This is a genomic window from Laspinema olomoucense D3b, assembly GCF_025370785.1.
Classification (GTDB): domain Bacteria; phylum Cyanobacteriota; class Cyanobacteriia; order Cyanobacteriales; family Laspinemataceae; genus Laspinema; species Laspinema olomoucense.
Map to the genome: position 1 here is coordinate 115343 of NZ_JAMXFA010000009.1, position 57671 is coordinate 173013.

Annotated in this window: 40 protein-coding genes (1 of these 40 cut by a window edge); 13 read left to right on the forward strand and 27 right to left on the reverse strand. The window is 47.3% G+C overall.

The annotated features are described in order from the left end of the window. Window positions 1-1116, reverse strand: partial view of a tetratricopeptide repeat protein gene (locus NG792_RS09035; protein WP_261235239.1) — the 5' portion only. The gene continues 774 nt to the left of window position 1, outside the view; only the first 1116 of its 1890 coding nucleotides appear in the window; its start codon is at window positions 1114-1116; the stop codon falls past the left edge of the window. Window positions 1117-1355: 239 nt separating this feature from the next. Further along, window positions 1356-1907: a hypothetical protein gene (locus NG792_RS09040; RefSeq protein ID WP_261235240.1), complete on the reverse strand. Its 552-nt coding sequence runs from the start codon at window positions 1905-1907 to the stop codon at window positions 1356-1358. Between the two features lie 843 nt (window positions 1908-2750). Here NG792_RS09040 and NG792_RS09045 point away from each other — a divergent pair. Next, window positions 2751-3011: a GlsB/YeaQ/YmgE family stress response membrane protein gene (locus NG792_RS09045; protein WP_261200497.1), complete on the forward strand. Its 261-nt coding sequence runs from the start codon at window positions 2751-2753 to the stop codon at window positions 3009-3011. Window positions 3012-3389: 378 nt separating this feature from the next. Here the strand turns inward: NG792_RS09045 and NG792_RS09050 are convergent, their stop codons facing one another. From NG792_RS09050 to NG792_RS09065, 4 genes are all read right to left on the reverse strand, one after another. Beyond that, window positions 3390-3632, reverse strand: coding sequence for a hypothetical protein (locus NG792_RS09050; protein WP_261200496.1), 243 nt, complete (start codon window positions 3630-3632; stop codon window positions 3390-3392). A gap of 275 nt (window positions 3633-3907) precedes the next feature. Further along, window positions 3908-5236 carry a hypothetical protein gene (locus NG792_RS09055; RefSeq protein WP_261235241.1) on the reverse strand — a complete coding sequence of 443 codons (1329 nt, stop codon included), beginning with the start codon at window positions 5234-5236 and terminating at the stop codon, window positions 3908-3910. A gap of 338 nt (window positions 5237-5574) precedes the next feature. Then, the gene (locus tag NG792_RS09060; RefSeq protein ID WP_261235242.1) at window positions 5575-6435 is read right to left on the reverse strand and encodes a DUF4351 domain-containing protein; all 861 of its coding nucleotides are present in this window, start codon (window positions 6433-6435) and stop codon (window positions 5575-5577) included. A gap of 373 nt (window positions 6436-6808) precedes the next feature. Continuing rightward, entirely contained in the window at window positions 6809-7771 is a 963-nt protein-coding gene (locus tag NG792_RS09065; protein WP_261200494.1) for an aldo/keto reductase, read from the reverse strand. Between the two features lie 38 nt (window positions 7772-7809). Here NG792_RS09065 and NG792_RS09070 point away from each other — a divergent pair, with 38 nt between their 5' ends. Then, window positions 7810-8466 (forward strand): DUF1802 family protein, encoded by a 657-nt coding sequence (locus NG792_RS09070; RefSeq protein ID WP_435387570.1) that lies wholly within the window; start codon window positions 7810-7812, stop codon window positions 8464-8466. A gap of 331 nt (window positions 8467-8797) precedes the next feature. Beyond that, window positions 8798-10438 carry a DUF1565 domain-containing protein gene (locus NG792_RS09075; protein WP_261235243.1) on the forward strand — a complete coding sequence of 547 codons (1641 nt, stop codon included), beginning with the start codon at window positions 8798-8800 and terminating at the stop codon, window positions 10436-10438. 80 nt (window positions 10439-10518) lie between these two features. Here the strand turns inward: NG792_RS09075 and NG792_RS09080 are convergent, their stop codons facing one another. Then, on the reverse strand, window positions 10519-11502 hold the full coding sequence (locus tag NG792_RS09080) for an aromatic ring-hydroxylating dioxygenase subunit alpha (protein ID WP_261235244.1): 984 nt from the start codon (window positions 11500-11502) through the stop codon (window positions 10519-10521). Between the two features lie 406 nt (window positions 11503-11908). Next, entirely contained in the window at window positions 11909-13234 is a 1326-nt protein-coding gene (locus NG792_RS09085) for an MFS transporter (protein WP_261200490.1), read from the reverse strand. 503 nt (window positions 13235-13737) lie between these two features. On the opposite strand from NG792_RS09085, the gene NG792_RS09090 reads away from it, so the two are divergent. Then, window positions 13738-15678: a CocE/NonD family hydrolase gene (locus NG792_RS09090; RefSeq protein ID WP_261235245.1), complete on the forward strand. Its 1941-nt coding sequence runs from the start codon at window positions 13738-13740 to the stop codon at window positions 15676-15678. A 266-nt stretch (window positions 15679-15944) separates the two neighbouring features. On the opposite strand, the gene NG792_RS09095 is transcribed toward NG792_RS09090, so the two are convergent. The 3 genes from NG792_RS09095 to pyk form a co-directional block, all read right to left on the reverse strand. Next, window positions 15945-16172: a hypothetical protein gene (locus NG792_RS09095; protein WP_261200488.1), complete on the reverse strand. Its 228-nt coding sequence runs from the start codon at window positions 16170-16172 to the stop codon at window positions 15945-15947. 230 nt (window positions 16173-16402) lie between these two features. Beyond that, window positions 16403-16558, reverse strand: coding sequence for a hypothetical protein (locus tag NG792_RS09100; protein WP_261235246.1), 156 nt, complete (start codon window positions 16556-16558; stop codon window positions 16403-16405). Between the two features lie 48 nt (window positions 16559-16606). After that, on the reverse strand, window positions 16607-18388 hold the full coding sequence (pyk, locus tag NG792_RS09105) for a pyruvate kinase (protein WP_261235247.1): 1782 nt from the start codon (window positions 18386-18388) through the stop codon (window positions 16607-16609). Between the two features lie 307 nt (window positions 18389-18695). On the opposite strand from pyk, the gene crtR reads away from it, so the two are divergent. Further along, window positions 18696-19601 carry a beta-carotene hydroxylase gene (gene crtR / locus NG792_RS09110; protein ID WP_261235269.1) on the forward strand — a complete coding sequence of 302 codons (906 nt, stop codon included), beginning with the start codon at window positions 18696-18698 and terminating at the stop codon, window positions 19599-19601. A gap of 132 nt (window positions 19602-19733) precedes the next feature. Here crtR and aroH read toward each other — a convergent pair whose 3' ends face one another. Together aroH and sppA are read right to left on the reverse strand one after the other, a co-directional pair. Then, complete coding sequence (gene aroH / locus NG792_RS09115; protein WP_261200485.1) at window positions 19734-20123, reverse strand: chorismate mutase; 390 nt, start codon at window positions 20121-20123, stop codon at window positions 19734-19736. A 143-nt stretch (window positions 20124-20266) separates the two neighbouring features. Continuing rightward, complete coding sequence (gene sppA / locus NG792_RS09120; protein ID WP_261200484.1) at window positions 20267-21082, reverse strand: signal peptide peptidase SppA; 816 nt, start codon at window positions 21080-21082, stop codon at window positions 20267-20269. A gap of 349 nt (window positions 21083-21431) precedes the next feature. Here sppA and NG792_RS09125 point away from each other — a divergent pair, with 349 nt between their 5' ends. The 4 genes from NG792_RS09125 to NG792_RS09140 all read left to right on the forward strand — a co-directional run bounded on the left by NG792_RS09125 (window position 21432) and on the right by NG792_RS09140 (window position 29775). Next, window positions 21432-22541 (forward strand): DMT family transporter, encoded by a 1110-nt coding sequence (locus NG792_RS09125; RefSeq protein WP_261200483.1) that lies wholly within the window; start codon window positions 21432-21434, stop codon window positions 22539-22541. A 170-nt stretch (window positions 22542-22711) separates the two neighbouring features. Beyond that, window positions 22712-23905 carry a HEAT repeat domain-containing protein gene (locus NG792_RS09130; RefSeq protein WP_261235248.1) on the forward strand — a complete coding sequence of 398 codons (1194 nt, stop codon included), beginning with the start codon at window positions 22712-22714 and terminating at the stop codon, window positions 23903-23905. A 236-nt stretch (window positions 23906-24141) separates the two neighbouring features. Further along, on the forward strand, window positions 24142-25068 hold the full coding sequence (locus NG792_RS09135; RefSeq protein ID WP_261235250.1) for a S66 peptidase family protein: 927 nt from the start codon (window positions 24142-24144) through the stop codon (window positions 25066-25068). A 258-nt stretch (window positions 25069-25326) separates the two neighbouring features. Next, window positions 25327-29775 carry a DUF4347 domain-containing protein gene (locus NG792_RS09140; protein WP_261235251.1) on the forward strand — a complete coding sequence of 1483 codons (4449 nt, stop codon included), beginning with the start codon at window positions 25327-25329 and terminating at the stop codon, window positions 29773-29775. Window positions 29776-29825: 50 nt separating this feature from the next. Here the strand turns inward: NG792_RS09140 and NG792_RS09145 are convergent, their stop codons facing one another. From NG792_RS09145 to NG792_RS09155, 3 genes are all read right to left on the reverse strand, one after another. Then, window positions 29826-30116: a HigA family addiction module antitoxin gene (locus NG792_RS09145; protein ID WP_261235252.1), complete on the reverse strand. Its 291-nt coding sequence runs from the start codon at window positions 30114-30116 to the stop codon at window positions 29826-29828. Between the two features lie 127 nt (window positions 30117-30243). Then, a complete protein-coding gene (locus tag NG792_RS09150) occupies window positions 30244-30984 on the reverse strand; it encodes a PaeR7I family type II restriction endonuclease (RefSeq protein ID WP_261235253.1) in 741 nt (246 codons plus the stop codon). Further along, window positions 30981-32297 (reverse strand): class I SAM-dependent methyltransferase, encoded by a 1317-nt coding sequence (locus NG792_RS09155; RefSeq protein WP_261235254.1) that lies wholly within the window; start codon window positions 32295-32297, stop codon window positions 30981-30983. The genes NG792_RS09150 and NG792_RS09155 overlap by 4 nt, the downstream gene beginning before the upstream one ends. 366 nt (window positions 32298-32663) lie before the next feature. Between NG792_RS09155 and hemE the strand changes: the two genes are divergently transcribed. Both hemE and NG792_RS09165 read left to right on the forward strand, forming a co-directional pair. After that, window positions 32664-33728 (forward strand): uroporphyrinogen decarboxylase, encoded by a 1065-nt coding sequence (gene hemE / locus NG792_RS09160; RefSeq protein ID WP_261235255.1) that lies wholly within the window; start codon window positions 32664-32666, stop codon window positions 33726-33728. Window positions 33729-34055: 327 nt separating this feature from the next. After that, window positions 34056-35105 carry an NAD-dependent epimerase/dehydratase family protein gene (locus tag NG792_RS09165; RefSeq protein ID WP_261235256.1) on the forward strand — a complete coding sequence of 350 codons (1050 nt, stop codon included), beginning with the start codon at window positions 34056-34058 and terminating at the stop codon, window positions 35103-35105. 82 nt (window positions 35106-35187) lie between these two features. Here the strand turns inward: NG792_RS09165 and NG792_RS09170 are convergent, their stop codons facing one another. From NG792_RS09170 to NG792_RS09180, 3 genes are all read right to left on the reverse strand, one after another. After that, window positions 35188-40719, reverse strand: a complete 5532-nt coding sequence (locus NG792_RS09170) for a trifunctional serine/threonine-protein kinase/ATP-binding protein/sensor histidine kinase (protein ID WP_261235257.1) — start codon at window positions 40717-40719, stop codon at window positions 35188-35190. Between the two features lie 219 nt (window positions 40720-40938). Then, window positions 40939-41733, reverse strand: coding sequence for a radical SAM protein (locus NG792_RS09175; RefSeq protein WP_261200473.1), 795 nt, complete (start codon window positions 41731-41733; stop codon window positions 40939-40941). Window positions 41734-41833: 100 nt separating this feature from the next. Continuing rightward, complete coding sequence (locus NG792_RS09180; protein ID WP_261200472.1) at window positions 41834-42364, reverse strand: DUF3122 domain-containing protein; 531 nt, start codon at window positions 42362-42364, stop codon at window positions 41834-41836. A gap of 775 nt (window positions 42365-43139) precedes the next feature. Between NG792_RS09180 and NG792_RS09185 the strand changes: the two genes are divergently transcribed. Further along, window positions 43140-43508, forward strand: a complete 369-nt coding sequence (locus tag NG792_RS09185) for a DUF760 domain-containing protein (protein ID WP_261200471.1) — start codon at window positions 43140-43142, stop codon at window positions 43506-43508. A 40-nt stretch (window positions 43509-43548) separates the two neighbouring features. On the opposite strand, the gene NG792_RS09190 is transcribed toward NG792_RS09185, so the two are convergent. The 6 genes from NG792_RS09190 to smc all read right to left on the reverse strand — a co-directional run bounded on the left by NG792_RS09190 (window position 43549) and on the right by smc (window position 52200). Then, window positions 43549-44781 (reverse strand): HhoA/HhoB/HtrA family serine endopeptidase, encoded by a 1233-nt coding sequence (locus NG792_RS09190; protein WP_261200470.1) that lies wholly within the window; start codon window positions 44779-44781, stop codon window positions 43549-43551. 714 nt (window positions 44782-45495) lie between these two features. Then, a complete protein-coding gene (gene trpA / locus NG792_RS09195) occupies window positions 45496-46290 on the reverse strand; it encodes a tryptophan synthase subunit alpha (protein ID WP_261200469.1) in 795 nt (264 codons plus the stop codon). 161 nt (window positions 46291-46451) lie between these two features. Further along, a complete protein-coding gene (locus NG792_RS09200; protein ID WP_261235258.1) occupies window positions 46452-46781 on the reverse strand; it encodes a DUF3007 family protein in 330 nt (109 codons plus the stop codon). Between the two features lie 113 nt (window positions 46782-46894). After that, window positions 46895-47128, reverse strand: a complete 234-nt coding sequence (ndhL, locus tag NG792_RS09205) for an NAD(P)H-quinone oxidoreductase subunit L (RefSeq protein ID WP_261200467.1) — start codon at window positions 47126-47128, stop codon at window positions 46895-46897. A gap of 266 nt (window positions 47129-47394) precedes the next feature. After that, complete coding sequence (locus NG792_RS09210) at window positions 47395-48414, reverse strand: PRC-barrel domain-containing protein (RefSeq protein WP_261200466.1); 1020 nt, start codon at window positions 48412-48414, stop codon at window positions 47395-47397. Window positions 48415-48465: 51 nt separating this feature from the next. Beyond that, complete coding sequence (gene smc, locus NG792_RS09215; protein ID WP_261200465.1) at window positions 48466-52200, reverse strand: chromosome segregation protein SMC; 3735 nt, start codon at window positions 52198-52200, stop codon at window positions 48466-48468. 705 nt (window positions 52201-52905) lie between these two features. Here smc and NG792_RS09220 point away from each other — a divergent pair. Continuing rightward, window positions 52906-54420: a pyruvate kinase gene (locus tag NG792_RS09220; protein ID WP_261235259.1), complete on the forward strand. Its 1515-nt coding sequence runs from the start codon at window positions 52906-52908 to the stop codon at window positions 54418-54420. A 790-nt stretch (window positions 54421-55210) separates the two neighbouring features. Here the strand turns inward: NG792_RS09220 and NG792_RS09225 are convergent. Together NG792_RS09225 and lpdA are read right to left on the reverse strand one after the other, a co-directional pair. After that, window positions 55211-55801, reverse strand: a complete 591-nt coding sequence (locus NG792_RS09225; RefSeq protein WP_261200463.1) for a hypothetical protein — start codon at window positions 55799-55801, stop codon at window positions 55211-55213. Between the two features lie 410 nt (window positions 55802-56211). After that, window positions 56212-57642, reverse strand: a complete 1431-nt coding sequence (gene lpdA / locus NG792_RS09230; RefSeq protein WP_261235260.1) for a dihydrolipoyl dehydrogenase — start codon at window positions 57640-57642, stop codon at window positions 56212-56214. Between the last annotated feature and the right edge of the window lie 29 nt (window positions 57643-57671).

The following is a 57671-nucleotide window of genomic DNA, read 5'->3' on the forward strand; positions in this document are numbered from 1 at the left end:
GGTCAAAATCCGCGCCTTTTCCTGAGTCCCCTCTACCCGTCGCAAGGGTTCATCCAAATATTGCAATGCACCGCGCAGATACTCCCCAGTAAAGGCTGCAAATATCCCGCCATACAGGGGAAAATAATCCCGCTGAGAAAAAGCTCGTAAAATCTGTAAGGTCACCTGAAAACAAGCATTAGTCAAGTGTTCCCGGGTATTGGAATTCAAGCGGGTGCTTCCCTGGACCGCATTGGCGAGTTGAGACCAAATCAGGGCAAAGGTTAGATAAGTTGAAATCGAGAGCTTTGCTCCTACTTTGGAGTCATAGACCATTTTATCGAACCAAACGACTAAACCCCGTTGCAACCCCTGCAAAATGACAGTCAGTTCAACCCACTCGCTCACATCGGCATGGGGTTGGCGATCGAGAAAGTCCAGGAAAGAGTGATTGAATGACAGGGTGGTAAACAGTCCTTGGGGAAAGGGCCGATTCACTTGTTTAGCCCATAATGCCCAGGGTCCGTTCTGTCCCGGAATTCCCCCAAATCCCAGTTGTCCTCTGCCTTGTTCATAGATCCAGCTAACCAGGTGAGGTTCAACCTGTTGCCAGGATTGTAAGCCTTGTTGCAGTCCGTTAGCTAGGGGCGAAACTTCCAGATGCAGTTCGGGATTGGCAATGCCATCGAGTTTATCTGTGAGAGTTTTGGCGAGTTGACGCTGTTGTTCGAGGGTGAGAACTTCCGCTTGGTTGGGGTCAATCTCGCGCAGGAGTGCAAAGAGGCGAGTATGGGGTTCGGCTTGGATAATGCGATCGGCTGCGGAGGCGATCGCATCTTTGACGCGATTTTCCTTTTGCCAAAGTTCCCATTGTTTGTCGATGGTTTGTAATGCGCGGTGAATACGACTGGCTTTGGCGGTTTTCAACTCATCGGTTTCATGAGCGAGTTGATATTGAGTGGTACTGAGGCGATCGGCGAGGCATCGCTCAAAGATTTCTCCAGTACCACTGTCAATCTGTTGTACCAGCATTTGATAGACTTGCTCAACGGAGCGGATTTTGCCTTTGAGGGTCGTGTCTACGATGGTATCGATAAATTCAAAGTAGCGATCGGGCAAGGAAGTAGAATCTGACATTGTAAATTAAGCTCTATCAAGGATTCGGCTGTTTCCCTTGTTTATTCTACTTCTGCGGCTTTCCCTTCTTCTAAATCCGGATACTGTAAGCCCCTCTACATCATTAGGTCCCTAGAATTTGAGGAGTGGTAGCATCTTGCTCCCTTCAAGTAGTAGGGAGCAAGATACTCCCACTCCTTTAAACAAGGGTCCAGTTCCTCCAAGAGTCGCACTCTGGGGGATTTAATTCATCAAACCCTTTACCACAGTGCTCGAACAGGTTGCTGGGGGGCCGTTTGCACCCGGACCGGCTGAGGGGTGGATTGCATCGGTTGTGGTGTAGCTGTCGGCATCGGGGTTACAGGTTCGCGAGGTTCCGGTGTGATGCTCGTGGTACTTTCCTGGCGGCTATTAATTGATTCAAAGACGCTGCGAATTTCATCGAGGGTATCGGAGGAGGCGGTTTCCTCGGACTCCATCGCGGTGGTGTAAGCCGTTACTGTCCCATCAGGGTACAGCAGGACCTCGACTCCTGGACGCATCCCTAATTTTTCTTGTTGAAGTACCGGAAGCTCAACTTGGGTGGTCTCTCCATTCTCCATTTCCAAGGTGACTATATTGTTCCGAATCATCGTTACGCGACCCATCGTCGGCTCACCCATCGGTTCTTCTTCATCCATTGTTTGGGCGATCGCCTCTGGAATAATCCCGGATTCGGAGGTCGTTTGGGCGATCGCCGAGGACACTGTTCCAAAACCGAGCGTTATGGATAAAATTGTACCTGTCAAAAGGCTGATATTTTTAAGGTTCATTTAAGGTTCTCCTCATTCACATTTTAGTTCAAGGACTTACCTGAAATGATAACAGGATTAAGTGGATTTGTAAAAGATGGAGGAGATCTCAGCTCCCTGACCCTTCTGTCTTCCCAATCCCCTAGCGGTTGAGAGATTTACCCCGCCCCCAAGCTGTAGAGTAGCCTGCATTGCAGGGGATGCAGCAATGCGTCGGTGTTAAGAGTTCAACATCCTTAAGAGGGAGATGTTAGCCCATTTAAGGCAGAATTCGGTCGGTTGGATTATTCTTTTAAGGTCAAAGAACCCCTAAGCTCTATAGAGGTGTAAGACTGGGAAATAGTATAGAGATTCCTTGCCCAATGACATTTACAAAAAGAAACTGTTGCCGCCCCGATTGTCCGGTTTAACTTGTTTTCCCTAAATTATTGAGAAAATTGCTCCGGCAGCTCACCCCATGCTAGGGCAGTTTTCAGAAAATCTCGCTTTTTTATAGGGGGTTCACCTTATTTTCGGCGATCGCAGATTTTGTCGGCTCAAAATACAGGGACTCAAGGGATTAGCGGATGATGTGCGATCTCGATTCCTGGGTAGAGCATGAAAAATTTCTCGACAATCTAAATTTCGCTTCCCTCAATGTCAACCCTTGCAGTAAAAACAATCTAGGCGATCGGTTAATTCAAAAAAGCCGGACGGATCTAAGCAGATCTACCCGAAATGGGGCTTTTAACCATTATCTCTATCTATAGATAGCAACAGCACTCGGATCAACTTATTCCCTGCGATAGATGAGAAATCCAGGAGGCAATTGCTAATCTATTTACATAAGACAAAAAGCAACAAATCAAAAAAGGAGATTATCTCATGGTTAGTATTTTAACTTGGATTGTTTTAGGACTGATTGCTGGTGCTTTAGCAAAATTAATTTATCCCGGAAGACAAGGCGGCGGCATTTTTGCCACCATTGGACTAGGGATTCTGGGTGCAATTGTGGGGGGATGGTTAGCCCAAGCCGTCTTTGGAATAACAGCAGCCAGTTTAAGTTGGCAAGGTATTCTGTTTGCGGTGATCGGTGCCATGATCCTGATCTTCATCTGGGGTCTATTGACTCAGCGTGCAGCCTAAATTTCTCCAGTTTTCTCTCTCGAATGATCTAACTTTTTTTTAAGAAGCCGGTATTAGGGGTAGGGTAGCAAGCCTTTACCCCTTGCTTCATGGGGCCAGACTGAAAAATTACTGGGATTAACTCTCCAAGGGGCAGTTTATTGCAGTTTATTAAAGAAGGTTCATCACAATCATCAATCGGGGGCTAGAGAATGGTCCCTACTAAAACGCCGTCTTCAGGGATATCGCGATCATCCCTGAAGACGGCTTGATTTTATCAGTGCGTTTGAGCGAGTTTCCCCCTCGGTTGCCAAACTCCAAAGGGCCAACTCTCTTGAATCCAGAATCTACTTTGTTAGCAAAAGGGCAGAACTCTATTTCCTGAAACGGATCCAAATCCTATTTACTTTTCTGCCAAATTTGCCAAGTGGCTCCTAATGCAGCGCCCGCCCCAGCAATTAATCCAAAAGTCATCCCTTCAAGGGTTCTAAGAACGGGGTCTTGGGTAAGACATTGATTCGTCGGTACAGCAGCATCTAAACAGCGATTGAGGTCTGCGCTATAGGCAGCGCCTCCAACTAGAACACCAATAGTGCTACAAGCGACAATATAAATAAGAAAGCGACTATTTTTTCTAACCATAGATAGATGGCAAGGGAATATGGAAGACTCTTCTTTATTGTGCCGCTTATTACCCAATCTGGCAAGGGTTTTATTATTAATTTTAATGTTTAAAGTTTACATTGCACCCTTATTCTCTAAGCAATAGGGATGGAATCCTTTAAGGGCAACCTAGGGAGAAACAAAATTAATGCAAATTTAATGTAAATTAAAAGTAATTTTTTAATTCACAAACGGCTATATCCTGGAGGATATAGCCGTTTAGGGTCATGGGAGGGGGCAAAATTCACCCCAGTTCAGGAGGCGAGAAAGCCTTTGGATGCTTTCTTTTTCCCCTTAGATTTGGATTTGGATTTGTTAACTTCCACGAGGGCCTCTTCAAAGAGTTGGTTTAAGTGCAGGGGAATCGAGGCAGTTTCCGGCAGATGGGGCTCTAAAGGTTTATTAAATTCCTGTAAAAGTGGCCCTAAATCACGGTCCAGTTGAAAATTGGGGCGTTCTAACACCAGTTGCAGTAGACTTTGCAGTTGGGTGGGATACTCCGCAGCGAGTTGCTGCCACACATAAAAATTAATAATGGGGTCTTCCAGATAATGGCGGACCAGGGGTTCGGCTTCGATTAAACTGGGGTCTTCCCGGTTGAGGAGTGCTACAAATTTAGTGTAAGTGGGAATTAACATTTGACCCCACCGGGGATGAGAAAAACAGGTAACCTCTTCGGCTTTTTTAAGGTCATCAGTCAAATGGACTTTCGGCATGACCATTTTATTGTTTTTATTGCGATCAAAGAATTGGGCGGCTTCTTTGGGGTCTACACCGGCTTCTTCCGCTGCCACCATCAGTTCCTCCATATCAACGCCAGCTTCGGCAGCGACTTCTTCAAGAGACTTGTTTTCATCAATCCCTGCCTCGGCCAGAAGTTTTTTAGTCATGCTTTCTTGCAGTTCGCCAATTTTTTTGTTGAGTTGATATCCGGGAAGACTAAAGCGATCGCCTCCAAAAAAGTCGGTAAATTCTTCATGATATTTCACCACGGATTCCCAAGCTTCTTCTAATAATTCAGGGGCATCCCCATAAAGGTGATTGTTGTAATTATCTTTAAAATTACCGATCGCCACGGCGAGTTTGGGTTTACCCAGATTCCCCAGGGCCATATAACTGCCAAAGAACATATAGTGAGAATTGTCCACTGGGGCGATGCGAGTCAGTAAAATATCTCCCGGTTTAATCCGTTCGAGTTGTGCCTGTTGTGAGGCAGAATTGGCCTTAACCTGATAATGTTTAGCAGTGAGCCAGTTCATCAACTCTAAGCCATCGGGTAAACTTTGGATGGCTTCAAAAACACCCATAAAGCTACGTTGCCAACTTTGAATTAAGGCGCGATCGCCTGCTGATAAGTCCGGTTGGGTTTCTAAAAATAAATCAATGGGGGTTTTATCCCCCACCTTACCCTCTACCGCAAACGAATCAATCCGCATATTGCGTTGACTAATATCGGACCGATCGCGAGAAGAGTGTTCAGCGGCGTAGGTTTCCAAGGCGATCGCCAACTCTCCCTCGGCATCCATGACAAAATCAATTAATTCCTGCTTGAGTTCCCAAGCGCGATCCACAGTTGCGTCCACAGTTTCTCCCTCCAAGTTACACTGTTCTAAGGTATCGGGACATCAAAGGCGATCGCATCTGTCCTCAGACTGGCTTTTTCCGCAAATCTGGCCCCATTCACCCCAATCCTTCAAAAAAAGCATAAAACCACCCGTTCGTAGTAACGACTTCAGTCGTTATCCCTAATTGGGGGGATGCGATCCAAGTTATTGTACTAACCCGGTTTCTGGTTTCTGAGGTTGAGAAACCGGGGTTCTGTCCACAATTTGGGTGAGGTGGCAAAAGTTATGGTAGAAACCCAGTTTCTGATTCTTTTGCAGTAGAACACCGGAGATTTAACGCTCTACTGCTATATTATCTACTCCTCGGTTAGTGGAGGCAAAGCTGCTATAAATTCATCTAAGGAAGTCACTTCAATCAGGCGATCGCTTAACTCCTCTAATTGCTCCACATTCAACCGTTGCAGAGTTGTTTCTACCAACTCCGGTACTTCTCCAAACCGACGCCGCAGTTGGCGCTGGAGGATCCGCCGTTCTCCTTTTTCTTGTCCTCGTTCTTCTCCTTGCTCTAAAATAGCTTGGCCCCAGGGAGATTCCAGTAATGCTTGTCTTTCTAAGTCCATAACTTGCTCCACCAGATTGGTTCCTAATACAAATGTAGCAAAAATTCCCAACAATCGTTGTAAATCTTCGGCGCGTTCTTCATCTTGGAGACGGAGGGAGGCACGGCGTAATATGGTTTCGCTTGCGCCGCCTTTCATGACGGGTGCTAAGGGCAATAATCCTCGGAGATTGGGTTCAAAGGCGATTTCCACATCGGTTTCCCAGAGGTTAATCACCCGATAATCTTGTCTTGCTTTCAGTCCTAAAACTTCGGATTCATAGTGATCCAGAATGGGGGTGTCTCCTTCGGGGGGAAAAATATTGATGAGGACTGGATAGACGCGGATGTTATATTTTTCTTCCGCGAGTCCGGCATAGGCGCGAATCCTTCGCGGCATTCGCGGATCGGGACGAAATTGGAATTCGTTGAGGGCGAGTATTTCTCCGGTTGTCGGGCTATAGGCTTTGATTAGGGTGTCGGTGTCTCGACTAATCCATTGGAATTCGGAATCGAGGAGGTTTTGGGCTACCATATCGGGTGTTTGGGTGACCCATTTGACCCATCCATCCGGGGCGAGGGCGATTAGTCTTTTGCTACTAATGTCTGCTTTTCCCATATTTTATTGTGGAAATGTTTCTGTCTATATTAAATCATGTTTAAGCAAAATATTTTTTTAACTTATGTAAATTTGTAGAATTAGAAATATAGTATTTTGAACCACATTTATTAATTTTGTAAAACCCTAAATTTATAAAAATAATATAGTATTTTACTCGTGAGGGGGCTTCAGCCGCGTCACGCTCTTAAGGAGGCTCTGCCTCCAGTGCCGAAGCAAGGGCTTAATTTGCCTATTATACCTGTCACGGCTCCAACTTTTCACCAGAGGAGGTACAGGCGGCAGAGCCGCCAAGAATGCGTGACGCGGCTGAAGCCCCCTCACGAGGATAACTTCACGAGGATAACTTCAGGAGTGGTATATCAGCGGGGTTTTAGAAGTTCCACATCACTTGATTTTCATCGAGTTTGTCGGTAACAATTCGCCCGATCGCATCTATTTCTTTGACCTCTTCTGCGGATAATTTTACCTCGGCTGCTTTGGCATTATCCGTGGCTTGTTCCTCGTTTCTTGCTCCAACAATGGCACAGGTTTGGGGTTGGGCAATTAACCAGGCTAAGGAGAGTTGGGCTAGGGTACAATGATGGCGATCGGCAATGGGACGAAGTTTCTCTAAGGCTTCTTGAACTCGCGCATAATTTTCTTTGTCCGCAAAGAGTTTATTTTTAGAGCGATGGTCACCTTCGGCAAATTTATGATCCGGTCCAAATTTGCCGGTTAAAAGTCCTTGGGCGAGGGAAGAATAAGCGATAATTGAAATGTGGTTTTCGAGGCAGTAAGGCATCTGGTCGGTTTCGATTTTTCGCCAGAATAAAGAATAGGGAGGTTGCAAACTATCAATCTGTCCATATTGCGCTGCTTCTTCCAGTTGGGTGCGGTTAAAGTTGGAGACACCGATGGCGCGAATTTTGCCTTGCTCTTTCAGTTTTACCATTGCTCCCATCGTTTCGGCAATGGGGACGGTTTCGCCTCCCCAGGTTCCCGAGGGCCAGTGAATTTGATAGAGGTCGATATAGTCGGTTTTGAGATTTTTTAAGGAGCGATCGCAAGCTTCAATTACTTGGTCATGTTTCAGATGATTTGCAAAAACTTTGGTCGCATAAATGACATTTCCTCGCACATCGGACAGGGCGGAAGCGACGATTTGTTCGGAATATCCATCTCCATACACTTCCGCTGTATCAAAGGTGGTAATTCCGGCGTTATAGGCAGCGCGCAGGGCTTGGATGATATCATTATCTTCGATGCCTACCCACATTTTTTTCCCCGCTTGCCAGGTTCCCATAATGATGGGGGTAATTTTTAACTCGGATTTGCCTAATGTTCTCGTTTCCATGTTGATCTCTTAAACTAGAATGAAGACGACTTTTTACGGTGGTCTTTCTTATTTTAACGATTCGTCTCAACCGGGGTGTTTGCATGGAATTAACGGCTGCTTTGAAGGAATGGGCGATCGCCATTGATGCCTTAGAACAAGGGGAGACTATCCTGTTACTCCGCAAAGGCGGGATTCGGGAAGTGGGGGGTCGCTTCCAGGTTCCCGAGTCGGAGGTGTTGCTATATCCGACGTTTGAACATCAAAAACCCGAGTTGCTGAAGTCGGACTATGCTGAGAATGTCACCCCAGTGGCGTCGGGATGGCATCCAGAACGGGTGCAGATTGGCAGTTGGGCTAGGATTACGGATTTGTGGCCGATCGCTGTGGAAACGGAGGAAATTGCCGCGTCTGTGCAGTCGGCGTTGCAACCGTATCACATTTGGAACGATCGCTTTGTGGGCGATCGCCTCCAGTGGAAACCCCGCCAACCCCTGTATCTGTTGCTGTTGCGGACCTATCGTCTCGCGGAACCCCGAGAAATTGCTTACTGTGAGGCGTATGGCGGATGTAAGTCATGGATACAGCTAACGGAGGCAGTCGCTACCGTAGACTCATTCCCAGCGGTGGATGAGGTGGCATACAGCAATTTGCGCGATCGCCTCCGGGAAATTGTGGCAACTCTGACTTATACTGACTCGGGTGATCGCTCCTGATTTCTCCCGGTGCATTTGGTATTAAAATGTCATAGTTCGGGAATTTTGTCCCAGGATGCTGTGGGTAATATCCTGAAACCCTCAAGGCATGATTACAGGCGATCGCTATACCACTTGCTGGACTGTCCTACAGTTTTCCTTTATTCTCTGTTTAAATATAAATTCTCCCTAGGATGCTTCCCTAGACTGTCTGCACTTTTGAGGAAAATTGGCGCAATTGTTAGTATAGGAGTCAGTTAAAAGAGTGACCCAATCGGTTTCCCGTACTGGGGAGAGGGTGAGTAGATTGAGAGTGTCAAAAATAAATCGACGTTGGTAGTAACACCCCATTATGAAACGTCAATATTCTACCTCTCAATCTTCCACCGTTATGAACACTAAATCTAAGTCTCGTCGCGCTATCGCCTCTCTTCCCGCCAGTTTAGCTGCCTTATTACTCTGTACAGGTGCTGCAACGGTACTCCCGATCCTGGCACAAGTGAGAAGTGGCCAGATTCCTATCGCTGCTGCCACCAGTAATGTCCTCTATGTCAATCCCCAACTGGGACGGGATACCAATGCCGGAAGCAGTGAAGCAGCAGCGTATCGCACTATCACTTATGCGATGCAAAAAGCTCAAGCAGGTACGGTGATTCAGTTAGCTGCCGGAACTTATAGCAAAGATACCGGCGAATCGTTTCCTCTTCCGGTGAAATCTGGAGTGACCCTGCGCGGAAATAGCAGCAACAAAGGACAAGGGGTGCTGATTATTGGCGGGGGTACTTATCTAAGTCGCACCTTTGCTAGTCAAAATGTCACGGTGAATGCTGCTAATACTAGCACCATTGAAGGGGTAACGATTACGAACCCGAATGCGAGTGGAACTGGGTTATGGATTGAATCGACTAATGCCGTGGTTCGGAATAGCACGTTCAAAAATAGCCGTCGGGATGGGATTTTCGTCACCGGCAATGCTTCACCGAAAATTGAAAATAACGTGTTTATTGAGAATGAAGCAAACGGGATTTCCATCGCCCGGGAAGCAGGCGGTGAAGTTCGCGGGAACCTTTTCCAGGATACAGGATTTGGTCTAGCAGTCGGGGGAACTTCCTCGGTTCTGGTGATTGGGAATACGATTTCCCAGAACGTTGATGGGATAGTGATTTCCAATTCTGCAACTCCTGTCATACGGGAGAATGCGATCGAGGGCAATGAACGGGATGGAATTGTGGTCATCTCTTCGGCACGTCCGGACCTGGGAACGGCATCCAGTGAGGGACAGAACCGCATCCGCAATAACGGACGCCATGCGTTATATAGTGTGTCTTCAGAACTGATTCAGGCGGTGGGGAATGATATCGATCGCGATCGCATTATCGGTTCGATTAACTTTGTTCCCGCCAATGTTCAAATCGCCTTTCAAGATGTAGAAGGACATTGGGCGCAAGCGTATATCACTGCTTTGACGAAACAAGGGATTATTGCCGGATTCCCCGACGGCACATTTAAACCGAACGAACCTGTCACTCGCGCCCAATTTGCGGCGATCGTTACCAAAGCATTTGCACCGGCAGCACAACGGCAGGGAATGGCGTTCCGGGATGTAACCAGCAGTTTCTGGGGTGCCGATGCGATTTCCGTGGCGTACCGAGGCGGATTCCTGGCAGGGTATCCCGAAGGCGTATTCCGTCCTAACCAAGAAATTCCTAAAGTCCAGGCGATCGTTGCCTTAGTCAGTGGATTGGGATTACGCACCAATGATACTGCCTCCCTCTCACGCTACAATGATGCCGCACAAATTCCAGACTATGCCTTGACAGCAGTAGCAGGGGCGACGGAAAATCAACTCGTGGTTAACTATCCCCAAATTGGTCAGTTCAATCCCAATCGGGAAGCAACCCGCGCCGAAGTCGCCGCCTTTGTCTATCAAGCGTTGGTGAATGCTGGCAAAGCAGAAGCGATTCCCTCTCCTTACTTAGTTGCGACTCCATAGGTGGCCCTGGGGTCCTCACCTCACTTTGATTATAATTTCCCCAGAGTTGGGATGCGGCAATGCTGCATCCCGATTCTGATTTATAGGGTACCATAAGTAACGCCTAAGCGTTTGAGCCATTTGCGGTAGGCGATCGCCGATTGATCGCACGCTAAATGCACCTCTGCTGTTAAATCCAGAGGCAACCGTTTGGGACGTTGGGATTCTACAATGGGTATATCCTGCTGAACAACGGTTTCTTGAAACTGCCGCAACTCTTCCTCGGGAATATCCTGTCCGTAATTCATGGCAATCCACATCCACCCTAAACACATCTCTTCCTCTAAGGGAGTAATGGTAAAAAATAATCCTAATTTTCCCCCTTGTGCTGCTTTAGCAAAGGATGCGGTTAAAGGACGCCAGATGTGATAATTGTAAGTAACTTCACCCCCAACGCCAGTTCCATCCGGGTCCGGTTGCCAAACTTTGAGGTTGTTTAAACTGATACCTTCGGCATCGGTTTTCACTTCATAGTCAGAGACTTCCGTATGATTGACATCCCCTAAAAATCCATCATGGACAAAGGGAAAATGTGATACATCAATAAAATTTTCCATTGCCCGCAAGGCACTGGATTCATACCGGAAGGGACCGCATAAAAATTTCCGAAAGTTGGCATCTTCCCACTCTAAAAAAGGCGGTATTTTATCCGAAGATGGCGTTGCTTCGGATTCCCCTAAATTCACCCAAACTAATCCATAGCGTTCCACACAGGAATAGGCTTTAACCCGCATATTTGGAGGGGGTTTGGGGGTAGAATAGGCGGGAATTAAAACACATTGACCCTCGGGATTATAGGCGAGCCCGTGATAGGGACAAACCAGGGTATCCCCGCAAACTTTGCCCGCAGAGAGTCTTGCACCCCGGTGTGGACAAATATCTTGCCATGCCATAATGCGATCGCCCGACTGCCACAGCAGCAGTTCTTCTCCCAATAAGCGCACCGGAGTTATGGTTTCCTCCGGTAAATCACGTACTGCCGCTACGGGATGCCAATCATTCTTTAAAATCGGATCAATGTTCATACTGAGGAAATTACTAACGGTTAAACCAGGGATAAAATTTGAAAGTTTGATGCTTTGAGTATAGCATTTTTAGGCAAAATTTACACATTTTTAGACGGCAACCCACCCATATAAATGCAAGTCTCGAATCGCCTTTATATTGGTGGCCTATGTTAAATATTGCATAACTCCTGTTGAGACCCAATTCGGTTTTTACAATAAAAAACCACACCCTGAAGGGTGGGGCTACACGAACGAAGCCTGCCTACGCAGGCTGAAGAGTAAAGTAGATCTCTAACAACCGAATTTGGTATCAAAATCCGGTCTACATTTGTGTTTTATGTTAAATATTGCCTAAGTCCTCTTGATACCCAATTCGGCTTTTACAATAAAAAACCACACCCTTTAGGGTGCGGGGCCAAGCCATCTAATGCTGACTAAATTCCACCGAATTTCTAGCATCTTTTGCCCGATCCACATCCACACAAGCTAACAAAATAAGTCCAGAAATGAAAAATATAATTACCCCTAAAATAGCGAGACGGTTGCTGCCGGTAATTAAGCCGATCGCCGCAAAAGTTAACGGTCCTAAAATCGCCGAACCTTTGTTAAAAACTGAGTAAAATCCATAGAACTCTGCTGAAGCGTGAATGGGAATCATTCCCCCATAAAACGAGCGGCTGAGGGCTTGAGACCCTCCCTGCACAATGCCGACAATTCCTCCTAGAATAAAATATTCTGTGGCATTGGTCAAAAAATATGCATAAACAATCACAAAACACCAGCCGACTAAACTCAGCATTAAGGCTTTTTTCGCTGTTACTCGTTCTGCCAATTTACTAAAGCTTAATGCCCCAAAAACGCTGACAAATTGAATGAATAATAAAGTGACCATCAAAGTTGTGGTTCCCAGCCCGATTTCTTGTTGTCCATAAATGGTTGCCATCGTCATGACGGTTTGAATACCATTATTGTAGAGCAAGTAGGCAATCAGAAATAATAACAGGTGTTTAAATTGTTTGACCTTGCGGAGGGTAACCACAATTCTGATGAGACCGACTTCGGTATAAGCCCTCCATTTAGGCAAATGTTGATAAGCGGCAGGTAAGGATTCCCCTGGGGGTTCTTCTTTCACATTTAAAAAGGTAATAATGGCAAATCCCCCCCACCATAACCCTGCCATTGCGATCGCCAGTCTGACGGCGAGTTCCTGGGAAATGCCAAGGGCATTATGTCCCGTGACTAATCCCAAAGACAGGGCCAATTGCAGTCCCCCGCCCACATACCCAAAAGCAAACCCTTTCCCTGAGACCCAATCTATCTGTTCATCGGAAGCAATTTGGGGCAGAAAGGCATCATAAAAGATATTAGAACCCACAAAACAAATTTGAGCAATTACAAACAATATCATGGTCTGCAAAATATCCCCAGAACTCGAAAAAACCAGGGCGATCGTCGCTAAACTTCCTCCATAGCAAAATAGCATTAAAAAGCGCTTTTTTGCAGCAGAAAAATCAGAAATTGCTCCTAAAATGGGGGCAAAAATAAACATAACAAAAGCGGAAAAACTAATCATCACTGCCCAAATTGACTCAGCGGTGAAATAGGCCCCGCCTACATTGACTCCCCCTTCAGGAACGACGACGGCGGCAAAGTAAGGCGGCAAGAGGGCAACCAATACCGTGGTAACATAGGCAGAATTCGCCCAGTCATACATCACCCAACCGAATATTTGCTTTTTATTGTTTAACATTTGAACTTCCAGGTAATTTCAGCATCGATTTGGGTATTCCGAGGAAAGCACTTCCTAGGACTTCGGTCCTGTAGAGGGAAGACAACCGGGAGTTTTCACAAACTTTTTACGGTTTAGTAACTAATCTGGGCAAACACTCGGTTTCCTGTCTCCCTAATCTCCTCCTGTACCGCTGCCGTCGGGAGTGAATTTATTTAGTTTATAGCTGACTTGGGACAAGGTGAACAAATTTTCTAGGGACTGACGCGCGGTGGATTCTACCGGAGAGAGAAAAATCTACAGGGTGTGTTGTCGGTGGGATACCTTGTCCATCCCCCAAATTTACTGCATCATTCTAACCCTGCATCCGCTGCGATCGCCTCGAAAGGACATCATTCTCCGGCATTCCATTCCTACCCCTTCCTGCATCAATTTCCCCCTTGAATCCCCCCAAACTTCAGCATCACCAGAATAAAAACTCCAGTTTAAAATAGAAACAGTGCAGTCTATAATAATATTTCTCTATGAACGATCAACGGAGACGGCGTAAACCCCAATGGTATCGCCCCCTCCTTTTGACTCTCTCCCTTATTTTCACCCTACTTTGGGGACTGGAACCTACCGGAGAAACTTGGGCAAAAGTTTCCCCTTTATCTGAGGTAATTGGCGTAGAAAATCTCAATTCATCCCCTTACCCCATCAACCAAGCATTGTATGTAACTATGCGTGATGGCGTCAAAGTTGCCATTGATATTTGGTTGCCACAACAATTAAACCCCGGTGAAAAAATCCCCACCTTGATGCGAATGGACCGCTACTGGCGATCGCTGGGAATTATGGGCTATTTTCCCGAATTTGACCTCAACTATCCCGAGGCAAAACTGGCGAATAATGCCGGTTATGCCTTAGTTTTAGTTGATGCTAGGGGGACGGGTTCCTCCTTCGGAACCCAAATCTATCCTTGGTCCCCAGATGAAATTCAAGACTATGGACAAATCGTCGATTGGATTATTGCCCAACCGTGGTCCAATGGCAAAGTGGGCAGTTATGGAACCTCTTATGCTGGGAATGCCACGGAATTTTTAGGACGATTAAATCATCCAGCAGTCCAAGCGATCGCCCCTCGGTTTAATGACTTTGACCCTTACACTCAACTCGCCTTTCCTGGGGGGATTTTTAATGAATGGTTTGTCCGCCAGTGGAGTGAAAACAATCGCCGATTAGATGCCAACGATGCCAACTTTGTTTGTTTAATGGAACAACTGGAAGGGGCAATTTGTGATGCCCTGAAAGTCGTAATTACGGGGGCAAAACCTGTAGATGCCGATCGCGATGGGACCCTGCAAGCTGAAGCAATCCGCGATCGCACCGCCAACCTGGATGTATATGAAGCCGCCCAAACCATCACCTATCGTGATGATCGCTATGGTACAACCGGCGTAACTCTCCCTGCCTTCAGCCCCTACCGCTTCCAAGAAGAAATTTCCCGTTCCCAAATTCCTATATTTAGTGTCGCCAGTTGGTTAGATGCAGGAACAGCCAATGGTGCACTCAGTCGCTTTCTCACTTATCGCAATCCCCAGAAAGTCGTCATCGGGGCCTGGAATCATGGCGGGACGGAAGATGCGAGTCCCTATCAACCAGCGGACCTGTCTCCGGACCCGCCCCTCTATGAACAAATCGAAGAATTGTTAGAGTTTTTTGATACCTATTTAAAAGAAGATAGCGATCGCCCGCCGATTACCCGAGAAATCCGCTATTACACAATGGTAGAAGACCAATGGAAGACTACCCCAGTTTGGCCGCCTCAAGGCATCGTCTCCCAATCCTGGTATTTCGGCGAGGGCCACAGTTTGACCCAACGGCAACCCCAAACGGAAGCGGGGACCGATGAATATCCGGTGAACTTCCAGGCCACCACCGGCACCCATAACCGTTGGCATACTAAAGCTGGGGGAAAAGATGTGATATATACTAACCGCGCCACCGAAGACAAAAATTTATTAACCTATACAACCACTCCCCTGACCGAAGCGATAGAAATTACCGGACATCCAATTATCACTTTGTATGCCAGTTCTACCGTCAACGATAGTGCTTTCTATGTTTATCTCGAAGATATTAATGAACAGGGAGAAGTGCTATACATAACCGAAGGACAATTGCGATCGCTGCATCGGCAGATTTCTCAAAAGACCCCCCCTTATGCAGTCTTTGGACCCTACCATTCCTTTGAACGACAAGACGGCCAACCTCAAGAACCCGGCGAAGTCATGGAACTGTCCTTTGACTTATTACCCACCTCCGTACTCATTCAGAAAGAACATCGCCTGCGAGTGGCGATCGCCGGTCATGATGCCGACACCTTTGCCCGATACCCCACCCAAGGAAACGCCAACTTAACCCTCCATCGCAACACCATCTATCCCTCCCATATCGACTTACCCGTCATGACCCCAAAATAAAAGCGCGATGGGAATCGCGCCTTTATTGCCCTAATTAGTAGTCTCAAACCGATCTCCTGAATTCCTTCTCACCTGTTTTTACACTTGCGGGTAAAACTTACCCTTCTTATGGAGCCAGCTCACTCCATCTGGATCTTTATCCCGAGTCCAATCACAGAAATTGGGCTTATTTTTTTGGCGGGAAACGCTAGAGGGGTTAATCCCAAAGCGCCTAGCTAATTGCAGTTGGGTGAGAGGAGGAAGAGCCTGACTGGTCGGAATACCAGTCAGGCGACTGATTCCCCCAAGGAGGCCTCCAGCTTGGCAATCCGAGTTTCCATCACCACCAACCGCTTATCGAGAGCAGCTTTGGGTGCTAAAGGCGTATAGCCAACATACTCGGAAATAGCCGATAGCGCTAGGTCCTCTAGGCTAATCCCGTCTGCTTTGGCCTTGGTACTCATGGCATTCATCAAGCTGTTTGACAGATTTAGATTAAACTGCTGTTTGGGCATTGCTGTATCGATATTTAATTTTTAGCAGGCTTACTTATCTATACCTCATATTGGCGCAGTTGCTGTTAATATGCCCCACTTTTTGAGTCTTTTATTGAAAACATCCCCCACGATTATCGTCATCAGTCACCGCTAGTTCAAGGGGTTTTGAATCTCCGACAATCCGATGACGCGCCGCAGTGGGTGCGGAGACGATCGCACATCTTCATCCCGCTGTCAGTCTTACCTGATCACAACCGGGCGATCGTCTCCGTTCCCGCAATCCCCACCGCCTCTTGAATCCCGAAATCATCCGGGCGATCGCGCCTTCTTAAGCGCCACAAATCAAGAAGTCCGCCAACTTTAACCGGCTTCCAAATGAAACCTCCGATTAGCCGACCTTTCACCCCTGCTCCTTCAGACTTCCACCCCTCCCTAAACCCCCTTTCATCAAATCAAGTCGTCAAAACTGCATCCGCTTGGGACATCGCACCGGAGTAAACCAACCCACGCTCCATATCCATCGTTAGAATTGCTCCTTCGCGAATCAACTTCGTGGCATTTTTGACCCCAACAATCACCGGAACGCCTAACCGCAACCCGATCACTGCCGCATGAGAAGTCAAACTATCATCCTCCGTCACAATTCCCGACGCCTTGCGAATCGCATCAATATAATCCGCATTGGTACGCGGGGCCACCAGAATTTCCCCGGGACCAAAATTCCCCACATCCAGGGCCGTCTGAGCCACTCGCGCCCGACCACTCACCGAACCTTGACCCAGACCGATCCCCTTACCGAGGACCGCCGTCACCACTTCCACCTTAACCAGGTCCGTCGAACCCGAAACCCCTTGCAGAGTCCCGGCAGTCATCACCACTAAATCCCCCTCTTGCAGCAGGGTTTTTTCCAGGGCCACATTAATCGCCGCCTGGAACGTTTGTCCCGTAGAAGGTAAATCTAAAACTAACAAGGGTTTAACCCCCCAAACCAATTGCAACTGACGGGCCACATCCACATGAGGGGTCACCGCCAGAATCGGGGTTTGGGGCCGAAACTTCGAGACATTCCGGGCAGTAGCCCCAGATTTGGTCAGGGTCATAATCGCCCCGGCATCCAGTTGTTGGGCAATTTTGACCACCGCTTGACTAATGGCATTAGGAATCGAACGACTGCGATCGTACGCCGAACCCTGACCAATCGTCTGATCATGTTCGATGCGACAGGCAATCCGGGCCATAGTTGCCACCGCCTCAATGGGATGTTTCCCTACAGCCGTTTCATTGGAGAGCATCACCGCATCCGTACCATCTAGGATGGCATTGGCCACGTCAGAAATCTCCGCACGAGTGGCCCGGGGGCTATGCACCATACTGTCTAACATTTGGGTCGCCGTAATCACCGGAATACCCAAACGGTTGCAGGTGGCAATCAGCCGTTTTTGCACAATCGGGACTTCCTCAGCGGGAATTTCTACACCTAGGTCCCCCCGTGCCACCATAATCCCATCGCATAACGGGAGAATGGCTTCCATTTGTTCCACCGCTTCGTGCTTTTCAATTTTGGCAATCACCGGCACGTTTTTGCCACTAGCGGAGATCAGTTCTTTGATTTCGAGAATGTCCTGGGGATTGCGAACAAAGCTCAGGGCCACCCAATCTACCCCTTGATCCAGACCAAAGAGTAAATCTTCTCGGTCTTTTTCCGTGAGGGCCTTGATAGACAGGTAGACACCGGGGAAGTTCACCCCCTTGTTGTTGGAGAGGGTCCCACCGACAACGGTGCGACAGTGGAGTTCCCGAGTCACCCGGTCCACCTTTTCCACTCGCATTTCGACGCGACCATCGTCGAGGAGGATTGTAGCCCCTTCGGGAATTTCATCGGCCAGGGGTGGATAGGTGACGCAGGCCATTTCTTGGTTGCAGGACATGAATTTGCTGGTCAAAATGAACGGGTCCCCTTTTTGCAGGTAAATTGACCCTGACTCAAATTGGCCTAGGCGAATTTTAGGGCCCTGGAGGTCTTGTAAAATTCCCACGGGTTGATTGAGTTCAAACGAGGTCTGTCGGATCAGGCGAATGCTTCGCTGATGATCTTCGTGAGTCCCGTGGGAGAAATTGAGTCGCAGGGTGGTTGCACCCGCTTCAATCAGTTCTCGGAGGATGTCCGGCTGACTGGTAGCGGGGCCTATGGTAGCGACTATTTTGGTTCGACGCAGAAAGTTTCGGAATTGCATGAACGTCCAAGGGGGGGTAGAAGTACGTCCCTAGCTGATGAGGGTAGTGTTTCATCAAAAAATTAGCTGCTAAAGACTCCTACTATAATCCTCGAAAAAGTGGTAGAGATGAAAGCAGTCCGTAGATCGACTACCTTTTTGGTTGTACCCTCAAAGACAGTTGCAGCTAATTGACTATTGAGTCTCGTACCTATAAATAATATTTATAGAAATCCCGAGGGTTAGACTCAGGGATTCACAAAACTTTATATTTAAGAATGCTTATCATACATTTTTTGAGGATCTGTTGAAAGGAGTTACGACGACAATGCCAGAGGCGATGCCGCCCCGAACTGTTCCGAAAGAGTTGCTGGGGCCTCCCGGTGACTTCAATCCGACCCTGCTGATGTTTTTTGGCGCACTTGCCTTGATCGTGATCTCGACTTTGGGATACTGGCGGCTAGACTGGCCTGAATGGTGTTGCTTTTGTACGAATGTTCTGGCCCTGCATTTGGCGGGGACGGTGATTCACGATGCTTCCCATAATGTGGCTCACCGCGATCGCGTCATGAATGCCATCTTAGGTCATGGCAGCGCCTTGATGCTGGGATTTGCCTTCCCTGTGTTTACTCGGGTTCATCATCAGCATCACGCCCATGTCAATGACCCAGAAAATGACCCGGACCACTTTGTTTCTACCGGAGGTCCCTTATGGCTGATTGCGGCGCGGTTTTTTTACCACGAGATCTTTTTCTTTAAACGGCGACTGTGGCGAAAATATGAGCTGTTGGAATGGTTTTTGAGCCGCTTGTTTGTAGCGACTATTGTCTATGTGGCTTGCCAATATGACTCTTTGGGCTACATTCTCAATTTTTGGTTTTCTCCGGCTTTAGTGGTGGGGTTGGCCCTGGGATTGTTTTTTGATTATCTGCCCCATCGCCCTTTTACAGAACGCGATCGCTGGAAAAATGCCCGAATTTATGCCAGCCCCATTCTCAATATCCTCATTTTGGGACAGAATTACCATCTGATTCACCATCTCTGGCCCTCGATTCCCTGGTACTATTACCAGCGAGCTTATCGAGAAACCCGCCCCCTTTTAGAAGCCAAAGGATCGCCCCTGTCTCTGGGAATTTTCCAGGGAAAGGATTTTTGGAGTTTCCTGTACGATGTGGTTCTGGGGATTCGGTTTCATCACCGTCATCGAGGCGATCGCAAACTCGAAAAAGTTTAAAACAATCGCCCCTCATACCGGATCCAGGAGATAGGGGCTGTTCTTGGCTCCTATTCTGGGCCTTGGAGGGGCGATCGCTTACGGGCTTTTTTTGTACTCTTGGACCCCCGCTCTAGTTTCCATCTGTCCCCTTCACCATTCCCCAACGGAGGTAAAACTCAAGTCCGGTCTAAGATTTTTCGCATGACGCAGATAGGGATGATAAATCTCTGTATGGGCTGAGGCAACGTTGACATGAATCAAAAATCGAATACATCGCTCTAAATCTCCCTGAACGTACATATGCTGCACATCCAACAACTGGACATTTTCCCAGTGGGGTCGTTGACGGGCGATCGCTGCTGGGAAAATCGCATCCAAATCCCGCGTCACTGAAAAAGTCGCACTAATAATTAACTCGGGATCCAGCTTATTTCGGGCTTCTAATTCGTCAAGCAGTTCATTCACCGCCTCTCGAATCGCCTCAATGGTATTGTCTGAGGCCGTAATTGCTCCACGAATTGCCTTAACTGTCCACTCCACGCCAAAAATCCTCCTTTTCTAGTTTGTCATTGGTCACTGGTCATTGGTCTTATGTCGTTGGTCACTGGTCTTATGTCGTTGGTCTTATGTCGTTGGTCCCTTGACAAATGACAAATGACAACTGACAAATGACAACTGACCCCTTATGGTCGATACAACCAAAGGGGCTGTCCATGATGAGAAAGCTCAAATTCACACCAATCGATCCCGGCTAAGATACCCGTCGAACCCAGGGTGCTTGCCAGCAAACGATTTAAGAGCGGTTTGCGGTCCTCCAAGGTGTAACACTCGGTTTTTTTGGGGTCAAGACCCGCGAGTTCTGCGGCCCAGATTCGGGCATCTTCCTCGGTCCCTAATCGGTCTACGACTCCTAATTCCACTGCTTGTTCTCCCGTAAAAATCCGCCCATCGGCAAAACTTTTTACCTGATCTACACTCAGGGATCGTTCATCGGCAATGGTTTGGACGAACTGGAGATAACTGGTATCGATCATCTCTTGGAGTATTTCTTGTTCCGGTGGCGTCAGTTCCCGGTCAAAACTCAAAATGTCTTTGTAAGGTCCCGATTTAATCACTTGGAAGGAAACGCCGACTTTTTCGAGCAGTCGTTCTAAGTTATTTCCCCGGAGAATCACCCCAATGCTTCCTGTAATCGTACCCGGATTCGCGACGATATGCGGAGCACCCATGCCGATGTAAACCCCACCGGATGCGGAAATATTTCCAAAACTAGCGACGATTTTTACCGTTTGGCTCAGTCGTTTCAGGGCTTTGTAAATTTCTTGGGAGTCCCCGACGGTCCCGCCAGGGCTATCAATTCGTAATAGTAAGGCTGGAAATTTTCTCTCTTCTATGGTTTTGAGGGCGGCAAGCACCGTTTTACGGGTGGTCCCGTTAATGGCACCGTTAATTTCAATACGAGCAATTTTTTTGCGAAATTTCTGAAAAGGCCAAATCATAGTTTAGTAGCACGAAGCAAGATAAATCAGTTGAACGGGAAAATAAACTGCCAAAGGGAGTCCGGTCAGAATTCAGGATGCCTGTCTTTAGTCAGGGTTCTGTGTCGTCTTGGCACTTCAATTTATAGTTTGCCTTATCTTTGAGTTCCCCATTAAAGATTGACATTTAACTTAATTTGTGCATAAAGTCCAGCCCGTCGGGCTGCCCCTTGGTACTTTAACGGGGGGTTGGTTTTGTTTCAAATTTGTAACAAAACTACATAATTTGCTACAATCCCCTTATAAAAGTAATTTTTGCGCCCGATAGTTCGATGGCCTGAGCAAGAACGGCATCCAAATATAAAGGCTTATGCAACTCAAATTAACAGAATCTAAATTCTCATTCACGCCCCTATTAATGATTGCCCCATTTTTCCTCTGGGGGACGGCAATGGTCGCCATGAAAGGAACCCTCACCAGTACCACACCCTTGTTTATGGCGGGGGTACGGTTAGTTCCAGCGGGGCTGTTGGTGTTGGCAGTAGGGGCGATCGCCGGACGTCCTCAACCCCGAGGATGGCAAGCATGGCTCTGGATTTCCCTCTTTGCCGCTGTGGATGGGTTCCTCTTCCAAGGGTTTCTCGCGGAAGGATTAGTCAAAACAGGTGCGGGTTTGGGTTCGGTAATGATTGACTCCCAACCCCTCGCGGTGGCCCTGTTGAGTGCATGGCTGTTTGGAGAAATCATTGGAGGATGGGGTTTTCTAGGGTTGGGACTGGGTATTCTAGGTATTAGTCTGATTGGTTTACCCGATGAATGGATTTGGGGCTGGTTTAACGGGTCCTTCACATTGCCTCCCCTGCAACTTTCCGGGTTATTTCAGAGTGGAGAATGGTTAATGCTGTTGGCGGCCCTATCAATGGCTGCGGGAACAGTTATGGTCCGATTTGTCTGTCGTTATGCGGATCCAGTTGTAGCTACAGGTTGGCACATGATTATTGGGGGTCTGCCCTTATGGATGCTGTCCGGATTCACGGAATCTGAGCAGTGGGTGCATTTAGACTTAAATGGGTGGATGGCATTGGCTTACTCTACCGTCTTTGGCTCAGCGATCGCCTATGGGTTATTTTTCTACTTTGCTTCCACGGGGAACCTCACCAGTCTGAGTTCCCTAACCTTTATGACCCCAGTGTTTGCCATCCTCTTCGGCAATCTATTTTTATCAGAAACCCTCTCTGCGTTACAGTGGAGTGGTGTCACCCTCACTCTGCTGAGCATCTACCTCATTAATCAGCGCGAACAACTCCCCGCCGGTGCGATCGCAACTTTGACCCAGAAACTCAAAACATCCCGTGCATCCACTCGCTACATCTCCAGTAGCGAACATCCCTCACCGGAACCGATCCCAGTTTTGAAAGGGTCGGAAGGTCACCCGGTTGAAATTCCCATTCAACTACGAGTTTCAGATTCCGAAGGTTAAGCTCTCCCAGGGTGACTGATTCTAGCGGAATCCCTCTAGCTGAAAATTGCGATCATTCCGGTGTGCTATGAAAGGGATTGTATTCTTAGCGCATCGCGTTGGGAACAGAAAGCAAGTTAGCTTAGTGTCATGCTTTCTTTGGATCAACTGGTTGGATCTGTACCCCTATTATGATCGCCTACCATCACGTTTTATTACTTATTACTACTTTAACCGGCCTGGGAATTTTTCCCGGTGGCGAAGGTGGGGGTTTGATTCATCAAATCCCCCCCACGGTTACATCCCAAACGCTCTTTCTGGGACAGATTCCACGGACTCCAGTCCCTGGGGATCAGCCCTCGCTTCGCGATCGCGCCCCAAATCAGACTGCTGCGCACCCCTCTAAAAGACTGTCCCTCAATCCCCAGTCCCCCATTAACGCAACCCAGAAACCCCTGGAACTGGCCCAGAATGACCCCGAACCCGCCCCCAAAAGTGAACGCCCTCCCAAAAAGCGTTTTGCTCGCAAAGACATCCTCTGGCTGTTAGTGCTGAGTTTCGGGACTCTTGCTTTTGCTGGAATCTTTGCGGGGGGTTTTTATTTGCTCACCCATTCCGGTGAACGAGTGGACGATGAAGAGGGGGAGGAAATACCCGACACCGCTGAAGGTTTCAAGGACCCACCGGATCAGTTTTCCGAAAAGGCTTCTCTACAACCCGAGTTGGAATCTGGGGTTTTAGAGAAGCGGGATCCAGTTAAAGAGGTCCCAGTGTCACCCCATCAAGGGAATGGCTACAACGAGAGGGCGATTGAGCCCTCCCCCAAACTCCCACCATCGTCACAGGTTCCCCCTCCTCCCCCTCCTCCGGAAGAAGGGTTAGTCCCGAGTGAACCTCCTCAGCTTGCCAAAATTGATGCGATCGAAACCTTAATCGAAGATTTGCAAAGTCGAGTCCCGACTCAACGACGCAAAGCGATTTGGGAACTCGGGCAAAAGGGTGACTCTCGGGCGATGCAACCCTTGGTTACTTTATTACTGGATTCCGATTCTCGCCAGCGCAGTTTAATCCTGGCATCCCTGGCAGAAATCGGAAATCGCACACTGCAACCCATGAATCGCGCTTTGGTTCTTTCCCTGCAAGATACGAATCCGGAAGTGCGTAAAAATGCCATCCGGGATTTAACTCGCATCTATGATTTAGTCTCCCAAACCAGTCAACTCCTGCGCCACGCTTCGGAAGATTCTGATCCCGAGGTTAGAGAAGCGGCACAGTGGGCTTTGTCCCAACTCAATCGCCTCCGTCCTGGTGCTAATTCTGAATCCCGTTCTTCTTTGCAAAACTGGTCGCCACCCACGGACACTTATCCAGAAGATATTCCCTAGTTTGGATGTGAATGGGAATCGGTTGTGGAAATCATAACTTGATTTGCCGGGGACTATCTGAGGGGTTAATTGTTGTGACTCTCCAGCCCAATTCTGGAACTAGGGAGGATTATAAAACAGGGGTGTTAATATTTTTAGGGTGTAAAATTTGGTAATTTTAGAGTTTAGGGCAACCTAAAAATTAAACAAATTAGGGGTAATCAATTATCCATAAATAAGGGGGTATAAAGCAGATAATGGCATCGCCAATCGCGGGGTTAAATTTGAATCGAGTTGTGCCACCGGCATTAAAACCGGGGGATTTGTTGCGGGCAGTTGCCCCTAGTGGGGGGCTGCGAGAGCAGTCGGCATTTGAAAAAGGGCTAGATATTTGGCGATCGCGCGGGTATCGGGTGGAACTGACTGCCGGTTACGACAACTCCTGGGGATATTTGGCAGGCACCGATCGCGATCGGCGTCAACAACTCGCCACCGCATGGCAGGACCCCGACTGTCGCGCCATCCTCTGTGTCCGAGGCGGCTATGGGGGGGCCAGAATTTTAGAAGATTGGACCTGGACCCCATTCGCGAACCCGCCCAAATGGTTAATCGGATTTTCTGACATTACCAGTTTGTTATGGAGTCTGAATAAAACCGGCATCGTCGGGGTGCATGGTCCCCTCCTCACCACGATCGCCAGCGAACCGGATTGGACCATCTCCCGATTATTTGATCTCGTCGAAGCCCGGGCAATCCCCCCTATCCAAGGCAATGGATGGGGAAATGGCACCGCCATTGGCTATTTACTCCCCGCGAATCTCACCGTTGCCACCCACTTACTCGGCACTCCCGCCCAACCTGTATTAGATGGAGCCATTTTAGCCTTTGAGGATGTGGGAGAAGCCCCCTATCGCATCGATCGGATGCTGACTCAATGGCGGATGATGGGTGCATTCGTTGGGGTCAAGGGAATTGCATTAGGCAGATTTAGTCAATGTGATACCTTAGCCAGTAAGTCCAGTTTTACCGTGAGCGAAGTTTTGCGCGATCGCCTGGTAGATTTAGACATTCCCATTGTTTCAGATTTACCCTTCGGACATGATGGAGAAAATGCCGCCTTACCCGTGGGAGTCCCGGTGGAGTTAGATGGGAATCAAGGGAGTTTAACTATTTTAGCGGGTTAACATTTGTGGTGGGAGGAACACCAACTGGACTGCAAAAAGCCGCTTGGTGTTGTTTAGGGGAGTTGGGAGAAGCTCGGCAGAAAAAATAGGGTTACTATCTATTAAGATGATAATCAGTTCAGGCGGGTGAGGTCCAGCATTGTTCAGGATGCGATGTTTGGCGGGGGAATGACCTGGTATTTGATATGTGGTCTCTCTTGAAGGGTCACGACCTGATATAGACGCGATTACCCTACTCTCATCCACGAACCATAAACTATGCCCTTTTTGCTCTCAGAATCCACCAGCCCCCTCTATCCCGTCTGGGAAAACACCTCCCCCAAGGAAATTCTGTTTGCTGACCCTACAGTGACTGGATATGAAACCCTCATCGCCAGTACCCCCGCTGAATTACAAGTCGTGGTGTTAGACCCCAACCGCGATGCGATCGCCCAAATTAGTGAGATTCTCTCCCAGCAACAACAACCCCTGGGGGGTCTCCATATTCTCTCCCACGCCCAATCCGGGATGTTACACCTGGGTAAGAGTGTTTTAACCGCCGCAACTCTCCCGCAAGCGGAAATTTCCCAATGGGCAAAATCCCTCACCCCCGATGCGGATATCTTACTCTACGGATGCAATCTCGCCGCTGACTTGGGAGGATTTGTCAATCGCCTCGCCACAGTCACTGGGGCTGATATTGCCGCCAGTGATAACCTGACAGGTAGTGCTGATTTAGGGGGAGACTGGGAACTGGAAGCGCATACAGGTCCGATTGAAGTACAAATCCCCTTTTCTGCGGAGGCGATCGGCGCTTACCAGGGTATCCTCGCCCCCGAAATCAGCCTTTCCAGCAGCAATCTCACCTATACCGAAAATGGGGGTTTTGCGGTTCTTGACTCCACCGCCACAGCTACTAACTTACCTAACTTCAACGGCAGCACTCTCCGGATTAACTTTACCTCGGGTGCCACGACCGATGATATTTTGATGATTAGAAATCAAGGTACCAATGCAGGGGAAATTCGTGCGGGGATTGATTCTCCAGGACTCAACTTCATCGCTTACAGTGGCATACCCTTTGCCACCTTCACTGGCGGCACTCAAGGCAATCCCCTTATTATTAATTTCATCCCCAATACTGCCACTAATGCCGCAGTTACTGCCTTGATGCGGAACATTAGTTATGGCAATATTTCTGACAATCCGTTACAGGGCGATCGCACCGTCCAATTTCAACTTACTGACGCCTTTCAATCCAGTAGTATCGCCAGTAAAACAATCAATTTCACCACGGCGAATGATGTCCCCATTATTGCCGTTCCCGGTGCATCTTTCCCCCTTTACAATGGCGCGGGGACCCCAAATACTCAAGGTTTTGAGTACCGCACCTTACCCTATCTTCCTCTCGCCACCGTCCAAAGCGGGGCCAATCTAAACACCAGCGCAACTGTTCCGAATAGTGTTTCCGATTACGCGGGTTATATTGCCCGACCTGACCGGATCCCCCTGCTAGATAGAAATAGCGGCTACACCATCAACTTTACGGCCCAAATTCTGGCGGAAACCCATAATACTGCCAGCGCCTACAAAAATAACGATGACAAGGCCGATCGCGCCGGTTTTAGCCTAATCGCCATCAGCAGCGATGTAAAAAAAGGTATAGAAATCGGGTTTTGGGAAAATCAAATTTGGGTCCAAGAAGAGGGTGCTGCCGAACCTACCCCTAGTAACAATACGAATACTCTATTTACCCACACGCTTAACCAAAACGAAAGTGTCACTTTTAACACCAAAGTTGAGGTTAACTATCAGTTAAAGGTTTTGGACAATACCTACCAACTCCTCGCCAATGGCAACCCGGTCCCGGTAATTAGTGGCAATCTGCGGGATTACAGTAACGCTAGTCTCCCAAGTTTTCTACCGGCAAATCCCTACACCACACCCAATTTTATCTTTTTTGGGGACAATACTCCTAGTGCCAGCGCTAACTTTGATTTATCCGCTGTTTCTGTAACAACAGGCAGCAGTTTACCCCCTTTATCCGTGGATGAAGATACGTCATTGGTAATTCCAGGAATTAGCGTCGCCGATGCAGATGCGGGAACTAATCCGATTACCGTCACCCTAACAGCTAGTTATGGCACTCTAACGGTCAATTCGGGAGTTGCTGGGGGTGTCACCGGGGGAAATATCACCGCCAATGGCACAAATAACGTGACCCTCACTGGGACAGTCAGCCAAATTAATAAAGTTCTAGCTGATGCAGCGGGTCTGCTTTATAAAGGTTTAACGGATTTTAATGGCAGTGATACTCTCACAGTTATTACCCATGATGGCGGCAACAGCGGTAGTGGTGGGTTCACTGATACGAAAACCGTGAATATTACTGTAAATTCCGTTAATGATGCCCCCGTTTTGACCCTGCCGACTAACCAAGTCGTTAATCAAAGCGTAAATTTAGCGATTCCAGGTATTAGCGTCGCTGATGTGGATGCGGGGACGCAACCTCTACAAGTGACATTATCTGCTAACAATGGTTTTCTCACTTTTACAAATTCCACCAACCTCACTTTCATCAATGGGGATGGGAGTGGGGATGGGGCGATGAGTTTTACCGGGACTCTATCTGATATTAACAGTGCTTTGAATACCCTGATTTATCAAAGTGGTGCAAATTACTCCGGCGCCGATACAATTAATATTGTGGTGAATGATTTGGGGAATACGGGTGCAGTTGGCCCCCTAGAGGTTTCGGGGAATATCCCAATTACTGTCAACCCGAAAGGGGTACTCACCCTGGGCGAACATTCCGTCAGCCGAATATTAGACCAGTTTCCTCCTGCCTCTACATCCGTCCCTAATGACACGGTTTTGTATCGATTCCGTCTGAGTGCCGTTCATGAGCCGATTATCACCAATCATCTGACTTTTTCAGTCACTCCTAGTGGGATTGGGAATACCAATATTAGCAATTTGCAGCTAATTTCCGATATTAATAATAACGGCATTTATGATACGGGAGATTTGTCGGCGGGAACGATGGAAATTCCGCTAGATATTACCGATGGCATTACGGTTAGTACCTTTACTGTGCCGGTAGGAGATCATAATTATTTACTGGTGGGGGGAGTGAACAGGTTAACAGAGGATTCCAGTCTCTCACTCGTTCTTAACAGTAGCAATATTATAGCGGCTAATGCAAACTCTATCTCTATTTCTGCTAATGGTACGGTGACCCCGGCAGAGCATATTGTTGAGGCGATCGTTACAGAAGATATTCCACCTGTAGAGAATTCGGGAAATATTCCACCTGTGGATAATTCAGGAAATATTCCACCTCTGGATAATTCAGGAAATATTCCACCTGTAGATAATTCGGGGAATATTCCACCTGTAGAGAATTCGGGAAATATTCCACCTGTAGAGAATTCGGGAGATATTCCACCTGTGGATAATTCGGGAAGTATTCCACCTGTAGATAATTCGGGAAATATTCCACCTGTGGATAATTCGGGAAATATTCCAACTGTCATGCTTGGGGGAGGAGAAAGTAACGGATCACTGCCTTTGGAAACGGACACTGTTGGGGAAGATGGGACACCTTGCGGCGAGATGAATCTTCCCGAGTCACCGCACTTCTTGACAGTGGGGGGATATAACCAAACAGAGACGACGGTGATAGGTAGTGAAGATGGGGATCGGTTACTGGGGGGTAATGGGAATGATGCGGTGTTTGGTAGCGCTGGTGATGATGAATTGTATGGCGAAGAGGGGTCGGATAATCTGTACGGAGGGGATGGCAATGATCCGATACGCGGCGGGATAGGAAGAGAAGAGGAAAATACCCCGGGAGATGCCGATCGCCTAGAGGGTGGCACAGGCATTGACGAACTCCACGGCAACCAAGGGAACGATACCATCTTTGCCGGTGAAGGGGATGATAGTGTATATGGTGGCAAAGATGAGGATTTAATCTGGGGCGATCGCGGCAGTGATCTCCTCTACGGAAATAAAAGCAGTGATACTATCTTTGGCGGTAGCTGGACGGAATCCGCATTACCAACCGATGAGGGAGATATTCTCTATGGCAATGAAGGGGATGACTACCTCAGCGGCAATGAAGGCAATGATACCATCTATAGCGGTCAGGGTAATGATATCGCTTGGGGTGGAGCAGATCAGGATCTCATGTATGGCGATCGCGGCAGTGATACCATCATCGGCAATGCAGGCAATGATATCGTCTATGGCGGTCCCTCTGACCCCGCCCTTGCGGATCAAGATGGAGACGACACCATCAGTGGCGGATCGGGAAATGACTTCATCAATGGCAACCAGGGTGATGAGATAATCTCTAGCGGAGATGGCGACGACACCCTCCACGGTGGAAAGGGGAATGATTTTCTAGCAGGAAATAGCGGCAACGATCTCCTGATCGGCGATCAGGGTGATGATATCCTCTGTGGTGGGGATGGAGATGACACACTAATCGGAAGTAGCGGCAGCGATCGCTTTATACTTGGGAATGGACAAGGGACTAAGGCGATCGCTGACTTTGAATCGGGCATCGATCAACTCACTTTAGCCCCTCATTTAACCTGGGGTCAACTCTCCATCCAGTCCCAAGGGGGAGTCACCACCATCAGCAGTGGCGGTAAAGTGCTTGCCATCGTCCAAGGTGTTACCCACCTCACCGCCCAAGATTTTGGGCTAACTGGAGTGTAGCGCCTCAGTAGAGTAGGCGATCGCACAGACAAGAAATCCGGTTTCTACAGCTAATCCGCGATCGCCTGCGGTTGTGATCGGGCTAAATACTCTCGATAATGGCGATCGCGATTCTTCCAAAAGTTAGCGGGTATGCCTAAAAATTGCTCTAACTGGAGGGCAATTTCTGGGGTAATGGGACTGTTGCCGCTGATTAGAGAGGCGATCGTCACTTCAGAAATTCCCATTTTTGCCGCTAATTCTTCGACTAGAATCTCGCGTTCCTGCAACCTCTCCAGCAAAGTTTCCCCTGGAGGCGACACGAAGTTAGGTTGATATTGATTGACTATGGGTTGGGTCATGGTTCTGAAAATTATCGAGTCTTCCGTGAATGATTTTGGTTCAATTTTGGCTTTGACGCTTTTCTAGGAGAGGGCGATCGGCACACTTTTTTTTGAGTTTGCTGGTTCTCAAAATACTATCCATTCCTTAATTATTTTTTAACCTGACATACGCTTCCAGATGAGCGGCAAAGGTGATAAAAAATACTTGGCTTCTCAAAATTTCCCGAGGTTCAGAATAATGGATATCATCTATATTTTGGGGCTTTTTCGAGAGAATTAAGCAGGCAGAAGTATAGTATCTTTCCCGCACTAATTTAGTTAATAAAATTTCATATCTCTTGGCATAAGAAGCATTAATAAAATCAGGAGATACCTTAAAATGAGGTTGCTTTGCTGTCACAGGTACTTGGGTTTTGTCACAATCTTCTAAAATAAACAAGTATCCGAGCCACGGCTGCTGTTGCTCTCCAAAAACTCCTTCGCGATATGCGATCCATAAATCTTTAGCAGTCCCGATCGCTTCCTCAGCACGATTATTAAAATTATTACCAAAGGAAGGACCTACCTGGGATTTGAATTCCACAGCCGCCACCAATGTTCCCTGATCAACGATTAACAAGTCCCATTTTTTTTCAGGACGAAAATAACCAGGAAGTTCTAATCGGCTTGTCCAAAAAATAGAGCTTCTAGGAATGCCAGCATCTAACGCTATTTGTGTAGCCAGCCTTTCAAAGGCAGCCATTTGCTTGCCACCCGTAACGGCACTTCGCGCTCCATAGTCTTGTTTAATGGACATTTTTTGCTTTTTCAGTTGTTCGTCCCTTGTTAACCAAAAATGAGAAACGGCTTCTCGAATCTTTTCGTCCAAGTTGTTGATTTTAATCATTTTTCTAGCAAAACCACATCTTCATAATACACTTTATTCGGCTTATATTGATTAGATTTACTATTAATAGATGCTAAATGACCTCGAACAGGTTCTCTTTTGATAACTTGGCTATAGCTTCCTAAGTTTTGAATCATTTCGACGTAAATCTCACTTAACGGAATTTCATGCTCTTTAAAATAAGACGATTGAACAACTATCATCGCTTTACATTTGGGTTTTAATACCCGAATGATTTCTTGCAACGATTTTTCTACATCTTGAAAATATTGAGTTTGTGTATGAAAATAATAAGAAGCAGAGGCTTTGCTAGGATGATTTAAAATGTTTTCGAGTAACCGGCCACAAAATTTTCCCCAAATTGGATTAATTTGGATAGTTTTATCGACGATTACCGGAGTTCCCATCATTTTTTCTCTGAGTTGTCGCAAATAAGTGGTGTCTCGGAGAATCAGCAGTTCGGGTTTGGTTGAAATGGCATAATCGATGCGAGTCAAATAAGGGGGAGAAGTGATAATTCCATCAATAGAATTATCTGATAGGGCAATTTCCCGAGAATCCATTGTTATTGGCAAATGGAAAACCTGGGATTGATTTTTATTCTGATAGGTTTCTAAGTCTGCTACCATACCTTGAATGGTTGTCCTGAATTTATCCCGAATTTGTTCTAAACCATAGTCCGAGTAGAGTTGAGAACTGTTTGCCTTAAACCAAGTGGGATTTGAGGATTTCTGCCATCCCATCAATTGCCGGGTGATGATAAATAATGCGGCATGAAAAAAAGATTGAAACGGATTGCTCGTCGGGTGGTTCGAGATTGGGATGAATTGCACCAAGGTACTGGATAGGGGATAATCTGGATATTGACTGGCTTCGATACTGAGATGCAGCAGGCGAATCCCTTGGCATACACTAGCAGGCATTAACTCTAGTAAAGGGTCTTCAGTTAAGGGATTGCCTTCAGATATCATCTGGCTATAGGTTTGACAAATCTCATGAGATAACTGATACAGGATGGGTTTTTGACTGAGGAGATAACGACTCTTGGCTGCTGAAAAGATATTCATAACGGGATTAATGTCTAATCCTAGAGAAGATATCCCAAAATTGCTGGCGACAACACCAGTGGTGCCACTCCCATTCCAAGGGTCGAGGAGGAGGTGATCCGAATTGAGATTTAAGTAGTCAATGGCAGAGGCGACAAATTTTTCACTGTAACCGGCATAATAGGAATGCCACCCATAAATACCAGAGCGTTCCTTTTTTCCCCGTTTGGCACTTTCTAAGGTTTTGAATAATTGTAATTGCATCATAATTTAAAGATTGCACATACAAATTTGAATCATCTATTGTCCATAAATCAACCTTAAACGGTTAATCTTCAGGAGCTTCGTGAGGGCCTCAGAATCATTTTACTCGGAATCTTTCCCGGTTTACGTCTGAGGATTCAGTTAGGATTTGGAATATTGCAAATCTGCAATAGATTGAGGGGGAAGGGGAGAAACTATTACAAAATATTAAGAATAGTCTAAAATTTAACAGAATATGGTATAGAGTTACCCCAAACGGAAAAATTTCTATTGGCCCTATCCGGAAGTCCCTGCAAAAAAACAAAAATAATTGACGCAGAATGGTAAGCTGAACAATGGCATTTAAGTAAAATTTAAGGTGAAGTTTAAATGGCTGGTTCTAGCCCAGTTCCTTATCTACTAAGAGCAGCGCGTGGGGAAAAATTAGAGCGTCCCCCCGTTTGGATGATGCGCCAAGCGGGGCGCTATATGAAGGTTTATCGAGATCTGCGCGATAAATACCCCTCGTTTCGGGAACGTTCGGAAAATCCGGAGATTGCGATCGAAATCTCTCTGCAACCCTGGCGGGCGTTTCAACCGGATGGGGTGATTCTGTTCTCGGATATCCTGACTCCCTTGCCGGGAATTGGCATTCCTTTCGACATTATCGAAAGTCGGGGCCCAATTATTGACCCGCCGATTCGCTCTCAGGAGCAAATTGATAAGCTGTATCCCCTGGAACCGGATGAGACGATGCCGTTTATTCGTCCGATTCTGGAGACATTGCGGAAGGAAGTGGGGACGGCATCCACCGTGTTGGGGTTTGTGGGCGCGCCCTGGACTCTGGCGGCTTATGCGATCGAGGGTAAGTCTTCTAAGGACTATACCGTGATTAAGGGGATGGCCTTTAGAGAACCGGCGATGTTGCATTCGTTTTTGGCGAAAATTGCTGATGCGATCGCCCGTTATGCCTGCTACCAAATCGATTGCGGTGCTCAGGTGATCCAAATGTTTGACTCCTGGGCGGGTCAACTGAGTCCCCAAGATTACGAAACCTTTGCCATGCCTTATCAAAAACGGGTAGTGGATCAGGTGAAGGCAGCACACCCGGAAACCCCGATGATTCTGTACATTAATGGCAGTTCGGGGATTCTGGAACGCATGGCGATGTCGGGCATCGATATCGTGAGCGTAGATTGGACGGTGGATATGAAGGAGGCGCGGCAGCGACTTGGGGCAAATATTGGTGTGCAAGGGAATATTGACCCCTGTGCCTTATTTGGGTCTCATGATTTCATCCGCGATCGCATCCTCGATACAATTCGCAAAGCTGGAAACCAAGGTCATATCTTGAATCTGGGTCATGGTGTTTTACAAGGCACCCCCGAGGAAAATGTGGCGTTCTTCTTTGAAACGGCAAAGCAGGCGGATAAATTATTAGCGGTTCATAGCTAGTAACGGTTAGGGCGATCGCCTCTAGGACCCCGGTATCATCAAGGAACGATCAACCGGGGTTCTTCACCTCATCTGTAGCACTTAGCCACAAATTAGGGCAAGAACCCGGGTTCTTGCCCGATCAATTGAATCTTGTACCGACTCCCACGGGATTCATCAGAGGCGATCGCTCAGGGATGACCCCCTCCCAACAAACCCTTTTTCACAGGTGGGCTCAAACCCCCCGAGGGACTATCCTTTTTGACAAAAACCCGTCTAAACTCTAAAATCTAAAATCTACGTTCGACAATCTAACGCTCCCACACCACCCTAGCCGTCATATCTCCCGTGTATTCAAATTACTATCGACCCAAAAAGCGTATTTTCATAACCGGCGCGAGTGGCTGTATTGGTCACTACCTGACCGAGGCTCTAATTCAAGAAACTGACCATGAACTGTTTTTGTTAGTCAGAAACCCGGACAAACTACGGCTTGATTTAGAAGCTCGACCCGGTATTTCTATCGTGCAGGCGGATATGCGCCAGATTGATAAGTATGGGGATCTTCTCAAAACAATGGATATGGCGATTTTAGTCGCCACTGCCTGGGGAGGAGCACAGGAAGTTTTTGATGTGAATGTCCACAAAACCCTGCGATTGTTAGAGCTTTTAGACCCCGAGGTTTGTGAGCAGGTACTCTATTTTTCCACCGCCAGTATTCTGGATAGAAATAACGAATTACTCAAAGAATCGGGACAAATGGGAACGGAATACATCCGTTCTAAATTTGACTGTTTGCGCCGCTTCACGCGCTTGCCGATCGCCTCACGCATTACCACCTTATATCCAACCCTAGTCTTTGGGGGAGATGAGGAAAAACCCTACTCCCACGTGGCGGCAGGAATGCCCGAGATTCTTAAACATATTAATCTGATTCGCTTCTTTAAAGCCGAAGGCAGTTTTCACTTTATTCATGCTCGCGATATTGCCAAAGTCGTGCTTCATCTGGTAGACAATCCCCCCGAACTCGCTGGACCATTTGTATTAGGAAATCCAGCGGTCACCGTTGACCATGCTATAGAAGAAATCTGCGCAACCCTGAATAAAAATATTATTTTCCGCCTTCCCCTAACTGGGTTTCTCATCGATCTATTTATCAAAATTTTTCGGATTCAGATGTCATCTTGGGACCAATTTTGTCTGACTTATCGCCACTTTACCTATAAAGACCCGGTGACTCCCGCTACCTTTGGCATGACGACAGACTATGGGACCCTGCGAGATTTGGTCAAGACTTATAACAGGGTGAAGTTGCAAAGGATTGAAGAAATCGCGCAGTTACCAGAGGACCTTTCTCCTGAAAATGAAGGAAATTTTGATGAGAGACCCCGTTATTAATTTGAGAATTTAGCAACAATCTTGTTAAGAAACCCGCTTGAGCTTTCCTTGTCCCACTACTCCATTTGCCACCCTTGATCCATCACGAGTCTACCCGACGATCTAGGGGTTGCTTAATTGGAATTTCCAGGGTAAATTCTGCGCCGTCGGGGGGTTCAGAACTACAGTGAATTTGACCGCCATGTTTTTCTACAATAATTTGATAGCAAATGGCTAACCCTAACCCCGTACCACTCCCCACGGGTTTCGTGGTAAAAAAGGGGTCAAACAAGCGTTTTTGGACGGATTTGGGAATACCCGATCCATTATCGGTAATCCGAATTGAGACCGAATTCAGGCCGACTTGTGTCGTATCAATCTGAATCGTTGGGGACCGGCGAGAACTGGGTTTAGAGTTTACCGATACTTTAGATAATCCAGCCTCAATATCATCTTTTCGATAGCATTCTAAGGCATCAACCGCATTCGCTAATAGATTCATCAATACTTGATTAAGCTGTCCTGGAAAACATTCAACTGGGGGGAGTTCCCCATAGTTTTTGATGATTTCAATGGCACAATGTCCTGGATTTCCTTTGAGGCGATGCTGTAAAATGAGCAGGGTACTCTCAATCCCTTCATGAATATCGACTTGTTTCATTTCGCTTTCATCCAGGCGGGAAAAATTCCGCAAGGAGAGGACAATGGAGCGAATCCGTTCAGCACCAATTTTCATGGAAGAGAGCAGTTTAGGCAAATCGCTCAAAATAAAATCCAGTTCGATCGCCTCGATTTCTTCTTGAATATCCTGGGGAGTTTCCGGTGCGTGTTCTTGATAGAGTTCGATTAAGTGGAGCAAATCTTGGATATATTCCCCGACATGGGTAATGTTTCCATAGACAAAATTAACGGGATTGTTAATTTCGTGAGCAATTCCGGCAATCATTTGACCGAGACTCGACATTTTTTCAGTTTGAATCAGTTGAGTCTGGGTCTGTTTTAGTTCCTGCATCGCGTGTTTTAAGCGCTGATTTTTATCTTTGAGCTGTTGGGTGCGCGCTTGCACTCTTAGTTCTAGGGTTTGGTTGGCTTCTTCTAATTGCTCATTGGCGCGTTTTAATTCTTCGCTGGCGGCGGTTAAATTCGCATAAAGCAGGGAATTTTCTAGGGAAATAGCTAGTTGCGAAGAGAGAACGGTTAAAAACTCCAGGCGTTCGGGGGTAAAGGCGCTTTTGGCACTATTATTTTCTAAATAAAGTAGCCCGATTGGTTGTCCGCGATCGAGGATGGGAGTACATAAAATAGATTTAGGCTGATGTTTAAGAATATAGGGGTCGGTGCTAAAGGTGAGTTCATAGCGTGCATCATTTAAAACGAGACTTTGTTTGGTGCGGATTACATAATTAATAGCAGATAAAGGGAGGATTAAATCCTGGGTGAGTGGGGTATAGTCGTGGAGGATGACTTCGGAAGTTTCTACGGAAGCGGTGGCTTTTAATCCGAGTTTGCCCTGGTGTTTTAAGATGAGAAAAGCGGTTTGAGCACCGGCATTTTCTAGGAGAATAGTCATCAAGGTTTCAATGAGCTTGGACAACACAATTTCTGAGGCGATCGCCTGGGATGCTTTGAGGGCGCTGGCTAAATCTAAGCCACGATTATGAGCACTGGTACTGGTCGTGGTGGAGGTACTGGTAATCTGACCAAAATTAGCATATTCATCTAGGGGAGTCGATTGCAACATCCCCATTGGATATTTTGCTTCTAGGGCTTTGAGTTTAGCCGTTGCACCCCAACGTCCATAACTATAATGGGCTTTTTTCAAATAGGTTTGGGCGATTTCATCGCGCCCGAGGTGAGAATAAAACAGGGCGGCGCGTTCGTAGGCGATGGCTTCTTCCTGAAGATATCGATATTTTTTAGCCCCTTGAATGGCGCGGTCATAATATTCCATTGCCAGTAGAGTTTGCCCTTTCACCCGTGCTTTTTCTGCCTCTACTAGGTCATATTTATGCCGGAAATTCGTGGGAGAAAATTCGGCCCACTGTTTCATCTGTTTTTGGTGTTCGGTGACTTTTCGGAGTGTGGTTTGTCTGGCTCGTTTATCGAGGCGATCGCAATCGGCCAACAAAGACAAAGAATAATAAAAATTATGTTCAGACCAATAGGGTAAAGCGGCCCCTTGTTTTCCATATTTTTCTGCTAATTGTCCTGAGTGAACCGCTTGGGAATAGTTTTGGAATACATAACATAAAAATGTTTTACAAAAAGATGCCCCAAACAGTAACATCATTTGATTTTGCTCAATCCAACGCCCTAGGGTTTCTCTTTCATTGAAGCTGGTCCCCACTAACTCCCAGGGTTCCGGTGATTCTCCCTGCAAATTGAGGACCATTTGTCGCCAGATTTGAATATAAGAAATATGAAATTCCAGTTTAAGCTTTTGCATTTGATCCAGATACTGTTGTTGTTTCTGGTTAATTAGCTCTAAGGACTCCCCAATAAAAAACATAAAATTGACTTGATGAAGGGCGCTATAGAAGCCATATTCTATATCTCCCGTATCTAAACCTGTTTGGATATTATCCTCTAGGGGCTGAAGCGATAAAATGGCGGGAAATTTGTATTTTTTAATAAAAACATTGTAAAGTACATTGACTTTGGCTTTTAATTCTGGAGCATTAAATTGATTGAGAACCCTCACGGATAATTGCCCAAATTGATGGGCGGATTCAATTTTTAAATGCATCCCGCATAACAACATGGCATAAATGCCATAAGCATAAGCGGCGAGGGGGGAGTTTCCCCATTCAATTGAGAGTTTAACCATCGTAAAAACCACTGATGGTAATAAAGCCGGACTGATGAGATGAGCCGCAGGGGTCATGGTCATCAGTACCCTCATTGCCGCGATTTTATGCGGCTCAGTCATCACTGGCAAGTTGGATAAGGCTTCAATTTGATGACTATCTTGGGGGAGTTCTTGGAAGAGTTGATTAGCATAAGAGCGAATCGCTTTATCTTGAGTGGGTAGGGGTACTCCCAGCAGGCTTAAAACTTGGAGGCCAGTTTTTAAAGCTACTTTTGGCTGATTTTTAGCAATATTAATTTGAATATTTAATTCATAAAGTTTGACTTTATCTAATAAAGTTTGAGTTTGTTCAAAAGCTGCCTCATAAAGTTGATCAGCTCTATTAAAATGTCCTTGTAAATATTCCGTTTCTATAGCAGCGATCGACAAGTTTAGGGTGAGTTCATACTCCTCCTGCCAACCGAGTTCACCCAGTCGTTGTAGGCCAAAATTAAAATATCGGAGAGCCTGTTCATAAGCGGTTGCCGCTTTTGCTTTTTGACCTGTGGTTAGATTGAGTTTGGCTAAGTTGCAGAGTTCCTGACGATCTCGGATCAGTTCATAACCCAAGTTGAGATGTTCGACGATATCGAATATCTTATTTTCTAAGTCCAACCCCTGAACATTTTGCAACAGCAACCGTCCAATTTTTAAATGAACAATTTTCTTTTGTTCTTCAGGAATCAGGGAATAAGCCGCTTGTTGGACGCGATCGTGAATAAATTTGTAGGAAGTTTCTACTGCTTCCACATCTAGTAATACCGAAGTCTCTACATTTTGGACAATTTCTGGAATGATTTCCGGTTCACTCAGGGGAACAATTAACCCTTCCTGGAGCGTGGGATATAATTGGTGAATCGTGTCAGATGTTTTACCTTCACTAACCCAGGTGAGGAGGTTTAAATCAAAGCGGTTACCAATACAGGCGGCTAAGTTTAAAAGCGCTTGGGTCGGTTCTGGTAGCTTCTGAATTTGAGTGAGGGTGAGTTCGATGACATCATCGGTAATTTCTGTCCCTTGGAGGCGGTTAATCTCCCACTGCCACTCGCCCTGTTCAAAATCAAAAGTTAATAAATTATCCTGGGCTAAAGACTGGAGTAATTGAATAGAAAAGAAAGGATTTCCATCGGTTTTATTGTAAATAAATTGAGCCAGCGGTGCGATGCGATCGCCCTCCACGTTCAGGGTATCGCTGAGGAACTCCTGGATATCCTGAAGCTCCAATCCTCTCAAGGGGATAGCATTTACCACAGCACCCTGGTTTTGCATTTGATTCAAGGTAGAAATTAATCCATGAGTGGTATCTACTTCATTGGAACGATAAGTTCCCACCAAAAGTAGATATTTGCTGTCGGGTTCAGTCATCAGCAGATGAATTAATTTTAATGAAGCAGAATCCGCCCATTGCAAATCATCTAAAACCAAAACTAGGGGATGTTTCGCTTGGGTAAAAACTTCCACAAATGCTTTAAAAGTCCGATGAAATCGTGCTTGCGATTCCGTGGGAGATAGGTCAGAAATAGCCGGTTGTTCACCGAGGACGAGTTCAATTTCCGGAATCACATCGGCAATAATTTTGCCATTTGTGCTTAACGCTTTTTCGAGGGTTTGGGTAAACTCTTCTAGGATATCTTGCGGTTCCGTTAAGCGTTGGCGAATTAATTCTTGAAACGCACTCAGTAGCGCCCGGTATGGAATATTTTGTTTGTAGCGATCGAACTTACCGGAGATAAAATATCCGTTATGTTGTCGGATCCAAGGCTGAAGTTGCTGCACTAAAGCTGATTTACCGATGCCCGAATGTCCAGCAATTAAGAGGGTTTCCCGAGGACCTTGACTGATGCGGGTGAAGGTAGATTGGAGAATCGCCAATTCGCGATCGCGCCCGTAAATTTTGCGGGGACTGGCAATTTTTCCAGTGCGATCGCTTTGGGCAATCCGAAACAAATCAATGCTACCTTGGGTTTGCAATTGGTGCAAACACATTTCCAAATCAACCTTCACCCCCCAGGCACTTTGATAGCGGTCCTCGGGGGTTTTGGCGATTAATTTCATCACGATTTCCGAGAGAACCGCCGGAATCTCCGAGTTACAAACATCCGGAGGAATGGGCTTTTTAGCAATATGTTGATGAACCCATTCTAACGGAGTTTTCGCTTGAAAGGGTAGCTGTCCCGTCAGTAGTTCATAAAAAGTAATCCCTAACGAATATAAATCCGTGCGATAGTCGATCGCCCGATTCATTCTCCCAGTTTGTTCTGGGGACATATAAGCTAGAGTCCCTTCAATCCCATCGACAGAAATCATCCCTTGAGTTTCTTTCGCCCCAGAAATCGCAATACTAAAATCGGCAATTTTGACCTCTTTAGTATCCGGATTGATAATAATATTATGGGGTTTGATATCTTTATGAACAATCTGGTGGTGGTGAATTTGGGCTAAAGTGGTGGCGAGTTGAATCCCTATCTGTAAAAATTCCGGTAGGTTAATCGGCTGGTTTTCCCGATAGATTTTGAGTGAATAACCCCCAAAATCCTCTACCACTAATGCCAGACCATTTTGATATGTTTCTAAACTGTAAGGTTTGACAATGCCTGAAATATTCACCGCCCTCATTATGTCATATTCATGCTTAAATCGGGCAATATCTTGAGCTTGAGGAAATTCTGCTTTAATGATTTTAATAATAACGGGTTGTTGCGTCCGTTGACAATAGGCGCGGTAAATGACCGTTCTTAGGCCGGATTGAATTTCCTGGATTTGAGAATACCCTGGAATCAGGCTCATAAATTCAGTGATATCAATGGATGATTGACTTTAGGGTATCATTGAATTGTCTACAAGGGAGAAATTCCGTCAATTCAGTTTCCCTTGAAGGCAATGAATTCAAGGGAAAACATGAACCGTTATTTCAGGGAATTCAGGGAGGTATTGACCGATCGCCCTCATCGAGGAATCCTGAAATGATAACCCTGTTCTGGATGGTCCGGCGATCGCCCATCGAAATTACACCGGAGCACATCGTACAGCAATTCCCGTTGCCTCACCAATCTCCCTAGCAAAGTCCTGTAAAACCTCGGGATTAAGACATTGCAAAATCTGCACCGGATAGGGTCGAGTTTCCTGGGGGTGATGATTTCCCCGTCCATCTAATTGCCGGTTTAGGGGTTTGGGACGGGTGGGAGTATTCAGTTGAATTTCATCCACCCCCAGCGATCGCATCGCCCTCATGTATTCCGCTTTCGTTTGAGCATCCCACGGGGACAACAGCATAGTTTGAATGCCAATTTCTCCCGGATAATCCTGACAAAACTGCTCAATTCCTGTCCAAATATCCGCCAAATTGACCCCATCAATCGGGCGATTTACCCCTTGAAATCTCCGTTCCGATAGGGCATCGATTTTAATGGAAACTCGGTCTGCACTCGCCAAGGCATTCCGGACTTCCGGATCCCCCAATGTTGTCCCATTCGTTAGCACTAATGTGGGCCGATGGGTGCAGTCAGCTATTCCTTGCAAAATTTCCTTTAAATTCAAAGCTAACGTGGGTTCTCCACTGCCACTGAGGGTAATTACATCCACATCCCAAGGTGCAAATGCTTCAAGTTCATTGAGGATTTGTTCCGTGGGAATATAAATGGCCCGATCGCCAGTTTTATGTTCAATTTCTCCCAGTTGGCAGTAAACACAATTAAAGGAACAAGTAGAAATACTGCCAATGGGGTCAATTCCCAGCGATCGGCCATACCGCCAAGAGGAGACGGGTCCATAAACCGATGAAAAAGTTTGAGTTGCGTTCATTTTAGTTAACAAAGCAGTCCAAAACTGAAGAGTGGAAAGAGGATAGAAGAAGTACCTATTGAGAACGGGCCTTACCCAGTCTCCTTCAACCGCGATCGCCTCAGTTTAAGGTTGAATTTTGGGCTAGGATTTGCCATTCCAGGATGATAGAAGGTGGGATCTGCAATGCGATCGTGCGATTGTCTGCGATCGGTAAAAGGAGTACGGTTCGCTGATTCATTGGCAGTTTCAACAGCACTGATTTAAAATCGTACTGCCCCACATTGGGGGCGGGAGACTGGTCCGCAAACTCATCTTCTGCCGTAAAAATTTCCCCAGTCTCTATTTTAATCTGAAGCGCTTTGGGATGGGAAAACTCCATTACTCCTGGAAATCCCACTAATCTCAGATTCACCCCAGTCACCGATGCGTTTTTAACTTGTTTAAAGAGTACCACTTGCCAAGAATACCCGGCCTGGTCCCGTAAACTATGTTGAGATTGATACAAAAAGTGACCTGGCGCTTCCTCGATTTGACGGATTTCTGCCCAAGCCGGTTGTGCGATTAAGTGACTTTCTCCTACAATCAGGAATGCTGCAAGACAAAGGAGAAGCAGCAGTTTAGAAAGAATGAATTTGATGCGAGGCGGCATACATATTATGTTGCTTTGAGGGTAATCCTTCTATCGTACTGGCGATAGGGACCCTACCTAGATATCGACACTACAAACAGGGGAAACGACAGCAAGTCGTCCCCTGGAACAAGGTAGACGACTTCAGTGGATTGAGATTTAGATAGGATGGGGGCGGTGGGACTTGAACCCACACGGCTGTCTCCAGCCAACGGATTTTCATTCTCCCGCAACTTTCGCTGCTGCCAGAACACTGGTTTTGAGAATTGGACTCTCCCTTTACCCTCGGCTTTACGTTAGGGTAGCTCCCGTCGAGTCTCTGCACCTTCCGAAATTTCGGCTTGGCTCAGGATTGCCTTGTCTGTTGCCAGAGTTAGGTTTCCCTGAATTTGAGAGCGGTCACTTAATGGATTTCTCCAATAAGGCTCAGTTTTCTAAGTCCGTAGCGTCTACCATTCCGCCACGCCCCCTTTGTTGCAATAAGGCTCAGGTTTAATCGAATGCGGCTGTTTGAGCCGGTAAGATTAAGCATTTTGCCAAAGCATAGCTATTATGCACGATTTTTCTATCTAAGTCAACTGTCAATCCTAAATTTACCGGATTTTATGAATTTGCGGTGTTTTGAGGGGGAGTATTGAAGAGGGGGGAAATTTTCACCTCTTTAGAAGTTGACAGCCTCTAATTTATGTGATAAAGCTCGCTCAGAGCGGGTTTTGAATCCCAACTGGGAAGGAAGCATCTGTCCAGCACAATGGTTTAAAGTAGAAAATAAGCACTTGAGCTACTTAGGATCCTCATGGTTTATCAACCTGACTTTCTGAATTCCCCCGATGAAGATGTCGAAGCGAATCAGTTGCTGAAATACTTACAGCATCAACCGCCCGAAGTTTTGGCCCGGGTTGCCAAGTCAGTCAGCCCGGAAATTAAGGAAATTATCTCTCAGAACGTTCAGGGACTGGTGGGTGTACTGCCGTCGGAGAACTTTGAGGTGCAAATTACGACAAACCGCGAAAATTTGTCGGGTTTGTTGGCATCGGCGATGATGACGGGATATTTCTTGCACAAGATGGAACAGCGGATGCATTTGGAGGAACGGTTATCCCAAGTTAGTTCCCTTGGGAACGACTCAGACGGTGGCGGTTCAGGGAAAAATGGAGCGCGTTAGACTACTGATTCAATCTGGGGAAGTTAATCCCGATCGCCCCTTAATTCCGGCGATCGAGGGGAAACGCCCCAGGACGCACGGCAATGGTGGCGGTGGCCCCTTGGCGGTTGACTTCCACTTCCAGCAGTCCGCCAACTTGGGTGGCTTCTACCAATTCTTGCACTTCGCTGGCTGTGGCGATCGCCACGCCATTAATTTTTTGAATCACATCCCCTTTTTGCAATTGGGCTTTCTGCGCCGGTGTATCCGGTAACACCTCCATAATCACCACCCCAGTTTCGGCGAGAATCTTCACCTCTTCTAGGCGTTCCTCTAATTTCTCCCGGACTTGGGGAGTCAACTCTACCATTTGAATGCCCAAAAATGGGTGAGAGACTTGACCCTTGGTAAATAACTCATTGGCAATCCGTTTGGCAGTTTCGATGGGGATGGCAAACCCTAATCCTTGAGCATCCGCCCGAATTGCCGTATTCACCCCAATCACTTCCCCGCGATCGTCCAGTAAGGGTCCCCCAGAATTCCCCGGATTAATCGCCGCATCAGTTTGGATAAAGCGGACCCGTTTATCAGAAATTCCCACTTGAGAACTCGATCGCCCCGTTGCACTGATAATCCCCACAGTGACACTATTATCCAATCCCAGGGGACTGCCGATCGCGATCGCCCATTGTCCGGGGACCAAATTCTGCGAATTCCCTAACCTCACCTTCGGCAACCCAGTCCCTTCAATTTTCACCACCGCTAAATCTGTGAGGGAATCAATCCCCATAACTTTCCCCTCAAAAATGCGCCCATCATTCAGGGTCACTTTGACCACCCGAGTCCCTTCTACCACATGAGCATTAGTGATAATTTGACCCTCAGCGCTCAAAATAAACCCCGATCCCGTCCCCTGATTTCCCCGTTGTCTCGCGGGTGGCATTTCTTCCCCAAAAAATTTCCGCAACAAAGGATTGGCTTCGTCCTTTTCCCCCGCCGCGATTTCCGAACGAAGAGCATCAATTCTGACCACAGCCGGACCCACTTTTGCCGCAGCCGAGGCGATAAAATTGCGGTCAATAGGCTGTTCCCTGAAAGCGGGATTGGTTTCGACGTTTGAGTCTGGATCGGTATTGACTGGAGCAGTAGCCTCCGGTAGCATCACCGGCATGGCGATGGGTTGTTTTCCCAGACTGCCATCCACCAGGATATATCGGCTGGCGATCGTACCCACACTTCCACCGAGGACTAACAAGTTCAAACCCACAATCAGCCGCTTTAATACTTGACGCATAGCCGGTTTCCCCATTCGATAGCGATACAACTTATCCTCAGATGGCGCACAATTTTTGAGGCTGGCAAAAGCAGCCCGTGGATTAAATCTTAGCAATAAGCAGATCCCGAGATGGGGGTAGCCTATTTTCCCCCACTGTAGCCTAATTCTAGGGTTTGGGGCGAGGGCTCAGGCCGTTGATTTGGTAAAAGTTACAACAACCGGCGGGGGTAGCCACTCCATATAGAGCCTAAAAAATCAAGAATTGTTGATTTTTTGAGGAGATTCATGAGGGTTTGGCGAGTTGCGAAGAGGACCCCACCCTAGCCCTCCTACAACCATAGGTTTTTACGTTCAGGGTAATTTGCCTAAGAGTAAGGGGACTTTCCGGTTCCCTCCGGTGATGTCTTGGGGAGGGCTGTTTCATTCTAAAATTTTCCTGACCCCGTAAGGGTTAAAACCCAAGGGTTTTCGGCTTTATTTTTTAAGTTGAAACTAAGGACCACCCCGCCCCTGCGGGGCACCCCTCCAAGGGAGGGGAATTAGCCTGTATTCCCTGCCAGATAAAGCGATTGAACGGAGAATAAGCCCCAAAATTCCCCTCCTGTGGAGGGGTGCCCCGCAGGGGCGGGGTGGTAAATTCCCCTCCTGTGGAGGGGTGCCCCGCAGGGGCGGGGTGGTAACTCCCCAAGAATCAGGGGAGGGGACCGGAGGGTGTTGTTAGGGGTGGATTTCTTAGCCGATCGCCTCTTTCAAACTCTGGCAGAACTCCCCAATTGCTGCTAATCCTTCTTCTGGGGTTCCTTCGGCTAATCGTTGGACAAAGGCACTCCCGACAATTGCCGCATCTGCACCCCAGTCTTTAACCTGCCGTGCCATTTCTGGGGAGGAGATGCCAAATCCAACCCCGATGGGTTTATCCGTAAGTTGGCGCATTTCGGCGAGAATATCTTCGACGCGAGACTGGACTTGGGACCGCATCCCGGTAACGCCGGTAACGCTAACGAGGTAAATAAATCCTCGGGACTGACGGGCGATCGCCTCAATGCGGGCTTTTGGACTCGTGGGGGCGACTAATAACACCACCTCAATCCCCCGGTCATCGGCTTTTTTGAGGATGTCCTCTGACTCTTCTAGGGGCAAATCCGGGACCACTAAGCCTCGGACTCCGGCATCGGCAGCATTTTTGAGGAAGTTGTCCACACCCTGTTTGAGAATCGGGTTGTAGTAGGTGAACAAAATAATGGGCGATCGCAAAGTTGGGGTGACAGCTTTGACGGTTTCTAATACAGCTTCCAAGCGCGTACCCCGTTGCAGTGCACGAGTTGCTGCGGCTTGAATTACGGGTCCATCAGCCAGGGGGTCTGAGTAAGGAACCCCTAATTCAATTAAATCCGCACCCTTGCTATCTAACAGTTGCAAGGCTTTAGCGGTGGTCTGCAAATCTGGATCCCCTGCGGTGATAAACGGGATCAAAGCACACTGCTGGCGATCGCGCAGGGACGCAAAGCACTGGGAAACCGATGTCATTTTATAACTTACCTAGCTTGGATAGATTAACTAGCGTATCATCTGCGCGGGCTGTTAATTTATCCAATCCTATCTGGGGGTAATTTTCCAGGGTCCTGCCGGATAACGACTCAAGTCGTTACTACAAACTAAGAAACTTAAGCCGTTTCTTTTTATTTCCCCTAGTCTTCTTGCGCCTTCAGTTTCTCCGCCTCATTCTCGGCTTCAATTTCCCCTTGAATTTTAGCCAATTCTTCCGGCGTTAATTCTTCTAAACGCTTTTGTAAAACCGCCGTTTTATAATCTTCAACCTGCTGATGATAGGTCATATCTCCATTCACCGCTCGGAATAAATAGGTGAGTAACCATCCGACTAACCCACCGACTAATAAAACTTGGCTCCAAATTCCGGCAGTAATGCTATCTAATCCGGCTCCCTGGAATCCCAGATAGGCTAGACCTCCAGCCAGAAAAACACCGAAGCCAATTCCTAATACATCAATTCTTCGCATAATTGCGTTAATTTTATCTAAATTTTATAAATAATTACGAGGAGGAAGGAATCGAGAATCAACTGATAGCCCCAGGTTCTAGCGGTTGATTTCCCAATCCCTTCATCCCGGTTTTAAACGTTAATTTCCCGACGTTTGGGTCGAAAGTTCAAAAAGGGAGCAAGGACTAACATTCCTGGGAAAAAGAAAAACACTAAGAAATACAGAAAAGCCCGTTCAAAAGAACTGGCGACATACCACCGCTTTTGTAGCCAGAAATAGAGGGCTAAGGGGACAACCAATAGGTAAGTGCCGCCTAAAATCACATAGAGCAGTAAGGCAATAGTCGTGTCGTTGAGAATCGGCATGATGGCAATGATGAGGGTTTTTACAATAATGCGGCGCGATCGCCTTAATGCAAGCAGTTTACCCCATTTTTAGAGGGGTTCGCACTGGCTCAACTCGCACACGTCCGTATTGTAACTTGCTCAGGTCTCCAGATACTAATGGTGTTCCTCGTGACTTGGCTCTGCCGAGTCATGCACTCTTGGAGGCTCTGCCTCCTAATCCCTACCAGGCGGCAGAGCCGCAGAAGGCCCATGTCATGGCTCTGCCATGACACGAGAGGGGTGGATTAATACCCGCCCGGTTCTTCCTCGTATTCTGGTGCTTTGGTTTTCTCCGGAATGTTAATCCGAGGCGGGTTGTAGGACTTATCATCTTCTTGTGCCCAGGCATCGGATTCTACGTCACTGTATTCATATTCCTCCACATATTCCGGTTCTTCATACACGGGAGGGGTGCTATAACTTGGCTCCTCGTAAGCCTCCTCATAGCGATCGTTGTAGTCCATATCGTAGCGATCCTGGGCTGAGGCTTCGCTCCAGTTATCTTCTTCTAAATCATCTTCGTAGTAAATCGGTGCAGTCTGACTCTGGCGTAAGGGTTCAACAACGGGTTGTTGCCAGGTTTCATCCTCCTCCCAAACCTCTTCCACCACTCGGGAGGGCGATCGCAGGGGTTCCGGGGCTGGCACTCCCATCCCTGTGGGCAGTTGATTTTCCGGTCGGGCTGTGGGCATGATCAGGGCTTCTTCTTCTCGGGCCCAAGGGGGTTCGCCAATACCTAAACGCTCTAAGAATCCCACAGTCAACTGGGATAGTCGTTCTTCAGCACCTTCAAACACGATCAGGCGATTGGGTCCACTGCTGACAATTTCCTCCACGGGCAGTTCGTAGGTACTGATCACTTGGTCAGGAATTTGCGGTAGTCCCAAAGAGGCTATTACCAGAGACACCAGTTCACCCGTTGCTAGGTCAAACTTGAACCCTCTGGCACGTCCCAACAGTTCGCCGGTTTCTGTAATGACTTCGCTGTTGATTACCCGGCTGTAGGCATCTACGTCAATATCTTCAATGACGTCTTCGTCTTCAACCAAGATCACATCGCCAATCTGTTCAATGCTCCGCAGAAACATGAATCGGGGCATTCCGGCGACTGAGAGGAGATTATCTCGCAGACCCAAGGCTACGACCTGTCGGCGGTCAATGTCTACCAACAGTTCTTTGACGACCCCCAGGCGCTTGCCGGTGTCGCGGGTGATCACTTGAGTATTTAACAAGTCGGAGCGCAGACGGATGGTATCAGATGTCATTCTTAGTTGAATCCTAATAGCGAATTCTCTTTAATATTACTATCCATAAAATCATACAGCCGAAGTCTTTGGCTCAATTTGTAGCCCTATGACTTGGGTATAGGCTCCCCGGGCTTGGGTTACGCCAATCACCCGCTCGGCTAGTTTGAGCATGGGAGTTTTGTGACTGACGACGATAAACTGAGCCACGTCAGCTTGCTGTTTTATTATTTTAGCCAATCGTTCCACATTTGCCCCATCTAAGAACATATCCACTTCATCAAAGGCGTAAAACGGTGATGGACGATACCGTTGTAGGGAAAAGATAAAGCTCAGGGCGGTGAGGGATTTTTCTCCCCCGGACATGGAGGCTAACCGTTGTACGGGTTTGCCTTTGGGGTGGGCGACGAGGGACAAACCACTGCTAAAGGGGTCTTCGGGGTCGTCGAGTTGCAGATAGCCATCGCCGTCAGAAAGTTCGGCAAAGATGGTTTGAAAGTTCTGGTTGACGGCATCGAAGGCTTCTTTAAAGGCACGGAGTCGCAGGGTGGTAAAGTTTTCAATCCGCAACAGAATTTCCGTGCGTTCCCCTTCTAAGGTGGCGAGTTTTTGGCTGAGTTCCTCGACGCGGGCTTGGGTGCGATCGTACTCTTCCAAGGCCAACATATTCACGGGCTCCATTGCTTCAATCCGTTTTTGCAGCGATCGCACTTCTTTCTGCAATTCCTGCAATACTGTCGCCAATCGGTTCTCCATTGCTTCAGGAACCGGCGGCTGTGGGTCGGGTAATTCCGCTTCCCGTTGTTGCAATTCTTGTTGCATATTGACGAGTTGTTCGCGCCGTCCCTGTTGGGTTTCGTGGAGTTTTTGCAGTTGCCATTCCAGTTGCTGGCGGCTTAAATGCAATTCCCGCAACTTGGCTTCCGCTTGGTCCCGGGCGGTTTTTTCTTCCCCGAGTTTGGACTCAATTTCCGCTAAAGCTGCTTGAGTTTGCGCCATTTCCTGACCCAAACTGGTGAGTTGCTGCTGCAATTGGGCAATTGCCTCTTTTCCGGTAATTTCCTGTTGCCGTAATTGAGCTAACTGCTTTTGTCCATCTTGAATTTTTTCCTCTAGGCGCTGATACTGACTGCCTAAGTCCTGTTGTCGCAACTGTGCTGCACTGAGGGACTGTTCCCATTCCTGTAGCTGACTCTCCAGTTCCCGAACTTGGGACTGGATTTGTTGCCATTCGCTATTGGTTCCAGATTCTTCCATCCCGGCGAGTTCTAGTCGCCAGCGTTCTAGCTGCACTTCTTGATCCGGTAAGTCGGCGGCGAGGGTTTGTAGTTGCGCGATCGCAGTTTCCAACTCTTGGGAGTTTTTGGTTAATTGTTGCTCTAACTGAGCGATCGCCCCAGTTAAATTATTAATTTCTTTCTCTAACTGTTCCGATTTAAGCTGCAATTCCCGCTGTTGCTGCTTCGCTTCCACCAATTGCGCCGATCGCTGTTTCACTGTTTCCGTAGCGGTGGCGATCGTACTGGTACAGCGTTCTAAAATTGTTTCAATTTCATGCAGTCGATTTTGCAGCGCCGTCACTTCCCCAGATTCGGTATTGCCGCCAGTCCCAAACCGCAAGGCGGACCGATGGGGCGTACTTCCCCCAGTCATGGCCCCAGTGCTTTCTAATAAATCCCCATCCAAGGTAACAATCCGCGCTTGTCCCAAATAAGGACGGGCTAAATTGATGCTTTCAAAGACAACCGTATTGCCGAAAATATAGGCAAAAATTTGTAAATAGGGGCGATCGCATTCAATCAAATTCACCGCATAATCCACAAACCCTGGGGCATTTCGCAAGGCTTCAATGGGCGAAAATCGTCCCGGTTTAATTTTATTTAAAGGTAAAAACGTCGCCCGTCCTGCCCGTTTTTGCTTCAACAGTTCGATCGCCGCTGCGGCTACCCCATCATCCTCTACCACCAAATAGCCCAACCGCCCACCGGCAGCAGTTTCTAACGCCATTTGATAAGGCGGTTCCACCCGTCCCAATTGCGCCACCAAGCCACAAACTCCCGGCAACCCGGTTTGTAAGATGACCTTACTGGCCCCAGTTCCGCTGGCTTCTTGCTGGGCTTGATTTTGGGCTTCCAACTTGTCCAAACGCCGCTGTTTGTCCCGTTGTTCTTCCAACAGTCGCTTCTGGGTTTCTTGCTGCACCTGCAAGTCTTGTTCCAAGGCGGAAACCGTTTGCGCCAAGGATTGCACCTGTTGCACTGCTAACTGATGCCGTTGTTCGATATCCGTGCGCGCAAATTGCTGGTTCATCAAGTCCTGGCGGGCGGTTTCCAGGGACTCCTGTTGTTCAGCAATTTTCTGTTCAAGTTGTCCCCGGCGTTCGGTTAAACGGGCTTGTTCCGTGCGCTGGGGGTCGAGATTTTTTTGCAGGGTTTCGATTTGGCGGTGGAGGTTGGTTTGTTGCTGCACCCACTCCTCGGAAGCGGAGGCGATCGCACTTGCCTGTTCCCGTTTTTGGTTCAACAGGGTTTGAGTGCTGTCCCGGTTTTCCTGCACCGAAACAATCATATTTTTTTCTAATTCCCGGTCCTCGGCCAATTTTTGCAAGGCTTGTTGCAATGCCTTGACATCTCGCTCAGTTTGTGCTATGTGAGCCAGGGTCTGTTGGCGGTTGGCTTCTTGTTCCCCTTTGCGGTTTTGCAGTTGCCGATGTTCTGCGTCTTGGGTGGCGAGGGTGGATTGCAGGGCGATTAGTTCTTCTTCCCCGAGGGCTTTAACGCGATTGTTGAGCTCTTCCAGGTGGGTGCTGGCTTGTTGGATTTCGCCACTGAGGGTGGTAATTTGGTCGCCCAGTTGGGTCACTTGGCGATCGCCTCCTTCAATTTGCTCCCGCAGTTTCCACTCCTGTTGCTTCAACTGTCGCCATTCCAACACTGCCGCGAGTTGTTCTTTTTCATGCAACTCAGCACGCAGTTTTTTATATTGTTCAGCCTTGGCTCTGTCTTTGGAAAGGCGCTCAAGCTGGACTTTTAGCTCATTTTCAACAATGCGGCAGCGGTCTTCCCGTTCCTTAACTTCATCTAATTTAGTTTTAGCTTGCACGATTTTCCGGTCAAAAGATGCCACTCCTGCCAGTTCATCAATAATTTCCCGGCGTTCCTTGCCATTCATGGAGATAATGGCGGTAACGTCCCCTTGGAGCACCACGTTATAACCTTCGGGGTAAATTCGCAGGCGGTTAATTTGTTCGTGCAACTCGGTGAGGGTGCAGGATTCCCCATTCATGTAGTAGGTGGAGGTGTAGGTACCGCCTTTGGTGACGCGCAACCGCCTGGTGATACTCCATTCGCGATCGGCAGTTGCAGCAAGGGTTTCGGCAGCAGAGGGTTCCGATGCAGTGGCCCCATTGCCATTTGGTGAGGGGGTCTCGGGGGCGACTGACTCCGCTTCTTCTGGTTCTAAACTCGTTTCACTTTCCCCAGCGGATTCATCTTTTGAACCCGTTGCCGGTGCAGCAGTGGTATCAATTAACCCAAACGAATCTTCCAAGTCAAAGGTTACCGTCACACTCGCTTCCACAGTGCCACGACTGCGGGATTGATTGTGGTTCACTAAATCAGGCAAACGTTCCGCCCGCATTCCTTTAGAAGTCGAGATACCCAGACAGAAGAGAAGGGCATCCAGAATATTCGATTTCCCCGAACCGTTAGGACCTGAAACCACGGTAAACCCTGGCAAGACAGGAATGCTCGTCGTGCCGCCAAAGGATTTAAAGTTGCTCAGTTCCAGGCGCGTGATATGAACCATATCGGGTAGAGGGCTTCAGAATTGCCCCTTGGGGGTGTTGACTTCTTAATCTAGTTTAGCGATTCTTCACAGATTAGCACGAAGAAAACGAGGGAGGAAAGGGGGTTGAAACCAGAGCCCAGGGATAGAGAGGGGGAAGGGTTGCCATCTAGCCGGTGAGGGAGATGTATCGGGGGTCCTGGAAGCTTTGGCGTTCCAAGTGTTGCCTACGCGCGGTAAGAGGAACCTGTAGGGGCGTCATACCAAATCCGGGTATCAAAAGTCCGTTTTTTCTATTAGCCCGCGCAGGCGGGCTTTGTTCGTATAGCCTCCGGGCTTGAGCCTGCCTGCGGGTTTTTATAGCCCTTTGAATGCCGGATTCCGTATCACCGGGTTAATTTAATGAGCTTCTCGGTGGGGATACCTCCTAATTATTGATCAGCACTATAGCGACTTTTGACTAATTTAGTTTGCTTGAATTGAGCCGGGGTTTTGAACGCGCCTAAGTGGGTAAAATCAGAAAAAAAATAGACAGGTAAATTTTTTGTAATTTATCTTTGTAATCTGGAACACCAATTAAGATTTGTTTCTTCCAGGGTGGCGAAGTTCCTAAGTCTTCTAAAATAAAAATATCTTCTTCATCCACAAAAGCATCAGGAAAAGGTGAAACCGGATGTTTGACAGATTTTGAAGGAATTACTTTTGTATTCTATTCCGTAACGTATCATGCAAACCTTGACTTCTGAGCCGATACAACTCCCTATTCCTGAGTTAGCCAATCCAGAAGACCTTTTGAATGCTTTACTCAAACTCCGTGAAACCGTTGAGAATGAGGGCCGAGAACTGTTTGAACAATGGCGTCCGGGAATTCAAAGACGGTCATTTTTAATTAGTGGCCTGAATTTTGCCTATTATTTAGCGTTGCGAAGGCAGGATTTACGGGATTTACAAATGGCGTTAACTCCCTGGGGATTATCTTCCCTGGGACGCAGTGAGGCGCGGGTTTTGCCGAATTTAGATGCAGCGATCGCCACGTTAGGGGCAGTTTGTAATCGTGACCCGGCAACTTTACCCAAACGCCCTCCCTTACGGGCTTTCTTCCGAGGCGATCGCATCCTGAATTATCGCGCCCGCGCTGTCTTTGGTTCCCCATCCCCCAGTCGCCGCGTGCGAATTATGGTGACCCTCCCCACAGAAGCGGCTGAAGATTATGAATTAGTCAGAAATTTACTCACTCAAGGTGCCAATTGTCTGCGAATTAATTGCGCCCATGATACTCCCGTGGAATGGGAAAAAATGGTGGGTTTCATTCGGCGGGCAGAAGCTGAAACCGGCCAGTCTTGCAAAGTTTATTTTGATTTAAGCGGTCCTAAAATTCGCACAGGCAAGTTAATCGAAGCGGATAAAAAAAAGCGCTTGTTTCCTGGCGATCACTTTGTTTTATCGGCCAATAAACCCAAATCTAAAAAAGGAATGCCTAGTATAAGCTGTACCTTACCGGAGGCGATCGCAGGTTTAAAAGAAGGTGATCCAATCTGGATTGATGATGGCAAACTGGGCGCAATTGTTGACTCTATTCTGCCCGATGGGGTCCTGCTGCGCGTGACGCACACCCGTCCCAAAGGGGAAAAACTCAAAACTGATAAAGGCATTAATTTTCCCGAGACGGTTTTACCCTTAAGTTCCCTCACCGATAAAGATTTACAGGATTTGGATTTTGTCGCCAAACACGCGGATATTGTCGGCTATTCTTTTGTGCAAACTGCCGAAGATATGCGGCGATTGCAACAAGAATTAAGTCTGCGATCGCCTGAAAAAGCTCGCACTTTGGCGATCGTTGCCAAAATCGAAACTCAAGAAGCCGTGCGAAATTTACCGGAATTAATCGTCCAAGGTGCCAGTAAACAACCCTTTGGGGTGATGATTGCCCGTGGGGATTTAGCCGTAGAGCTCGGTTTTCAACGGTTGGCAGAAATTCAGGAAGAAATTCTCTGGTTATGTGAAGCGGCACAAGTTCCGGTGATTTGGGCAACCCAAGTGCTTGAAAGTCTTGCCAAAACGGGGATTCCCTCTCGGGCGGAAATTACCGATGCGGCAATGGCGGAACGGGCAGAATGCGTGATGCTGAATAAAGGGCCGTTTATTTTGGAGGCGGTGCAGATTTTAGATGATGTGTTGATGCGGATGCAGGCGCATCAGTCCAAGAAGACGCCTCAACTGCGGGCGTTGCGATCGTGGTAAGGGTCCCTTTTTTTAAGTAGCCCCCGGTTAATTGAGGAATCGGGCTAGGAACAGACTGAAAACGGCTGCTGATCCGCGCGGAACTTGATCCGTGGGGTCAGTTTTTTGCTGAAAATCCAAAAAAAACGCCCACTGGGTGAGTGGGCGTTGCCATCAGGGTGCATCTACTCCATTTAATATAGCAGTGAGGGGTGATACCCCGCAAGTATCTTTATAAATCTTTACAACTAAGTTGGCTTGGCAAATTTGTAGTGAATTACACTGCTGCAATTTGCAAAATGGTAGATAAAAAAAACGCCCACTGGGTGAGTGGGCGTTGCCATCAGGGTGCATCTACTCCATTTAATATAGCAGCGAGGGGTGATACCCCGCAAGTAGATTTACAAATCTTTACAATTAAATTTTCCCCTCGAAGTAAGAGCAGTTAAATATTAGAAATTGATAATCTGCAATACTTCTTACCCTGGAAGTGAGGTAAATATTTTTTCCAGGGGAGGATTAAAGAGGGCCTAAAATTGTGGGGGTAGATTTGCCAAAAGTTAGAACAGTGAAGGGCGGATATTCTGGCGATCGCACGCAAAAAATAGAGGATCTTGGCAGTTGCCAAAATCCTCTGAGAGAACTCCATAAAATAAAATATGCAAAAACCCCGCAGGCTGAAGCCCGGAGGCTACACGGACAAAGCCTGCCTCCGCAGGCTACAAGAGTAAAGAATTTGGATGATTTATTTTTTGGAATCCCCTGAGGAAATATGTATTTTAAGGGCGATCGCCCTCACAAAGTCCGGAGTTTAATAGGTCCCGCTGGCGATCGCAGAATTAGCCATTTTCACTAAATCTTCGGGTTTTCCGGCTTTAATTCCCATCTGATACCTGATGCCATTTTGGTCCCAAGTCATCGTAGAATCAGAACAATTTGCACCACAAACCGCATCCACAAAATAGCCGGTGATTCCCTCATCTAACGGGACTGCTTTGCCTTCTAAATCTGCACTACTGGGGGAAAGTTCTTCTCCCGAAACCGTGCCAACTCGACAAGCTGTTCCCCCGTTACAGTCTGGTGTCAAACCTAGGATGATTTGGTATTGAGAAGGCGTTACTGTCTCAACCGTGGCATAAACTTGAGTTGCGCCATCGGACCCGAAAATATAATCTGGCAGAAGAATGGGAATTTGAGTTTCTTGTTTAATTTTAGGTAGAATTGGCTCAAAAATAGGATTAGGAATTGGTGCTTGGGAAACGGGAGTATTTTGGGGGACAGAGGGAACGGAAGGATTTGTATTAGTATCCCCAGGGGGAGATTGAATTTCAGTTGTGGGACTGCTGGCACAAGCTGATAAAACCAAGAAACTTAAGCAAAGAACTGTTTTAAGGTGTGGCATCGTTAAGAGTGGAGGGATAAACAATTAGGAGAAGCGGGCGGGGTGTAAACTGTTAGAGCGTAGCCTAGAGGCGACTGAACTTGATAAAATTACAGATTCACAAACCCCACGCCTAGTCTAGTCTCCTTCCGCTGTCTACAAAAAAAATCCCCAGTCTCCGTTAAATTTTGCAATCAAAATCCGGATTGGAAACAATTTAACTTCTAAAAATTACATTAATCAGTTGCATACGCCATTTCAAATTGACAGCTTTTAAGTGATTTTTATAAGCGATAATTCCAGGCTTAATATCCGATTAAGAATAACGTTTTATTTAAATAAACTGGTTAATTTTTATTCAATTAAATCCCAAGAATAAGCCCGCAAAATTGCGGACTTATTCTATAAATTCTCGCTTTTAAGATGAAGAATTACACGTTAGCAGCGCGTTTATAGGCTTCATCTAATACTTCAGAAAGAGTGGGGTGAGTATGAACGCTAAAGGCTAATTCATTCACTGATTCACGATTGGCGATCGCGTTGGCAGCTTCTTGAATTAAATCAGCGGCATGATATCCAAAAATATGCACGCCGAGGATTTCTCCGGTATCTTTGCGGTAGATGACTTTAGCAATTCCATCGGTTTCTCCCTCGGCGATCGCCTTGGAATTTCCCTTGAAATAAGTTCGCACTGCGGCAACTTCAAATCCCTCTTCTTTGCCTAATTCTTCTGCGGCAGGTTCCGTTAATCCCACAAAACTCATTTCGGGATGGGTAAAGGCAGCAGCAGGAATACTGCGATAATCAATTGTGCGAGGACGTCCGCAAATGTTTTCAATGACGGCGACCCCTTGTGCCGATGCGGCGTGTGCTAACATCATTTTACCCATTGCATCGCCGATCGCCCATACATGAGGAACAGGTTCACCACCGGCTAACAATTGCATCGCATCATTTACAGGTAAGAAACCCCGGCGATCGGTTTCTGCACCCACGGATTCCAATCCTAAGTTTTTAGTAGCAGGAATTCGTCCCGTTGCCACTAGACAAGCATCCACTTCTAAAACTTCGACGACTTCCTTAGTTTTGGGGTCCATTAATTCAATCACCACCGGAGAACCGGGAGTGACTTTGGCGGCTAAAACTCCCACCCGAGTTTCAATGTCCCGAGGTGCAATTAACACCCGTTGCGCTTGTTTGGCAATATCCGGATCAAAGGTTGGCATCAGCCTATCCAACGCTTCAATCATGGTTACTTCGGAACCCAAAGCGGTGTAAATATCGGCAAATTCTAACCCGATATAACCACTGCCAATAATGGCAATCCATTGGGGTAACCAGTCTAATTTAATCGCATGATCGCTGGTAAAAACGGTTTTGCCATCGACTTCAATCCCAGGAGGAACCCAAGGCACGGAACCGGGTGCTAACATGATATCCTTAGCAGTAATCGTCTTTTCACCGCTAGGGGTTTCTACGACAACTTTTTGACTTCCTGCCAGTTTTCCCCAGCCTTGAATCACATCAACATTCAGGCGTTTGAGACTGTTGACCAATTCGCCGCGCAATTTAGAGACGGTATTATCGGCATGATTGGCAATAGTTTCGCGATCGAAGGAGATGCCACCGAGTTGAATGCCGAGGGTTTTTAAGTGATGAGCATCCCGCAACTCTCGCACTCGTCCCGAGGCTGCAAGCAGGGCTTTTGAGGGAATACAGCCACGATTGACGCAAGTGCCTCCCATGTCACCAGCTTCGACGATCGCGGTTTTTAAGCCACATTTCACAGCGTGTAAGGCGGCACCATGTCCCCCCACTCCTGCGCCAATAATCACTAAATCGTAATCAAATTCTTGACTCACCGCAATTTCTCCTGCTGCGCGTTGTTGAT

What these genes read in the sequence shown, in the direction of transcription:
- NG792_RS09040 (WP_261235240.1), bottom strand. Translation starts at nt 1,907, where the DNA reads ATGAACCTTAAAAATATCAGCCTTTTGACAGGTACAATTTTATCCATA.
- NG792_RS09045 (WP_261200497.1), top strand. Translation starts at nt 2,751, where the DNA reads ATGGTTAGTATTTTAACTTGGATTGTTTTAGGACTGATTGCTGGTGCT.
- NG792_RS09050 (WP_261200496.1), bottom strand. Translation starts at nt 3,632, where the DNA reads ATGGTTAGAAAAAATAGTCGCTTTCTTATTTATATTGTCGCTTGTAGC.
- NG792_RS09060 (WP_261235242.1), bottom strand. Translation starts at nt 6,435, where the DNA reads ATGGGAAAAGCAGACATTAGTAGCAAAAGACTAATCGCCCTCGCCCCG.
- NG792_RS09065 (WP_261200494.1), bottom strand. Translation starts at nt 7,771, where the DNA reads ATGGAAACGAGAACATTAGGCAAATCCGAGTTAAAAATTACCCCCATC.
- NG792_RS09075 (WP_261235243.1), top strand. Translation starts at nt 8,798, where the DNA reads ATGAAACGTCAATATTCTACCTCTCAATCTTCCACCGTTATGAACACT.
- NG792_RS09080 (WP_261235244.1), bottom strand. Translation starts at nt 11,502, where the DNA reads ATGAACATTGATCCGATTTTAAAGAATGATTGGCATCCCGTAGCGGCA.
- NG792_RS09085 (WP_261200490.1), bottom strand. Translation starts at nt 13,234, where the DNA reads ATGTTAAACAATAAAAAGCAAATATTCGGTTGGGTGATGTATGACTGG.
- NG792_RS09090 (WP_261235245.1), top strand. Translation starts at nt 13,738, where the DNA reads ATGAACGATCAACGGAGACGGCGTAAACCCCAATGGTATCGCCCCCTC.
- NG792_RS09095 (WP_261200488.1), bottom strand. Translation starts at nt 16,172, where the DNA reads ATGCCCAAACAGCAGTTTAATCTAAATCTGTCAAACAGCTTGATGAAT.
- pyk (WP_261235247.1), bottom strand. Translation starts at nt 18,388, where the DNA reads ATGCAATTCCGAAACTTTCTGCGTCGAACCAAAATAGTCGCTACCATA.
- crtR (WP_261235269.1), top strand. Translation starts at nt 18,696, where the DNA reads ATGCCAGAGGCGATGCCGCCCCGAACTGTTCCGAAAGAGTTGCTGGGG.
- sppA (WP_261200484.1), bottom strand. Translation starts at nt 21,082, where the DNA reads ATGATTTGGCCTTTTCAGAAATTTCGCAAAAAAATTGCTCGTATTGAA.
- NG792_RS09125 (WP_261200483.1), top strand. Translation starts at nt 21,432, where the DNA reads ATGCAACTCAAATTAACAGAATCTAAATTCTCATTCACGCCCCTATTA.
- NG792_RS09130 (WP_261235248.1), top strand. Translation starts at nt 22,712, where the DNA reads ATGATCGCCTACCATCACGTTTTATTACTTATTACTACTTTAACCGGC.
- NG792_RS09135 (WP_261235250.1), top strand. Translation starts at nt 24,142, where the DNA reads ATGGCATCGCCAATCGCGGGGTTAAATTTGAATCGAGTTGTGCCACCG.
- NG792_RS09140 (WP_261235251.1), top strand. Translation starts at nt 25,327, where the DNA reads ATGCCCTTTTTGCTCTCAGAATCCACCAGCCCCCTCTATCCCGTCTGG.
- NG792_RS09145 (WP_261235252.1), bottom strand. Translation starts at nt 30,116, where the DNA reads ATGACCCAACCCATAGTCAATCAATATCAACCTAACTTCGTGTCGCCT.
- NG792_RS09150 (WP_261235253.1), bottom strand. Translation starts at nt 30,984, where the DNA reads ATGATTAAAATCAACAACTTGGACGAAAAGATTCGAGAAGCCGTTTCT.
- NG792_RS09155 (WP_261235254.1), bottom strand. Translation starts at nt 32,297, where the DNA reads ATGATGCAATTACAATTATTCAAAACCTTAGAAAGTGCCAAACGGGGA.
- hemE (WP_261235255.1), top strand. Translation starts at nt 32,664, where the DNA reads ATGGCTGGTTCTAGCCCAGTTCCTTATCTACTAAGAGCAGCGCGTGGG.
- NG792_RS09170 (WP_261235257.1), bottom strand. Translation starts at nt 40,719, where the DNA reads ATGAGCCTGATTCCAGGGTATTCTCAAATCCAGGAAATTCAATCCGGC.
- NG792_RS09175 (WP_261200473.1), bottom strand. Translation starts at nt 41,733, where the DNA reads ATGAACGCAACTCAAACTTTTTCATCGGTTTATGGACCCGTCTCCTCT.
- NG792_RS09180 (WP_261200472.1), bottom strand. Translation starts at nt 42,364, where the DNA reads ATGCCGCCTCGCATCAAATTCATTCTTTCTAAACTGCTGCTTCTCCTT.
- NG792_RS09185 (WP_261200471.1), top strand. Translation starts at nt 43,140, where the DNA reads ATGGTTTATCAACCTGACTTTCTGAATTCCCCCGATGAAGATGTCGAA.
- NG792_RS09190 (WP_261200470.1), bottom strand. Translation starts at nt 44,781, where the DNA reads ATGCGTCAAGTATTAAAGCGGCTGATTGTGGGTTTGAACTTGTTAGTC.
- trpA (WP_261200469.1), bottom strand. Translation starts at nt 46,290, where the DNA reads ATGACATCGGTTTCCCAGTGCTTTGCGTCCCTGCGCGATCGCCAGCAG.
- NG792_RS09200 (WP_261235258.1), bottom strand. Translation starts at nt 46,781, where the DNA reads ATGCGAAGAATTGATGTATTAGGAATTGGCTTCGGTGTTTTTCTGGCT.
- ndhL (WP_261200467.1), bottom strand. Translation starts at nt 47,128, where the DNA reads ATGCCGATTCTCAACGACACGACTATTGCCTTACTGCTCTATGTGATT.
- NG792_RS09210 (WP_261200466.1), bottom strand. Translation starts at nt 48,414, where the DNA reads ATGACATCTGATACCATCCGTCTGCGCTCCGACTTGTTAAATACTCAA.
- smc (WP_261200465.1), bottom strand. Translation starts at nt 52,200, where the DNA reads ATGGTTCATATCACGCGCCTGGAACTGAGCAACTTTAAATCCTTTGGC.
- NG792_RS09220 (WP_261235259.1), top strand. Translation starts at nt 52,906, where the DNA reads ATGCAAACCTTGACTTCTGAGCCGATACAACTCCCTATTCCTGAGTTA.
- NG792_RS09225 (WP_261200463.1), bottom strand. Translation starts at nt 55,801, where the DNA reads ATGCCACACCTTAAAACAGTTCTTTGCTTAAGTTTCTTGGTTTTATCA.